Below are 43,189 nucleotides of genomic sequence, written 5' to 3'. Positions count from 1 at the left end.
GCTAATTATTAAAGATATTGTGGAAAGATGCGGTGGGGATCCTAATAAAGTGAATGAAATTTTAAATCCAGAATGAGGTTTCGAACACTTATGGCGTCTCGCTCGTGTCCTACGAGAAAGTTATAAAAAAAACCTCGCATTTTGTGAGGTTTTTGTGTTTTAGAGTGCAGCAGAATTTTAAGCAAAAAAGTCTTTAAATTTTTTATTGGACAGTATTTTTTTTTATGAGCCTGAAAAATGGTTTGCTTTTCTTCTTTTTCGAATTGCTAAATAAGCTTTATTTGTTCAAATTCTATCGTCTTTAGGTTAGTATTAGAATGAATACTCAGCCCAGAAAGTTATTACAGCTTTACAGAAAATCGTTATATTTACTAGTATCGAGACCACTTGGGAAATACAAGGGTTAATTTTGCAATAAATGAAGGAGGAACTCTTGAGGTCCTCGATACAAATAATTACTATGCCTTTGGAATGAATCATATTGGCGGTATGAAAAGCTTATTGGGAGGATATCAGAATTACAAATATAACGGTAAAGAGTTACAAGAAAGTGGTATGTATGATTATGGAGCGAGAATGTATATGCCGGATTTGGGAAGATGGGGTGTCGTTGATCCGTTGGCGGAGAAACATAGGAGACATAGTCCTTACAGCTATGCAGTAAATAACCCAATTAGATTTATTGATCCTGACGGAAGGGATATTAAAATTGGTGAACATATTTATTCATATAAAAAAGATCGAGACTATAGTAAATATAATACTTTTGAAAGTAATGCTTTTAAGGCTATGGATAAATTATATTCTTCAGGGGCAATGAAAGTTGATATAAATGGAAAAAAAGTTGATATGTTACAAACTTTGATTTCTGATAAAAAAAATACAATTAGTATTGCACAACAAAATCCTGATAGCAAAGATTATCAAAAAAATGGGAATAATTATGATCCCAGTACAAAAACTGTAAATTGGCGTGATAAAGATGGTATTACATTTAGAAAAGATGTTACTCAACCGAATTCAGGTACTAATCAAGGAAAAAACTCTCCAATATCTTTGCTATCACATGAATTAATTCATGGTTATAATGATACTCAAGATGCTAATTATAATAGTCGAAAAGCAGATAAGACAACAGCAGATGAAGGTTTAATAACATCTAGTGGTGTGAACTTATCTTTTTCAAATGCGGAAGAAAAATATACTACAGGATTGGCAAATCAAGTCAATGATAATTTGGGAGAAGATAGAAGGGTTAATTATGGAAAAAATTATTATGAAACTAATAACCCAGAAACAACAGATTCAAAATAAATTAGAATAATGAAAAAATACTTATTATTTTTAATATTAGTAGTGTCTACATCTTGTCAGCCTACAAAAAAAATATTGAATATTTATATCCATAACTCTTCATTAGACGGAGGAGAAATCTTTGGAAATCCTAAAGAAAGTTTCTTTGGTAAAAAAGCAGTAGATATAAAAAGAATAAATATTTATGAAGCTACGAAATATACTACTGAATTAGCTTTGATAAAAGGAAAACTTATTAGTTCACCATATGCTTTTAATTCACATACTTTAAAGTCATTAGATGGGAAAGATATGCTTGATGGCTACTATAGTCATGCTTTTGTATGGGGCAAAAACACTTTATATAGTGATGATACGATGAAATCTTGGCTATATATTGATGAACCTAATAATGTAATTAAAACGATATATTATGAGAGTGAATTTTTAGATAAAGAATTGAAATAGAGTTATATATTGTCTATATCTATGGACAGATAATAATAATCCTCACGCTCGTTCTTTACACAACAAAACCCACCGCAATTGAGGTGGGTTTTGTTGTTTCTATAATGCTGCAGAATTTTTAGCAAAAAAGTCTTTAATTTTTTTATTGGTAAGCATTTTTTCCACGAGTCTGAAAATGGTTTTCTTGTTCAAATTCTATCGTCTCTAGGTTAGTATTGGATTGAATACTTACCCCAAAAGGATTTTACAGCTTTACGGAAAATCGTTATATTTACCAGTATAGAGACCACTTAGGAAATGCAAGAGTCAATTTTGCTAAAAACGCCGCAGGAGCTCTGGAAGTTACAGATACTAATAATTACTATGCCTTTGGAATGAATCATATTGGAGGAATGAAAAGCTTATTGGGAGGATACCAGAGTTACAAGTATAATGGTAAAGAGTTACAAGAATCTGGAATGTATGATTATGGAGCAAGAATGTATATGCCGGACTTAGGACGTTGGGGAGTCGTGGATCCGTTGGCGGAACAAATGCGTCGTCATAGCCCTTATAATTATGCTTTTAATAATCCAATAAGATTCATTGATCCAGATGGAATGAAACCTACAGATGATTACAAATTATTAAAGAATGGTAATGTTGAGCTTATACAAAAAACTCCAGATAAATCGTCCGATACGTTATACGCTACAGACGACAAAGGAAAAGTCGATACAAGCAATAGTGTAACAGTGAAAAAAGAAACTGCTGAAAGCGGTTCCATAATTTCACAACTTTCACAAAACCTGAGTTACGGAGAGACAGAGGCAACAAAAAATATAAGTTTTGGTACTACTACAAGTGGTTCAGATGCGGCCAATGTATTTGAATTTGCGGCCAATAATTCAAATGTAGAATGGGCTGTGTCGGGCCATAACAATTATTCAGAATATGTAGTTGCAACTTCTCATGGAGAAAATACTGGAGGCAAAGAGGTTGTGTCCCCTGTAGGGTTGTTTATATATTGCGGCAAGAATACTAATTTTATTATGCATGATCATCCATTTACTAATGGTCCATCAGATCCTGACAAGGCATCCGTTAAAGATGATACTTTTCTTAATTACATATATTTTCAGGTAGACCAGAAATGAGAGATAGACAAGGAGATGTGACACGTTATAACAGTAATCAAAACTTTACACCAAAGAATTATCTGAATAAGCTAAACCAATTTCAAATGTTTAAAAATGGGAAATAAAAAATACTACACCGTTTTAGGATTACTTTTTTGTAATTTATTTTTTTCACAGAATCTAGATGAAATTTTCATCAATAAAACTCTAAAAAAAGAGGTAGAATTTTTTATTAAATTTTCTGAAGCATCCATAGATAATGAAATAGAAAATCTAATCATCAATAAAAAGGAAGATAGCATCCGTATTCTTCAAAAGAAAAAACCTTTTATTATTAATATTTATGGAGTTTATGAACCAAATAATAACCAGATAAAAGAATTGGTTATATACAGGGATGAAAAAAATAATAGGTTAATTAAAGATTTAGTTTTTGAAAAAGGTAAAGTTCATTTTATACTAAAAGAGGAAGATAAAAAATTCTTTGGAGATGTTTTGCAACAAGATATTATAGAAATAGACCCAGAAGTATATCTGATTGTGAGAAACCTGAAAGGATATATAAATTATGATTATATTAAGCAAATAAATAAAAATAAAGTTTGGAATAAGCAAAAATTAATGAGGAAAGAGATTGAAACAAAAGATGATATAAGGAATTATCTTACTTTTTTTATTAATCAAAAAACAGGAGATTTAGAAAATATGGGATTTTTAGTACAAGACAAAGAAACTTTTATAGAGACCAGATTTGGAGCATCTTGTTTAAATTGTCAACCATGTAGTAATTAGATAATATTCCGCATAATGGTGCAGTATCTCGCTCGTATCCAATTATATAAAATCTATGAGCTTTAAGCTAATAAAAATAAGACCACCGCAACTGCGGTGGTTTAAGATTAAAAAGATCATCTAGGAAATGCAAGAGTTAATTTTGCTAAAAACGCCGCAGGAGCTCTGGAAGTTACAGATACTAATAATTACTATGCCTTTGGAATGAATCATATTGGTGGAATGAAAAGCTTATTGGGAGGATATCAGAACTATAAATATAATGGTAAGGAATTGCAGGAATCCGGAATGTATGACTATGGAGCGAGAATGTATATGCCGGATCTTGGACGTTGGGGTGTTGTAGATCCGTTGGCGGAGAAATACAGGAGATGGTCTCCTTATAATTATGTAATGGATAATCCACTGAGATTTATTGATCCAGATGGTAGAGGTGTAGAAACAGTAAAGCCAACTAACGAAGCGTCTTTAAAAGCTATTCAAAATACTTTACCAAAAGAAGACAGACAATTTGTAAAACTTGATAAAGATGGAAATGTTGATAGAAAAATATTAAATTCTCACAAAAGTACCAGTGGTAATTATTCAAATTTATCAGAGCTTGTAAATTCTGAAACAACTATTGAATATACGGTTGGTAGTAGTGTTAGCTATTATGATAAAAAGGGAAATTCTAGAAAAGATGATGCTTCAGAAATACGATATGGAAATCCTGATAAAGGAATGCATGTAAGAACAGGGGAAAGTTCTGATTTAATGGGAACAACATTGGTGCCTTCTAATGATAAGAGAACATCCGAGAAAGTTAATCTATCTACAAATAATAATTTACAAGTGTATACTAATGGTAACTTAAGCGAAGAAGGACAGGCTCAAAATGCATCTCATGAATTGATAGGAGGGCATGCTTTATTTTATGTGAGAGGAGAAACTTGGGTGCACCAAGTAAAAGGAAGTAAATGGGAAGGGGATACTCTGATAAGGATAGAGGGAAATAACAAGTTACAAGAATCAATGACTAAATCAATAGATGAAACAATAAATAACATGAGATGAGAGTAAAATATAAATTATTTTTTATACTATTTTTTTTAAATATAATCTATATCAGTTCACAAAAAAAAGATGTGGAAATAAAAAAAGATAGCTTGAAGTATAATGTGTCAGGAAAAAATATTATCTATAAAAGGATTATAATTAAAAATAATAGCAAAGAGCGAATGATATTTTGGATAACAAAAAATAAGGAATGTCCTCAGGAATATTTTGGGATAAAAGGAGATTTTTCATTAAAAGAACTTTTAACTGAAGATAGCTTAGAAAATTTTAATACTTATCCTATAATTTTCTTAGATTTTATAAAAATATTAAAACCTCAAGAAGATTTTTATTTATTATATAATGATCGCAATGAGCCATTTTTAAATATTTATAAAGAGAGAGAACTCCCAATGGATATTTTATCTGCAATAAAGTATGCTGCCAAAAATTATGAAGAGAGATTTTATCCGCAAAATATGATTTTTTTACCTGATTTATAAACCCCACGTGGGAGTGAGCGTCTCGATCTTATCCCATTGAAAATTTATAATAAAAGCTTCGCAAAATTGCACTGCCCCCAAAAAGTTAGACACTTTTTAGGGGCTTTTTTTATGGAACAATCAAAGTACAGTTTAGAATTTAAGAAAATTTGTGTTACTAAAATTATTAATGAACATTATTCGTTAAAATTATTAGCACAAGAGTTTCATCTCGAAGCATCAATGATTAGCAGATGGATTGAATACCTAGCCCAGAAGGATTTTACAGCTTTACGGAAAATCGTTATATTTACCAGTATAGAGATCACTTAGGAAATGCAAGAGTGAATTTTGCAAAAAATGTGGGAGAAGCTCTGGAAGTTACAGATACTAATAATTATTATGCCTTTGGAATGAATCATATTGGAGGAATGAAAAGCTTATTGGGAGGATACCAGAATTACAAGTACAACGGCAAGGAGCTACAAGAAAATGGGATGTATGATTATGGAGCAAGAATGTATATGCCGGATATTGGAAGATGGGGTGTTGTAGATCCACTGTTGGAGAAATATAGAAGACACAGCCCTGACAATTATGCAGTTAACAATCCAATAATGTTTATTGACCCAGATGGTAGAGATATTAAATTTGGTGATAATGTTTATTCATATGAAAAAAATCGAGATTACAGTAAAATTAAAAATGAATTTGATAGAAACACTTACGAAGCTTTAGATTATTTATATTCTACTGGCGCTCTTAACGTTACAATTGGTGAAGGTGAAGGAGCTAAAACAGTGAACATTATGGATGAAATGATTAATGATAAGAAGAATACGTTTACAATTAATGAACAGACAAAAAGTGGTGAAAAAAATGAATATGATCCAAATACAAAGTCAGTCAAGTTCAATCCAAAAGAAGCTGTAAGGTTTAGAAAAGATGGTGCTAAATCGACATTGGAAGAAGGTAATATTGGTTATAACAGTCCTTCCTCAAGGCTTGGGCATGAAGTTATTCATGGATATAATCATCTTTTTGATTCAAAATATGGAGAAAGGAGACGGAATGATTATTCTACAAAATCTGAAAAATCAATATTTACACCAGATGGAGCAAATCTTAGGTTTAAAAATGAAGAAGAAGAATTCACAACTACAAACTTAGGTAATCAAATGAACAAAGCATTAACTGAAGATCAAAGAACTAATTATGGTATAATACCTTATCCTGTAGGAAGTGTGAAATCTATAAAAGAAGTTAAACCACCAACAACACCAACACCATGATAAAAATAAAATGTTTTTTACTAATACTTTTAATTGCTACATCATGTACAAGTCAAAAAGTTGTTATGTATTATTATAATGGATTAGATCTAAATAGCAATAGTACTTGGGGATCCTCACTTCAAATTTTCTTTTTAGAGAATCGTGATATGATGAAAGAGGTAATAACAGACAAAAATTTGAAAAATGAAATTTCAATAATTAAAGAAAAAATTACTTCAAAAAATAGAATTATTGTCCCGGATGATGGTAATTATACATTTGCATTTATTAATAAAAAAGACACATTATTTGCAGATGATCGACTCGAATTTTGGAGATATAAGGATAAAGGAGTGGCATATAAACTGAATGATACTTCAAAAAATATAATACTGAAGCATTATAAGCTGAATCCTAACCAACAATAATTGCATAATACTACGATCATATCACTCCTAGTATTGGGAATTTATAATAAAAACCTCGTATTTTTGCGAGGTTTTTGTGTTTTATAGCGCTGCAGAATTTTCAGCAAAAAAGTCTTTAAATTTTTATTGGTAACCATTTTTTCCGTAAGCAAAAAATAGTTTGCTTATATTTATTTTTGAATTATTTTATCAATATCATTTAATCCAAGAAGGAAATCCCTTGTAACCATGAAAATAAAAGCTAAACAAAATACATGAAAATAATATTAAATGTTTTACAATTCGTTTGTGTTGCTTCTTCTTTAATTTTTATCTTTTATCTATTAATGGCATTAGGAAGCAGTCATAAAATTCCGCTTCAAACATATCTTAAAATAGTAATTGCAATTTTGATTCCCACATTTCTATATTTTTATATTAGTTACCTTAAAAGAAAAGATTAATACTCCAAGCTGGTGCAATCTTCTCTATCTTATTATGTGTTTGCATTTATTATTGAAAAAGATACATTATTTGCAGATGATAGACTAGAATTTTGGAGATATACTGATAAGGGTTTGTGGTGTAAGTTGGATAATATCACAAAAATAGAAATATTGAAACATTATAAACTTAACCCTAAACAATGGTAAATGTAACAATATACAAAATCGGCGAACTCTTTTGAGGCCGCCGATTAGTATATTTAAATAAATCAATTACAATTTATTCAAGATCATATTTTTGAATAACCTTCTGAGAAACTCCAGTGTTACTGAAACCACCATCGTGGAATAAGTTCTGCATCGTTACTTTTTTAGTAAGATCAGAGAATAAGGTTACACAGTAGTCTGCACACTCAAGCGCTGATGCATTACCTAGTGGAGACATATCTTCAGCATATCCTAAGAAACCTCCGAAACCTTTTACTCCGCTTCCAGCAGTAGTAACAGTAGGAGACTGAGAAACCGTGTTTACACGTACTTTTCTGTCACCCCAGTAGTATCCGAAAGTTCTTGCAATACTTTCTAAGTATGCTTTGTTATCAGACATATCATTGTAGTCAGGGAATGTTCTCTGAGCTGCAATGTATGAAAGTGCTAAAATACTTCCCCATTCATTCATACAGTCTTTTTCCCAAGCCGTACGCATTACTTTATGGAAAGAAACTGCTGAGATATCCCAACCTTTTTCAGTCCAGTCGTAATTCATTTCTGTATAATGTTTCCCTTTTCTTACATTTACGGACATTCCTATAGAGTGAAGAATAAAATCTATTTTCCCGAATTTTGCTATTGCAGCGTCAAAAAGTTTTCCAAGATCTTCTGTAGAAGTAGCGTCTGCTCCTATAACTTCAGAACCTGTTTTCTCTGCTAAACCATTAAGTTCTCCCATTCTCAAAGCAATCGGAGCGTTTGATAAGATAAATTCAGCACCTTCTTCATGACATCTTTCTGCAACTTTCCATGCGATAGATTGTTCATTAAGGGCTCCAAAAATAATTCCCTTTTTGCCTTTAAGTAAACCGTATGACATAATTTTCTAATGTTTATTAATATATACAAATGTAGCAATAATTTGTGTTTAGAGCATAATAAAAAAACGGAGCCTTTATAAAAAAGCTCCGTTTTTCTTGAAAATATTTATATAACTGAAATTTTTAATTGGTTTTCTTATTCCATTCCGCCTTTACATCTTCTGCTGCATCTTTGGTTTTCTCCCAAGCATCACTCGCCTGATCTTTTACGCCTTCCCATGCATCAGATACATTTGCTTTTACTTTATCAAGCCAGTCTTCATGGCTTGCCTCCTCATCATTTGCTCTTTTCTCATTAATATAATCCTTAGCTTTATCTGCTAGTTCATTAACTTTCCATTTTGCTTTTTCAGCCGCATTCTCTAAAGAGTTTTGTGTGTTGTTTACCGCGTCTTCCGCTTTGTTGTAATCCGAATTATTCATAATGTTTAATATTTTTTGCGTGTTGATAATAAATAAACAATAACCATTCCTAAAGCTGGATGCTATTGTTAAATTTTTCATAATATTTTTACATGCGCTTAAAAATTTTCATATTCGTTTTTTAATTGATAAACTTGTTTAAACTTTTTAATTTAACCACAAAAGAGATAAAAGATTAGCATATTATTTATTTAAGTTCATAATGAACTGCAAACAAGAACACATAAGTTTAAAAAAATCTTTGATTTTTATTCTTTTGTAAGCTTTGTTTTCAAATAGTTCAACTTTAAATGATTCAATAATAGCTTTTGTATCTTTTGTGGTTAAATTTTTTAATTAGTTTAAACAGGCTTGATACTAACATGTTATTGAATAGTATTTTAGAATATCTGAAGGAAGATAATCTGAACACAAAATGTCAAAATAAGATGATCGAAAATCTGATTTGAAAGAAAATAGCTGAATTTTTGAAAGTTTTATGATAAGATTACCTAAATGTACCATCCTAAATGGGTCTGGAAAAAATTAAACAGTCTATGGGGATATTCAATGATGAAAATACTAAAATATTTTCCGAAAAGAAAGTGGTAGCGGTAAATTCAGAAGTTATAAGAAATAATTAAAAACTTTAGAAATACTTCCAAATATAAAAAAAACGGTACTGTTTTTCAAAATAAATGTAGGGTTTTATAAGAAAAAACGGGCTTAAAATACTTGTTAATTTTTTTTTAAAGTTTTCATAACGATTAAATTCTCAATTAATTTAGTGGAATGTCTCAACAATTAATACTCGAAAATTTAGTATTTATAGGTGTTTTTGAGATATAAAGTAAGAGCATAAATTAGTGAAAATATCATCAAAAACTGTTTCATTGAATTGTGAATAATTAAATTTTATTCACAATTTTGTGGTATTTATTTAATTAATAAATAATATTAGAAATACTTTTTATTAGTTTAGTTTTTTTATATGCCCATGAATAAAGACTTTACAGAGGAGTTTGTGGTGGCGTTTTTTCATTAAACGGTGAGTAAGTTACCTATTAGTCACTCTCTAGTGTGTTTATTGCGAAAAATTCAAAATATTTGATGTTTTATTGAAAATATCATATATTTGCAATCGAAAAGTACATAAGTAATTCATAAATAATTATACCCAAGTGAAAAATTTTATTACCGCTGTTGGACTATTTTTAGTCTTTCATAGCTTTGTCTATGCTCAAGTTGGGATAGGAACTCCCAATCCAAATACCTCTGCAATGTTAGAAATTAACTCTAAAAATAAAGGATTACTCATTCCAAGTATCTCACTAAGCTCATTAACAGATGCTACTACTATTGTATCTCCGGCAACCGGATTATTGGTTTGGAATAACGGATCTGGGAGCTTGGCAGCAACAGGGTTCTACTTTTGGAATAACAGTCAATGGAACTTAATATCCAGTGGGTCAGGGTCTAATAATGGAATTACTGGCGGTTCTTCGGGATGGAATACTACAGGTTCAAATGCAGGTAACTATTCATCAGCCAATACACCTTTATCTTTAGGAACATCTACGTTAGATGATTTAGTATTTAAAGTAAATGGTGCTACAATGGGAAGATTAGGAACAAATAATTCCATAAGCTTAGGTGCTTCGGCTAATGCAGCTCAAAACGGAATTGCAATAGGAAACTCAAGTGGTTCATATCAAGGAATTGCTATTGGTACAAATGCTTCTGTGTCAGCTAATGAATCTGTGGCAATTGGAGCTAATACACAAATATCAGGATATCAGTCAACAGCGTTAGGATTTAATGCAAAAGTAACGGTAAATGAAGCTACGGCTGTAGGAAATAACTCTGAAGCTAATGGTTTCCAGTCAACGGCAATCGGGTATGGTGCAAAGACAACAACCAATGAGGCAACAGCCATAGGGAAAAATTCTACGGCAGCAGGTTTTCAATCTATTGCATTAGGATATAATGCAAAAACAACTTCTAATGGAGAAACGGCGTTGGGAATTAATTCTCAGACCAATAATCAAAACTCAACAGCGTTAGGCTCAGGAGCTTCGGCAACTGGACAATTTTCAACGGCTGTAGGGTATGGTGCTTCTACAACACAGGCGAATGCTATTGTTCTTGGAAATAACAACGTCTCAGTAGGAGTTGGAACTAATTCTCCAAATAATACAACCAAGATTGATGTAAACGGACAGTATAAATTAGGAGAAAAGGGAAGTGTACAAAAGAATCAGATTACTTTTGAGATTTGGCCATCTGTTTCTATCAGTAATTTACCTTCCGGAAAAACAACAACCTTGAGTTTTGCCATTCCGGCAGCGTATCAACCCACTTCAACAAAAGCATCTATCGTGGTATCTCCGGCTAGTGATTTTGCAGGAGTTTCGGATTTCGGAATTTTAAACCCAAGATTAACATCCACTTCAAACATTACGATTGCTTTAAGTAATATTTCAGGGAATGCAGCAAGTCTTAATTCTGCTCATTTTTATGTAACGATTAATGAGTTTTAATACATTTGATTTTTGAATATTATTAAATATATGAATGAAGAGACTTCGAATTAATTTTTGAAGTCTCTTTTTTATAATATATTTTAAGTTGGTGATATGGGCTTGATTGAATTTTTATAAGTTCACAAAACGATGTTATCGGTTAAATTTTCTAAATAAATTTGTAATCTTGGAATCGTTAAAGAATACGAGAGGAATTGCCATGAAAAAATAAGAGAGGGTTTCAATATTGAAACCCTCTCTTATGTGTTTTAGAGCTTGTTTAGATTTTAATAATTTGTCTTTTATGAACAAATTATTATAGCTGTTCATCAATTTTTACCATTAAGATTTTATTTAGAAATGAAGAATATTAAGTTTAGTTTTGTTTTAAGGCTTGAAAATCTATTTGATTTTTCTTAATTAAACTTAACTTCTTTAATCTTCTTAATGGTTTAAAAGTTTTTTTAATCTCTAGACTTCCCTTAGTTATTCACTGAAATTATTACAGACGTTTAAAATTACTTAATAATTCTATCAAGAACCCAAGTAATCAGGTTCTTTTCAGAAGCATGATGATCTGCAGAGAATTCTCCACGTCTTCTGTTGGCAATTACGTTATTTACGGTAATCGCTTTATGTCCTAATAACTTTGAAAGTGCATAGATTGCAGAAGTTTCCATTTCGAAATTGGTAACTCCTAGCTCATTTAAAGTTTCCAGAAATTTATCATCTAAAGCTTTTAAACGAAGCTGTCTTCCCTGTGGAGCATAGAATCCTGGGAAAGTAGCCGTATTTCCGTGGTATTTGGCATCTTTATATAGTTCTCCCAATTCTTCTGACCAATCTGCAAAATAAAGCATCGGCTTGATTTTCGCATATGGAAATTTCTCCATAAAGTTTTTTGAGAAATCGTTTTCAAACTCATAATCTTGGTAGAAATGCATTAATCCGTCTAATCCAACAACATTTTGGGTAACCAGCATATTGTCAACCTGTACGTCAGGATTTACACTTCCACAAGTTCCCATACGGAACAACTGAAGAGATTTATGTTCTTTTTTAAATTCTTTTTCTTTTAGATCGATATTCACCAAAGCATCAAGCTCGTTCATTACAATATCGATATTTTCTGTACCAATTCCTGTAGACATTACAGAAATTCTTTCGCCACGCAATGTTCCTGTGTGGGTATAGAATTCTCTTTTGTTCTTTTTAACCTCTACTTTATCAAAATATTGAGACACTTTCGGTACTCTGTCCGGATCTCCTACAAGGATCACTTTATCGGCAATATCTTCAGGTAAAAGGTTTAAGTGGTACACACTTCCGTCTTCATTCAGAACTAACTCTGAGGCAGCAAGTTTGTTTAGCATAATATGATTTATTTTTTTTGATCAATGAAAATAGCACCTTTATAAGGAGATGCTTCGAGTTCGTTAACAGAAAGGTATTCTTTTACCATTTTTCTCTGGCCGCTAGAAACTTCGTAAACGCTAACAGTCTTTTTGTCGTCTTTTCTTTGAGACGAGATCTCATACAAATGATTGTCTTTGTTGAGAATAGAAATCAATTCTTCTTTTGTTGATTGATGATAGGTATTGATTCCCGGAAAATCTACGGCAACATCTTTTAATGTTTTGTAGCTTTTGTAGGGCTTTGTTTCCCCGTTGGAGTAAAGATAAACTTTAGGAACAGGTTGGTCTTGTGAGAGGCGAAACAGATAATAATCATTACCTTTCTTTTCTGCATAAACGGCCTTTTCCTGTCCCAGTTTTTGAGCAACGGCAGTCAACGAAAAAAGTCCTGCCACAAAAGTCAGTAATAATGTTGTTCTCATATTTAATTTTGATTTGTTGTAAATCTTTAAAATCCTCCCCAATATCCTTTCTTCATTATTTTAAAACCGGTCTTAGAAAGTAGCGACCGTTTTTGAGTATGATGAATTTGATTTCGGGGTTTAAAATTAATAAAAATTCTTTGAAGTAAAATATAAACATTATTTAATCCTGAATTAAAGTTAAGATAACTTACGAATGATAGCTTTGCTGTTAAAAATTTAATGAGATCTTATCCGTTAGTTATCATCATTTTGTTGATGGGTTTTGCAATAATGTCATTTAATCCTACTGATACAGGTGTAGAAAATGAAAATACCATTGTTAATAAAGGGTTAACCGATTTTAAAAGCAGACTTGAGCAACTAAAAACTGATGTACACCAATTTTCTGAGGATAAAATCTCTCTTGAAGATTTACAAAAGTCATTAAGCAATGCTCGAAATTCTTACAAAGAAGTTGAGTTTTACATTGCTTATCATTATCCGGAATTTTCTAAAACGCATTTGAATGCAGCGCCATTATTTCATATTGAAGCAGCAGGAACCTCAGCATATACATTGCCTCCGGAAGGCTTGCAGGTTTTGGATGAATTGATATTCTCAGATGAAGCAGCCGAGAAAAAAGAGGAAATCAAAACCATCACTAATTTCTTGTATAACAGTTATGCAAGTTTTTATTTAAGCTCTGTGAAAAATGGGTTGAGTAAAGGAAATAATAAAACATTGCCTTTACGAATTGAATTGATCAGAATCTATACGTTAGGCGTAACGGGTTTTGATACTCCTGGTTCTTTAAATGTTTCTGAAGAAGCAGGTCATGCCTTGTTGGGAATGAAAAAATACATCAATAATGATGTTTACTTTAAAAATTATTCTGTTCAGAAAGCCAATGGAATTTTAACGGAAAGCATTGATTACCTTTCAAAAAACAAAGATTTTGAAACTTTTGACAGAATAGAATTCTATAAAAAATATATTCAGCCGTTATATGAAGAATTCGGAAACTGGGACGGAAATTCAGATGATCTGAAAGAGTTTTCGGGTTGGAATGTGAAAAGTAAAAATCTTTTTGCAAGCGATTTCCTTGATCCATATTTCTACACCTTATTAAAATCTTCCGAAGATAATCCAGATCTGAGAACATTAGGAAAAGAAATCTTCTATGATCAAAACTTAAGTGATAACAGCAAAATGAGCTGTGCAACGTGCCATTTGCCTGAAAATGCTTTTACAGATTTAAAAACGAAATCTCAAAGTAATGTGGAAGGAAAAACGGTGTTAAGAAACTCACCTTCTTTATATAATGCAGTTTTTGCCAAAAGGTTTTTCTATGATTTAAGAGCTTTTTATCTGGAGCAACAAGCGGAACATGTAATTTACAATGAAGATGAATTCAATACAAGTTATGAAAGCATCATTAAAAAATTAAAAACAAAGCCGGAATATAAGAAAGCGTTTCGTGCAGCTTTTAAAAACGGAGAAATAAGCAAAGAGAATTTTTCTAAGGCATTAAGTTCTTACGTGGCTTCTTTGTATTCTTTTGAAAGTGATTTCGATAAGTTCATGAGGAATGAAAAAGAAATTTCTGATGATGCCAAAAAAGGTTATAATCTTTTCATGGGGAAAGCAAATTGTGCGACTTGCCATTTCGCGCCACACTTTTCAGGATTGGTTCCGCCATTCTTTAACGAAAATGAATCTGAAGTATTAGGCGTGACCAAAAAGCCCTTGAATCAACTTCCGATAGAATTAGATACCGATAAAGGAAGAGTGAACAGTCCTGTGAAAAAAGAAAATTCTTGGATCTATGAGAATTCATTCAAAACTGTTACTGTTAGAAATATTGCGCTTACAAAACCGTATTTCCATAATGGGGCTTTCAATACATTGGAAGAAGTGATGGATTTCTACAACGAAGGCGGCGGTGAAGGAGCAGGGTTGAAAATGAAAAATCAAACATTGCCTGCGGATAAATTAAACCTTACTCAGATTGAGATTAAGCAGGTTATAGCTTTCCTGAATACATTAACCGATATAAGTCAAACAAAAAAATAAAATACTTGTGAAAGGGTGGTTTAACGAATGTAAAAGTCAAAAATTGCAGTTCCTTATCCACTCATTCACTTTTTAATATTTTTTTAATTTAACATAAAATTAATCTAATTAACATTAGGTTCCTGATTTATTAATATTCAGCTAAACTTATTTAAAGTCTTATTAATAGAGGGCTCGTGATTAAAAAATAGTTTTGCAAGGTCTAATAAATCAAAATTAAAATGAAGAAAAAACTACTAACAATTGCAGCGCTTGGATTAATGACAAGTTCTGTATTTCAGGCACAAACTTTTGTATTCAACAAGAATTCCTCATGGAGCTACAAAGACAACAATCAGGCACAGGTTGCTCAATGGAAAGATAAAACTTTCGATATTTCAACTTGGACAGTAGGAGCGGGTCCTCTTGGTTACGGAGATCCAGTTACTACAACCATTAATTCAGGTCTTATCACTGCTTATTTCGCTAAAGATTTCAATGTCAACTTATCTGACTTAAGTGACACTATGGAATTGGGTGTGATGAGAGATGATGGTATCGTAGTATACTTGAATGGAGAAGAAGTGGTAAGAGACAATATGCCTGCCGGTGTAATTGATTTCAATACATGGTCTAGTACAACCATTGACGGGGCTGCAGAAAGCGTGTATAATGTTTTCTCAATTCCAAAATCAAAATTCGTTAACGGAAACAACAGAATTTCTATCGAATTACACAACAGAGGAGCGGCAAGTTCAGATCTAAGAATTGATGCTTATCTTAAAACAACAGGTCCTGTAACAAATCCTACAGCTTGTAATTCAATGCACATCAGTTGTTTTACTTCTATTGTTCCAACAGCACAAACAGGGAAATTAATCATTCCTACAGAACATAAATATCAACTTGTTTTAAAAGAAGGAGATAATTATACAGAAGGTGGCGGATTAGTTGGCGGTCAAAATGACTTTACGGCATATGTGGCTAAAAATGCAAGCAGCACCAACGGTTACCTTTCTGTAAACCACGAAACAAATCCGGGTGGCGTTACTATGGCGGAAGTTAACTATAATGCTTCAACAAAGCTTTGGCAATTAACAAGATCAAGAGCGGTAAGTTTCTCGGCACCAAGCTTGGTACAAACGATCAGAAACTGCTCTGGAGGGGTTACACCTTGGGGAACGGTTGTTACTGCTGAAGAATCTGTAACATCAAATGATTTGAATGGGGACGGAATGAAAGACTACGGATGGTTGGTAGAAATTGACCCTGCTACGGCTCAGGTTATTTCTAAAAATGCCGATGGGTCTAAAGGAAAACTATGGCAAATGGGTATTATGAACCATGAAAACGTGGTGATTAATAATGCAGGAACAATTGCTTATTATGGGGAAGATGGCGGAACTCACATGGTTTATAAATACGTTATGGATACGCCAAACAATCTTTCTTCAGGAAATCTGTATGTGTTAAAATTAGATCAGGGATTAAGCACAGGAGGAGATCCTGTAGGAACTACTGCAACGTGGATTCAGGTTCCTAACAAAGAAAAAGCAGATCAAAATAATACAGCTACACTTGCTCAGTCATTAGGTGGAACAAGATTTAATGGAATAGAAGATGTAGATATCAGTCCATTAGACGGGAGAGTATATTTTACGGCAAAAGGATTAAACAAAGTATATCGTTTACAAGATAATGGAACTACCGCTTCCCAGGTAGAAACTTTCGTAGGAGGACTTTCTACTGTATATTCTTTCACAACAGCGCAAGGAACGAAATCTGAAGCTTGGGGAGATGGTAATGACAATCTTACTTTCGATGAATTAGGAAATCTTTGGGTTCTACAGGATGGTGGTAAAAACTACATTTGGGTAATTGCTCCTGATCATACACAGGCTAATCCAAAAGTAAAATTATTTGCTTCTATGCCGGCTGGTGCAGAACCTACAGGTCTTACATTTACGCCAGATCATAAATTTGGATTCTTCTCTATCCAACATCCGGATTCTACAATTCTTACGGATGTAGATGCAACAGGAAATACAATTGATTACAGAGGGAAATCTGCAACTATCGTAGTGGCTCTTAAAGATAATCTAGGAACAACAGGCTCTTTAGGAACAATTGAGCATGTTGCAGAAAATACAGTGACAGTTGCTCCGAATCCAACTTCAGGAATGGTGAAGATCAATTCAGCAAAAGGACTGAAAGATATTTCTGTAACAGCATACAGTATGGATGGTAAAATTGTTTTCACAAAGAAATTTACAGGTTCAAACAAGTCATTAGATCTTGATTTCACTTCACAACTTGAAGTTTCAAGAGTGTTGATTTTGAATATTGAAGCAGAAGGTTTCCAAAAAACAGTGAAGCTTCTAAAAAAATAGTTATTTATAATTTTTAGCTGCCGGTAATTTATTATCGGCGGCTTTTTATCTTTTCCTCATTAATGATGTAAATAAAAACAAAAATAAGATACTTGCTAGTGGGTTTCTAGGGGGGATTTTTTAGTTCTTAATATTTAATTTCGCATTAGTTAATGTTTATTTAAAGTCATATAACCGGCAAATCCGATTAAAAAAAATATTTTTGTAGGGTAAAAAATCTACAAATGAAGAAAAAATTATTAACGCTTGCAGTGCTTGCAATTGCAGCAAGTCCTGTACTTAATGCGCAAGCATTTATTTTCGACAAAAACTCGCCCTGGAGTTATCAGGACAACAATCAGGCTCAGCCAAATCAATGGAAAGATAAAACATATGACATTACTTCCTGGGCTGTAGGAAACGGGCCTCTTGGTTATGGAGATCCTGTAACAACTACCATTAATTCCGGGCTTATCTCGGCATATTTTGCAAAAGATATTGATGTGGATTTATCTGAACTTACAGATACTCTAGAATTGGGAGTCATGAGAGACGATGGCATTGTGGTATATGTTAACGGACAGGAAATACTAAGAGATAATATGCCCTCCGGTCAGATTGCTTTCAATACCAGAGCAAGTAGATCTATAGAGGGTGCTGCAGAAAACATATACAATGTGTTTTTAATTCCTAAATCAAAATTTATTAACGGTAAAAACAGAATTGCAATAAGACTTCATAACAGAAGTGTTTCAAGTTCAGATTTAAGAATTGATGCCTATCTTAAAACTACCAATGTTACGGTAGATCCTATTAATTGTAATGCCAACCATATCAGTTGTTTTACCTCTATTATTCCAACCTCACAAACCGGAAAACTAATTATTCCTACAGAGCATAAATATCAGCTTATTTTAAAAGAAGGAGATAGTTATACAGAAGGTGGCGGAGTTGTTGGAGGACAGAATGATTTCACAGGATATGTAGCAAAAAATGGCAGTTCTACAGACGGATATTTAGCCGTAAATCATGAAACGAACCCTGGTGGAGTTACTATGGGAGAAGTAAACTATAATGCTTCTACAAAACTTTGGCAGTTAACTAAATCAAGAGCGGTAGATTTTTCTGCACCTAGTTTGGTTCAGACCATCAGAAACTGTTCAGGAGGGATTACACCATGGGGAACAGTTGTTACTGCTGAAGAAAGAGTAACTTCAAATGATGTAAACAATGATGGCTATAAAGATTATGGATGGTTGATAGAAATTGATCCTGCAACGGCTGAGGTTATTACCAAAAACGAGGATGGTTCAAAAGGAAAGCTTTGGCAGATGGGTATTATGAATCATGAGAATGTAGTCATTAATAGTACAGGAACAACAGCTTATTATGGAGAAGACGGAGGTACCCACATGGTTTATAAATATGTTATGGATACTCCAAACGATCTTTCTTCAGGAAATCTTTATGTATTAAAATTAGATCAAGGGCTTAGCGGAGGAGATCCTGTGGCTACTACAGCGAGCTGGATTCAGGTTCCGAACAAAGAAAAAGCAGATCAGAATAATACACCAACTCTTGCTCAATCTCTTGGAGGAACAAGGTTTAGTGGAATAGAAGATGTTGAAATTAGCCCAATTGATGGTAAAATATATTTTACAGCAAAAGGATTAAATAAAGTTTACCGATTAAAAGATGATGGAACCACAGCTTCAGAAGTTCAAACTTTCGTTGGAGGAGCTTCTACGTCGTATTCTTTCATGACTGCACAGGGAGCAAGGTCTGAACTTTGGGGTAACGGAAATGATAATCTTACTTTTGATGAATTGGGTAATCTTTGGGTATTACAGGATGGTGGTAAAAACTATATCTGGGTAGTAGCCCCGGATCATACACAGGAAAATCCTAAAGTAAAATTATTTGCGTCAATGCCAAGAGGTGCAGAGCCAACAGGTCTTACTTTTACTCCGGATCATAAGTTTGGCTTCTTCTCAATTCAGCATCCGCATTCTACAATTTCTACAGATGTAGATGCAACAGGAAATACAATTGATTATAGAGGAAAGTCTGCAACAGTTGTTGTAGCTCTTAAAAATAACTTAGGAATTGAAGGTTCATTAGGAACTATTGAAAACAAAAAAGGAAATACAGTAACAGTTACTCCAAATCCAACTTCAGGAATTGTTAAAATCAATTCTCCAAAAGGATTGAAAGATATTTCTGTAACAGCTTACAGTATGGATGGTAAAATTGTTTTCAATAAAAAATTCTCAGGAACAAACAAATCTTTAGATCTTGATTTTACTTCTCAGCTTGAAGTTTCAAGAGTATTGATATTAAATATTGAAGCTGATGGTGGGTTCCAACAAACCTTAAAGCTTTTAAAAAAATAGTTATTATAATTTTTAGCTGTCGGTAATTTATTATCGGCGGCTTTTTATCTTTTTATATATGAAAAAACTTTTCTTTCTTATTTCTATTATATCGCTTCATCAGGCAAAAGCCCAGATTGATCCTGTGAAATATCCTACATATACCAATGTTGATGACGCGTTAAAAAGTAGAAAAACTGTTTATAGCATGAGCTTCAGAGAAAAAGGACTATTTAATGTTCCTCCTCAGATTAAAGATCTTAAGTCTATATTTTTCCTAAATTTAATGGGAAATAAACTAGAGAAAATGGATGCTGAAATATTTGCATTAAAAGAACTGGAGATTTTAAATGTAAATGAAAACAGCATTAGATTTATCCCCGATGAAATTGGTGAACTAATAAAGCTTACGACACTTTCAATTAATTTGAATAGCCTGACAAGTATTAATCCCAATCTTGCAAAACTGCAAAGCTTAAAAACAATTTATTTGGATGCCAATGATTTGAATGTTTTTCCGGAAGCTTTAATGAAAATACCTTCTTTGGAAGAAATCAATTTGCAAGGAAATCAAATTAGTTTTATTGCTGATGATTTACATCAAATTAAGAATTTAAAGTTTCTAAATCTTTCAGAAAATCAGATCAACGACTTAGGCAATCTAAAATTTCCAAAAGACATTAAATATTTAGAATTACAACAAAATACGATTGCCAAACTTCCTGAGAACTTATTTCATTCCAAAAATCTTGAATTTTTGAACGTAAGTGATAATAATATTCAGGAAATCTCTTCTAAAATAAAAGGCTTGAAAAATGTTGTAAGTATAAATTTAGCGAACAATAATTTAAAAGACCTTCCAACAGAAATTAAACATTTGAAAAATCTTAAAACATTGATCTTAACAGGAAATCCAATGACAAAAAACAAAATTGAGGAGCTAAAGACTTTACTTCCTCAGGCACAAATCTATTTCTAAAAATTATCTGAAAAATAGTAACCACAAAAGATGCAAAAACTCTTATTGGGATTTAAAATCAACTTAAATACTAAGGTGTAAATCTTTTGTCACTTTTGCTGTAAAGCAAAAGTTTAAAGTATTTTTAATTCTCTATTTAAATGTAAAACTATCCGCCGACTCTTTTAGTTTTATATCCCATTTCTTTAAGGATATCCATTATTTTATCACGATTATCTCCTTGAATGATAATCGTTCCATCCTTTTCAGAACCACCTATTCCTAGTGTGGTTTTTATTTTTTTTGAGATTTTCTTTAAATCTTCTTCACTTCCTTCCCAACCTTCAACAATTGTTACAGGTTTTCCGTTTCTTCCTTTTTTCTCAAACTTACATACCAAAGGCTCTTTCTGCTTAAATTGCTCTTCAGGCATTTCAAAATCCTGCTCTTCGTGAGTCGGAAAAAGGTTCTTCAATTGATCTCGTAAATCCATAACGCAAAATTAATAATTATTTTTATTCCAAAGCGGGTAAATAAAAAGATTGAATTAAAAAATATACGCAATCATCTGCGAAAATCTATGTAATCTGCGGGAGAAAATAAAACTCAATCCTAGCATTCGTGAAAATTTGTGTAAAACATTTGTGAAATTTGTGTTTAAAATATTTCACATAGATTATATTTTAAATTTAAAAATCTGCTTAACCTGCAACATTAGCAAGAGAATAAACAAAATCTTTTAATAAAAATTTAAGTCTTTCAAATTCTTAAATTCATTCTAAAATAGATAAATTTGTAATATAAAAGTTATAAAATAATGTCAAAAAAAGCAATATTAGCGATCCTTGACGGATGGGGATTAGGTCTGAATCCGGATGTTTCAGCATTAGATAAAGCAAACACACCATTTATAGATAGTTGTTATACAAAATTCCCGCACACAACGCTTGAAGCGAGTGGTTTAGCAGTTGGTCTTCCTTTTGGGCAGATGGGGAATTCTGAAGTAGGGCACATGAATTTAGGAGCAGGAAGAGTGGTTTACCAAAATCTGGTTAAACTGAATATGGCAGTTGAAAATGGAACATTAGGTCAGGAGAAAGTTATTCAGGAAGCGTTTGAATATGCTAAAAGAGAAAATAAAAAAGTACACTTTATCGGGTTGGTTTCTAATGGAGGAGTACATTCACATATCAATCACTTAAAAGGATTTTTAACGGCAGCACAAGAATTTGGATTGCATGATAATGTTTTCGTTCATGCTTTTACTGATGGTAGAGACTGCGATCCGCATTCAGGATTTGGTTTTATTGATGAACTTCAGAAACATATGGATGCTACAACCGGAAAAATTGCTACCGTCGTGGGAAGATATTACGCAATGGATAGAGATAAAAGATGGGAGCGTGTAAAATTGGCTTATGATGCAATGGTTAATGGTGTTGGACTAGAATCAACAGATGCTTTAGCTTCAATTAAAGCTTCTTATGAGAACAGTGTTACAGATGAGTTCTTGAAGCCGATCATTATGGTTCATACTACAGAAACCGGAAATGTGGTTCCAGTTGCAAAGATTACAGATAATGATGTGGTAATTTCTTTCAATTTCCGTACAGACAGAGGCCGTGAGATTACAGAAGTACTTTCTCAGCAAGACTTCCCCGACTATTCTATGCATAAGCTGGATCTTTATTATGTAACATTGACCAATTATGATAAAACGTACCAAAATGTACATGTTGTTTTTGATGAGAATGTTCTTCAAGATACAATGGGAGAGGTGTTAGAAAGAAATCATAAGACACAGATTAGAATTGCAGAAACAGAGAAATATCCTCACGTTACGTTCTTCTTTTCAGGGGGTAGAGAAGAGGAGTTTGTTGGAGAAAGAAGATTGCTTTGTCCAAGCCCGAAAGATGTTCCTACGTACGATCTAAAACCAGAAATGTCAGCGTACGACATCACGAATGCGATTGTTCCTGAACTTGAAAATGGAACAGCGGATTTCATTTGTTTAAATTTTGCCAATACTGATATGGTTGGGCATACAGGAGTTTTCGAAGCGGCAGTAAAAGCTGCTGAAACGGTTGATAAATGTATTGAGAAGGTAGCAACGGCAGCTTATGAAAACGGATATGCTGTTTTCATTTTGGCAGATCATGGAAATTCAGATGTAATGATCAATCCGGATGGAACTCCAAATACACAACATTCAACGAATTTAGTACCATTCATCGTGATGGATAAGGATCATACCTGGAACCTAAAACCTGGAAAACTAGGAGATGTGGCACCAACTATTCTTACTGCTATGGGAGTAGAGATCCCTGAAATCATGACTGGAGATGTTTTAATTAGTTAAAATCAATAATAAAGTTAAAAAAATACCGTTATATTTATATAGCGGTATTTTTTATGATTTTTATCAGATGTTATGAGTCACATATAGTATTATGCGCCAAATAATAAATAAATCATATCTTTGCAAATTAAAATTTAAATAGTAAAAATGTATCAGAAGCTTGTAAGGAGAGAAGTAATGGGAATTTTAGAAAAGGAAGTAGGTTCTTTTCTAGATAAATTTTTGACTCCAATTGAAAAAATTTGGCAACCATCAGATTACCTTCCGGATCCTTCAAGTGCAGATTTCAAACACGATTTAGAGGAAATTCAGACTTTTGCTCGCGAGATGCCTTATGATCTTTTCGTTACATTAATCGGAGATTGTATTACTGAGGAAGCTTTACCATCTTATGAATCTTGGTTAATGGGAGTAGAAGGAATCAATCAGGAGGAAGACAAAGTAGGTTGGGCAAACTGGATCAGATCTTGGACAGGTGAAGAAAACAGACATGGAGATTTACTAAATAAATATCTTTATCTATGTGGTAGGGTAAATATGAGACAGGTGGAGATCACTACGCAATATTTAATTAGTGATGGTTTTGATATAGGAACAAGTATGGATCCTTACAGAAACTTTATCTATACAAGCTTTCAGGAAACAGCTACCAATATTTCTCACAGAAGAGTAGGAACATTGGCAAAGCAGTCTGGAAACGGGAAATTAGCTAAAATGTGTGGTGTAATTGCTGCAGATGAAGCGAGACACGCTAAAGCTTACAAACATTTTGTTGCAAAAATTCTTGAACTGGATCCATCAGAAATGATCATAGCATTTGAAGATATGATGCGTAAGAAAATTGTAATGCCCGCGCATTTGATGAGACAATCTGGCCAGAAGGCAGGTGAACTTTGGGGGCATTTCTCGGATGCTGCACAAAGATGTATGGTGTATACAGGTCAGGATTACATCAATATTATGAAAGACTTATTGGATGAATGGAAGATTGAGCACGTAAAAGGTCTTAACGAAAAGGCAGAAAAAGCTCAGGAATATCTAATGAAATTACCGGGAAGATTACAGAAAATTACAGACAGAGTTTCTACTCCGGATCTGCAATTTCAGTTTAGCTGGGTAAAAAGTTAGTTCCATATTATCATTAAATTATAAAGTAAGAGTGCTCAATGTTTTTGGCACTCTTTTTATTTCTTATCTTTGCACTTCTAAATCATAAGGGAGCATGATGAACAATAAAAAAATTGCTGTGGATTTTGACGGAACTATCGTAGATGATGCATATCCAGCAATTGGTAAGGCGAAAATTTTCGCTTTCGAAACACTAAAAAAATTACAAGGCCAGGGATTCAGATTAATCCTTTGGACATACAGACACGGAAAAACGCTGGATGAAGCTGTAGAGTTCTGCAGAAGCAATGGAATTGAATTCTATGCAATAAATTCTAGTTTTGAAGGTGAAGTTTTTGATCCTCAATCACAATCAAGAAAGCTGGATGCCGATTGGTTTATTGATGATAGAAATTTAGGTGGGTTCCCAGGTTGGGGTGAGATCTATAATATCATTAATGAAAGAATAGAATTCCGTGTGGAAGGAAAAGAAGTCTTAGCGTATTCTAAGCTTAAAAAAGAAAAGAAAAAAGGTCTTTTCTGGTAGAAATAATTTAGAAATTAGAAGTTAGTTTTTAATACTACTTTTAATTTTATCATAAGAATATAGATGTCGGAAGTTTCAATTAACTTAAATATTCATTAAGTTGTAAGTCTAATTTCTAGCATCTAATATCTAACATCTATTTAAAAATGATTCAATTAAAAACAATAGACGAGCTTCGTCTTATGAAAGAAAGTGCTCAGTTGGTTTCCAGAACATTAGGAATGTTGGCGAAAGAAATCAAACCTGGTATCACTACTTTATATTTAGATAAATTAGCACATGATTTTATTAAGGATCATGGTGCTGAACCTGCATTTTTAGGATATGGAGGTTTTCCAAATTCTTTATGTATCTCTCCAAACGATCAGGTAGTACATGGTTTTCCAAACAATGATATTGTGAAGGAAGGAGACGTACTTTCTGTGGATTGTGGAGCTATTTTAAATGGTTTCGTTGGAGACCATGCCTATACTTTTGAAATCGGAGAAGTAAAGCCGGAAGTTAAAAAACTTTTGAAAGTTGCTAAAGAATCTTTGTATAAAGGGATCGCGCAATGCGTAAGAGGAAAAAGAATCGGTGATATTTCTCACGCTATTCAGGCTCATTGTGAAAAAGAAGGATATGGAGTGGTAAAAGAATTGGTAGGTCATGGATTAGGAAGAAAAATGCATGAAGACCCTCAGGTTCCTAACTATGGAAAACAAGGAAGTGGTAAGGTGATCAAAGATGGTTTAGCCATTGCTATTGAGCCTATGATCAACCTTGGAACAGAGAAAGTAAAATTCCATAATGATGGATGGACGGTTACTACTTTAGATAACTTGCCTTCTGCTCATTTCGAACATGATGTTGCGGTAATCAATGGGAAGCCGGTATTGCTTTCTACTTTCAAATATGTTTACGAAGCTTTAGGAATCGTAAGTAATGAAGAGGAGCCTTTCCAAATGGTTTTTTAATGAAAAAAGTAACGAAGCTTTTATTAAATAAAATTCCGCGTCCGATGCTTATTAAGATGAGTATCTGGGCAAGACCTCTTATTTATCAGTTTTTTAAAGGAGAAAATTTCTATGATCCTATCGACGGAAGATCTTACCGAAAGTTTCTTCCTTATGGCTATGGAAATCAGAGAGAAAACGCTCTTTCTCCAGGAACGTTAAGTTTGGAAAGACACCGCCAAATGTGGCTGTATCTTCAAAATGAAACTGATTTTTTTATTAAAAATGCTAAAGTTTTACATATCGCTCCGGAGCAAGAATTTTTAAGGAAATTCAAAAAAATGAGTAATCTGGATTATATTTCAGCCGACTTATTCTCTCCAATTGTAGATGTAAAAGCAGATATTCTGGATTTGCCTTTTGCTGATGAAAGTTTTGATATTGTCTTTTGCAATCATGTGTTGGAACATATTGAAGACGATGCAAAAGCTATCAGTGAATTGTATCGAGTAATGAAGCCTGGCGGATGGGGGATCTTTCAGGTTCCGATGAGAAATTCATTGGAGAAAACCTATGAAGATTTCACGATTAGAGATCCAAAAGAGCGTCAAAAACATTTTGGGCAATATGATCACGTCCGTTGGTATGGAATGGATTATTTTGACCGTTTGAGAAAAGCAGGTTTTAAAACAGAACCTAATTTCTATTCTCGACAATTTACAGAAGAAGAAATTAAAAAATATGGGTTAAGACAAAATGAGATTTTGCCTGTAGTATATAAATAAAAACAAAAACGTCTTCAAATTTTTGAAGACGTTTTTGTTGATAGAGAAGTTTATTCTTTGGTAAATTTATAGGGAGCATAATTTTCTACAGCTACAATATATTGCCCTTTCTGTAAACTGATTGTTTCAATTTTTACTTTTTGATCATTACTTTTTGTTTCAAGAATTAATTTTCCTGATAGATCATATACTTTTATAGAAAGGTTCTTATCAATATTTTCAATGGTTAGGCTTTCTTTTGCGGGATTTGGGTATGCTTTGAATAATTTTTTGGATTCATTTGTTTCATGTGTATTCAAGAAAAAGCTATTATAATGAATTTGATTTCCTGAAGGATCTGTAATGATTAACGTCTTCCCAGAACCGCTATTAGTTATTTGATAATTATATTGAGTATTGGAAGGTGTATTAACGTAAAAATCACAATTTTTTTGATCATAAGGATTTACATTAATAGCGTTTCCACCGTTATAATACCATAAAGTACAGCCTGACCCAGCTTTTATAAAAACATTATTATTAGGTATGAACTCAAGTGATACTGGTGATGAATTGTAATATCTTGAAGTAAAAACATATCCATTTGTCCCTGCTGTATTAAATGTTGATGCTGAAAAGGATGTATCCATAACAGGGCTATTGGTAGATTGTCCGTTTACTACTATTTTAGAAATATACCAATTTGTGGAAAGTAAATCAGATGTTTGAGCGGCTAATAATCCGCTTGTTAATAAAAGAACGAAAGCTTTTTTCATATGATTAATAGTTTTCCCAAATATACAAAAAACAGCTGCTGTAAATCTAATTACATAGCCTTATAAGTTTATAATTAAAAATATAGGGTAAGAACAGAACGAGATTTTAGCTGTAGTATATAAATAACAAAACGTCTTCAAACTTTTGAAGACGTTTTGCTTTTTATCGATAGGGAAATTTATTCTTTGGTAAATTTGTGGGGATTATAATTTTCTACAGCTAAAATATATTGTCCTTTCTGTAAACTGCTTGTTTCAATTTTTACTTTTTGATCATTACTTTTTGTTTCAAGAATTAATTTTCCTGATAGATCATATACTTTTATAGAAAGATTCTTATCAATATTTTCAATGGTTAAAATATCCTTCACTGGATTTGGATAAGCGATAAACGATTTCTTTTCTACTTCACTTTCTTTAGTACTTAATTGAGAAGTATTATTATAGTATACTTTATTTCCTGAAGGATCTGTAATAGCTAATGTTTTTAAAGTACCATTCGTTGTTATCTGGTAACTATATATTGATGAATAGGCTCCGTTACCATAAATATTACAATTTCTCTGATCATAATTTCTAGCAGCTATGGCGTTTCCTCCATCGTAAACTGCCAATGTACATGTGCTGGCGGTTTTTATAAGATTTGTAGTGCCCGGCATAATTCCAAAAGCCATAAGAGAAGTATTATAATATCTGGAATTAAAAACATAGCTTGTACCTCCTGCTGAGTTAAATGTAGAAGCAGGAACACCACTATCAATGAAAGGAGTATTTGTTGTCTGTCCGGTACTTGTTACCATCTTGGAAATATACCAGTTGTTAGAAAGTAGATCAGAAGTTTGTGCAGTCAGTAAGCCACCCGTTAATAAAAGAAATAAAGCTTTTTTCATAATGATTAATAGTTTTTTCAAATATACAAAAACATTTATAGGAAATTACTTGCAATCTAATCGCATTGTTTTATCAGTTTAGATTTAAAAAAAATGAGTTGATGTATGTAGTATATAAACAACAAAAAACGTCTTCAAATTTTTGAAGACGTTTTGCTTTATAAAGATTAAGTTTTCTAATTTTTATTAAAATTAATGAGATACTGCTTTCAATCCAATCACAGAACCAACCAAGGTTACAATGAAAAATATTCTCCAAAAGCTTATAGGATCTTTAAAAAAGAAAATTCCCATTAATACAGTTCCTATGGCTCCGATTCCTGTCCAGACTGCATACGCCGTTCCTATGGGTAAGGTTTGAGTTGCTTTAATCAATAGAAGCATGCTTACTGTTAAAGAAATCAAGAAACCAGCAAACCAATAGTACATAGTGGTTCCGGTTGTTTCTTTTACTTTTCCTAAACAAGATGCAAAAGCAACTTCAAATAATCCTGCGATGATTAAGATAATCCAATTCATTTTTTAATTTTTCTGCTGCAAAGTTCTGCATTTATCAGCATTTAAAATTTTACAAATGTTAAAAAATGAAAATAAATAATAAACTATTCATAGTAAGACTTGATCACTTAATTTCCGCTCGAATTCTACTCAAGCTCACTTGCGTAATTCCTAAATAAGATGCGATATAGCCTAATTGAACTCTTTTTAAAAGGTCAGATTTATCCCGCATTAAATCTTTATAGCGTTCCAATGCTGTTTTAAATTGCCTTGAAATAATGAGTTCTTCTGTTTTTACCAATTCTCTTTCTGCGAACTTTCGTCCCCAATTGGCAATGTGAATGTCTTCGTTAAATAAATTTCTTAAATTTTCTGTTTCAAGCTGATATAATTCGCAGTTTTCCAGCAACTCAATGTTTTCATATCCCGGTTTATCTTCAACATAACTTTTCATTGAGATTATGGTTTGCCCTTCAGTTCCGAACCAAAAGGTAATGTCATTTTCAGCGGTAGAAGCGTATGCACGAACAATTCCTTTTTTTATAAAAAAGATATAAGGGATTATTTTACCAGCTTCCATCAGGCAAAAATTTTTCGGATGTGAAATCTCTGTAATATGTTTTTTCAAACTTTGTCGTGAGCTTTCCGGTAAGGGGTAAATTTGGTCGAGGATTATATCTATATTCATAAAAATGAAATGTAATGCACCAAAATTATTAGTTTAAAAGGATATTTTTATCAAAAATATAATTATTTTATAAATATATTAAATTTTAACAAGATAAACGTTTAACCAAAACTATATCTAGTTGATGCTGTAAAGAATTGATGTTGAGTTAATATTAAATTAACATTAAGTTTTGTTATGACTAATGTATTGAGGTTTAGTGGTTTGGTGTTTGTGCTCGGCTGATTTTTAAAAAGTTGCGAAAATACAATAATTTTCCAATTGACCAAAAAAATGAGTCTATTGTTTTGTTTATATTTTATGAGATACTTTTGCAAACTAAATTATAGTATGAAACGAGCTTCCATAAAAGACATAGCGAGAATTGCAGGTTTTTCTGTTGCAACAGTTTCCTATGTTTTGAATAAAAAAGAAGGAAGCCGAATAAGTGATACTACCAAAGAAAAGATCCTTGAAATAGCTGAAAGCATCAACTATATTCCCAATAAAATTGCAAAAAGCCTGAAAATGAGTAAAAGTAAGTTAATAGGACTTATTCTTGCTGATATTTCGAATGACTTTTACTCAAATATTGCAAGACATATTGAAGATGAAGCCATGAAGTTTGGCTATACATTGCTTATTGGAAGTTGTGATGAGAATCCTGAAAAATTCAGAAAACTTACAGAACTTTTCTCTGAACAACAAGTGGACGGAATGATTTTAGCACCCGTAGTAGATTCTGATGAAGCTGTATTAAAACTGCTGAAAGAAGAATATCCTATTGTAACTTTCGACCGCTATCTTAAGAATATCAATATTCCAGGAATTATGATTAATAATGCTGAAATATCTGAGAGTATTTGTGAGTTTCTAGTTGAGAAAAATTTTGAAGAAATTATCTATGTAGGATATGACACCAAACTTCCTCATCTATTAGATAGACAAGAAGGATTTGACAAACGTATTTCTACCGCCGATATTCAGTACAAGAAATTACTAATTGGAATTCATAATATCACAGAAGAAATATATAACGGACTTGAGGAAAATTTAAATCTTTCTAAAAAAACAGCGTTGTATTTTTCGAGCAACAAATTGGGGATTGCAGGATTGAGTTATTTAAACCAGAAAAATATTAAAGTTCCGCAGGAAGTATCCGTAATTGCTTTTGATGAAACAGAAGCATACAGCCTTTTTCCTACAGAGATTAGCTATGTGCAGCAACCTTTAATGGATATGGCGAAAGAAGCCGTAAAAGTTCTTGATGCTCAGATTCATAATTATACTCTTGATGGAAGAAGAATTAGCTTTCCGGCTAAACTAATCAATAAAAAATCAGTACAGTAAAAAATTTAACAATTAGCTTAAACGTTTAATCTTATGATAAAAGAAAATTCTTATGTAGTATGTTTTGGTGAAGTTCTTTGGGATATATTCCCTCAAGGCACCAGAGCAGGGGGAGCACCTTTCAATGCTGCATATAACATTTCCAAAATGGGGACTGCTGTGAAAATGCTCAGTAGAATAGGGAATGATGAACTTGGTGAAAAATTAACGAACCAGATAAATACTTGGGGATTAACCACAGAATATATTCAGGTAGACAATGAACATCCTACAAGCACGGTTATTGCAAAAATAGATGAAGATAATGAAGCAACGTATGATATTGTAAATCATGTAGCTTGGGATTATATTGATTTTTTGCCGGAACACGAAGAGTTGATATCCAATGCGGAAGCGTTTGTTTTCGGAAGTCTTTCTGCAAGGAATCCGAGGTCAAGAGAAACATTGCTAAAACTTTTAAAGTTTGCTAAACTTAAAATCTTTGATGTTAATTTCAGACCTCCGTTCATTGATCTTGAATTAATTAAAGAACTTCTATTCCAGGCAGACATTGTAAAAATGAATAAAGCTGAAATGAGACAAATCATGCAGTTTTTCAGTGAAGAATATAAGAGCGAAGATGAGAGTGCTGCGTTTATTCAAAATCATTTTAATATCAAGGAAATCGTTCTTACGAAAGGGAGCAAAGGAGCAAGATATTTTGTAGGAAATCAAAATTATGGCTTTTCCGCGGTTCCTATAGAAATTGCCGATACAGTAGGAAGTGGAGACGCTTTTCTTGCAGGGTTTATTTCTAAAAGAGTTCAAGCAAAAAGTCCAGAAGAAATTATGACTGAAGCAATTTCTCTTGGTGCATTTATTACTTCAAAAGCTGGTGCTTGCCCAGATTATGAATATGAGGAATTTCAAAAATTTAAAAATTAGAACTTATAAATAAACCTTTAACACGTTAAAAACACACTTATGAATTCAGCCAAATTTACTGAGAAGAAGTACCTTGTTGTATTCTCTTTCGTTATTTCCCTGTTCTTTTTCTGGGCTATTGCCCTAACAATGGGAGATGTATTGAACAAGCATTTCCAAAATGTGCTTAGTATTTCCAAATCAAAATCCGGATTGGTACAGCTTTCAATTTTTGGAGCGTATGCTTTAATGGGAATTCCTGCGGGACTTTTCATGAAAAAATTTGGCTACAAACTAGGCGTAATTTTGGGACTGGTATTATTTGCGGGTGGATGTTTTCTTTTTATTCCCGCTGCTGAAAATAGATCCTTTGATTTCTTTAGACTCGCTTTATTTATCCTTGCGATGGGAATGGCAACCTTGGAAACAGTGGCTCATCCTTTTGTGGCAGCTTTAGGAGACGAAAGAACCAGTGATCAGAGAGTAAATTTTGCACAGTCATTTAATGGATTGGGAGCGATTATTGGTCCGTTACTTGGCGGATTCTTCATTTTTGGATCTGGTGGAGATGCTGGTAATTCTCTAGATTCCGTAAAAAGCCTGTATGCCTGTATCGGAATTATTATCCTTACCATTACTATTGTGTTCTTTTTTATAAAAGTTCCGAACTTAAAAGATCCTCATGCAGAAGAAGTTGAAATCCTTGAACACGTAACAGGGGAAGATCATCATCATGACAGCAATCCTAGTGCGCCGCTTTGGAAGCAGAGACATTTTATTTTTGCAGTTATTGCTCAGTTTTTCAATATTGCAGCACAGGGAGGTACATGGGCATTCTTCATTAATTATGGGGTAGAAAAAATGCACCTTCAGGAAATTCAGGCTTCTTATTACTTTTCGTTAAGCATGGCGATGATGATGATTGGACGCTTTGTGGGAACCTTTTTAATGAAATATATTGCTCCCAATAAGCTGTTAGCCATCTCAGCAGTTTCTAATATTGTGCTTTGTCTTATAATTTCTCAAAGCTTCGGTTGGGTATCATTCATTAGTTTAATTATGTTGAATTTATTCTTAAGCATTATGTATCCTACTATTTTCAGTCTTGGACTTAAAAGGTTAGGGAATAAAGTTCAACAGGCTTCATCTTTCCTTGTGATGGCGATGTTTGGAGGAGCGCTTTTCCCGCCAATTATGGGAAGAATAGCAGAAACAGATGTTGCTCATGCTTACTTACTGCCAATTATTTGTTATGTGATCATTATTGTGTTTGCTTTAAAATTCTACAAACCAAAAACGTTGAAGTAGAACATGAACACAAATGTTTTTAAATATAGTTTTTGGCTTTTAATTATTGCAAGTCAAATTTCAAATGCACAGATTATTATTACCAATAAAAAGTTTTCTTTTGGAACAACGGGTAGGATTGGAGCAGCGTATTCTCCAAATGCAGACGGGAAGACAGGTAGGCAATTAAACCTTAATAACCAAGGTTCGTTGGGAGGAAGAATGGATCAGGGAGACTATGTAGATTTTTTACCGGCTTTTCATTTCACTCCTGTTGCAGGTGGTGACAGTACAAAAAGCACTAAAATTGATATGCAGGCGAGATTAAGTTTTTATTCTGGCGGAACATTTTTAGGAAATGTAGATTCTAAATCTAATCACGGGATGATTGTTGCTTTACCTGAGGCTTTTGTTGAAGCAAGAAATATTATGGGAAGTGATTGGGATGTTTGGGCAGGATCCAGATGGCAGAGATATGATGATGTGCATATTGCAGATTATTTTTATTTCGATGACCACTCGGCTACAGGTTGGGGGTTTAGGCATAAAAATACACGATTCTCTATGTTTTTCCCTGCAGCAATAGATACTGCAGCTAGTAATTCAACACCATACTCTTATACCAATGTAATTAGCGGAACAAAAAATTTAATCTACAGGCAAAGAGAAGTATTTGTATTGGAACAGACCTTTCCGTTTAAAAATGACGATCATAAATTGAAGCTTCTCGCAGAATTTCATAATGTAGATAAATCAGGTAAAAACTCTATAGAACAATATCCATCAGATAAAGGCTGGGTTTTGGGCGCAAAATTAAATTCAGATTTAAAAACAAAAATTCCGGGATCTTTTAACCAAATTTCATTACGATACGGAGCCGGAATTGCCAACGGAGGAGATAGCGGAAATACCCAGACATGGCGAACTTACGGAGCTCCGAATGAAGTTACAAGAACTTATAAAGGCGCATATTCTCTAACTGCGGTTGAACATATTTTGCTAAATCTTTCTGATAGATGGTCTGTAAATGCTTACGCAGTTTACACTCAAAGTAAGGGCGGGGCAGACAGCGATAATAAAGCAATAGATTATTATAACCGTGAAATTTTCAATAAAAAGTCTGAATTTAATACAGGTTTAAGAGCAACTTATTATTTCAATAATTGGTTCCATATTGTTTCCGAATTGCATTTTGCAACGAGGAAAGACGGAACTCAGGATTCTGCATCAATGACAAAATTGGTTTTGGCTCCAACATTGGTTCCTACTGCCGAGAGAAGCGTTTGGGCTAGGCCACACATCAGATTTATCGCGGAATTATCGAGATATAATGATCAGGCGATGAACAGCCTTTATTCTCCATTTTTACAACAATCGGGAGCGAAAAGATACGGAACTTACTTTGGTGTAAGAACAGAATGGTGGGTGTTTTAAATCAATAATTAAAAATGAATAAATTAAAATGAATATAAAATTTGGAGCTTCACTGCTTTCATGGATCACCCCAAACTGGAATCCTGAAGCCGGAAAGTATGCAATAGAAAAAACGGCAAAAGCAGGTTTTGATTTGATTGAGATTTTACTTCCTCCGTCAATGGAATTCAATACTAAAGAAGTTAAGCAGCAGCTTAAAGATAATAATCTGGGCGTGGTCTGTTCATTAAATCTTCCAAAAGAAGCTCATATTGCTTTCTACCCTGAAGCTGCAGAAAAGTTAATGAAACAGGCTGTAGACAAGACATCAGAGCTAGAAACCAGTTTTTTAGGAGGAGTGCTCCACGGAGGAATCGGAGTATTTTCAGGGAATCCTTTAACTGAAAACGAAACTGAAACTATTGTTGAAGTTTGGAGTAAAGTTGCAGATTATGCTGAAGAAAAAGGCGTAAGCATTGCAATTGAACCTATTAATCGTTACGAAACTTATGTTTGTAACACCGCAAAAAATGTTTTGGATCTGATTTCAAAAACAGGAAAAGATAATTTGTTCCTTCATTTGGATACTTTTCACATGAATATTGAGGAGAATAATTTTTATGATCCGATTATTATGGCGGGCAATAAACTTAAACATATTCACATGACAGAATCTCACCGAGGCATGCTTGGTGAAGGCACTGTAAATTGGGAAGAACTTTTTAAAGCATTAAAAGAAATCAATTTTGAAGGAAACTTAGTGCTGGAAAATTTTTCATCCTCGGTTTCCGGAATGCAGCAGATGGTTTCTTTATGGCAAAAATCTCCGTACGATGCTGAGGAATTGGCTCGTGGCAGTTTAGAATTTATGAAACATCATACCATTTAGTTCAATTTCATTTCCAGAGAAAGTCTTTCCTTAATTGGGAAGGCTTTTTTATTTTAAATCTTTTAACATTAGCTGTAAAGACCAGTTTTGTTTTAGTAACTTTGCATTTTGTAATATTATTTTTATGCACAAAGCAGGATTTGTAAATATAGTTGGGAAGCCCAATGCCGGAAAATCTACCTTATTAAATCAATTAATGGGTGAGAAGCTGGCTATTGTGACCCAAAAGGCACAGACAACACGACACAGAATTTTTGGAATTTATAATGAAGAGGATCTACAGATTGTATTTTCGGATACCCCTGGAGTATTAGATCCTAAATATGGCCTTCAGGAGAAAATGATGGATTTTGTAAAGGATTCTTTACAGGATGCAGATGTTTTCTTATTTATTGTAGATGTAACAGATAAATCTGAGCCATCAGAGTTTTTGATTGAAAAACTAAATAAAATCCCTGTTCCGGTTTTACTTTTATTGAATAAAGTAGATCAGACGGATCAAGCAGGTTTGGAAAAACTGGTAGAAGAATGGCATGCAAGAATTCCTAAAGCTGAAATTTTGCCTATTTCTGCACTGAATGCATTTAATACAGATATTATCCTTCCCAAGTTGAAGTCTATGTTACCGGAAAGCCCGGCGTATTACGATAAAGATCAGTATACCGATAAGCCTGAACGATTTTTCGTGAACGAGGCTATTCGTGAGAAAATTCTTCTAAACTATGATAAAGAGATTCCATATTCTGTAGAAGTTGTTACAGAGCAATTCAAGGAAAAAGAAGGAATTATCTTTATTGATTCTATTATTTATGTAGAAAGAGATACCCAAAAGGGGATTATCATTGGGCATAAAGGGGAAGCCATTAAAAAAGTAGGAACAGAGGCAAGATTAGATCTTGAAAAGTTTTTCTCTAAAAAAATACACTTGAACTTATTTGTGAAGGTGAAAAAAGATTGGAGAAAAAATGACAGAGATCTAAAGAATTTCGGATACAGATAAACTAAAAAAGTCAATATTCATCGTCATATTAAAAGAATTTTATTAACTTTATCTTTAAATTTTGATTGATGAATTATTTAAACTCAAAGTCTAATCCTATTTATGTAGATATTATCCTGTTAATTGTAAGGGTATTTATAGGATTTGCGATGCTTTCTCATGGCTTTCCAAAACTTCAAATGCTGTTGGAAGGTGGTGAAATTAAATTCTTTGATTTTCTGGGATTAGGTCCTACAATATCTTTGATACTTACAGTAGTCGCAGAATTCGCTTGTTCAATTCTCCTCATTTTAGGGCTTTTTACAAGAATATCATTAGGGTTTCTTATTTTCACAATGGTCATTGCCTGTTTTGTGGTTCACGGAGCAGATGGTTTTGATAAAAAAGAATTGAGTTTAATTTATTTATCAGTATATCTTCTTTTAATGGCGTATGGAGCGGGAAAATTCTCTGTAGATCATATGATTGAAAAAAGAAGAAGAGCATCTGATTGGTAAATTTTAATAGAAATATAAAAAAGTAAAAGAGCATTTTTAATGCTCTTTTTTGTTATACATATATAGGTAGTTTGATATAATATACACCGGAAGATGAAGAATTATAAATATTGGGAAAACTGTATTGCTCTTTTGGAAAAAGGTCAAATTCAAGACGCAATTAACTATGCTCTTGATATTGCAGTAAAATTAAAGGTTCCAAAAGAAATAATAGACAAAATCATGACGGTTAATCTAAAAGGATATGAGAATAAGATCGAACACAAAATGAAGGAGTGTATTGGGCTTGCAAATATTGAAAACGCAGAAGCCTTATGTTTATATTATAGTTTAGATGATGGTTGGCAAAGTACAATGTATATCTGTAAAGACTATACCAAAGAAAATAATGATTGGATTTTTAAAAGCAAAAATTGGGTAGAAATTGGAAAAGCAAGAGGTTTTTCAGGGATATATAAAAATAATGCTGAATCTGCCTTTTTTGCTGATGAAATGAGCTCAGGAATTTGTACGCTTTTAATGCTTAGAACAACCATTGCATTTTATACTATTGCAGAAAAGTTTTCGGATTGTGGATTGAAGCTTTGTATAACTGCTACTGAGAGTGATTTTGTTAGGGTTGTATAAAAGGATAAGATTAACAGTTAACAAACAGGTTAGGTTTGTTATATCATTTTTGAATTTATCTTTTTAGAATGATGAAATTCAGGTTATATATCAACTCATCTTAACTTCTATGAGTTGTGTGAAAGTATTTTATTGATGATGCGAGGTTTCATTTGTTTAAATTTTATTTTTTAACGCAAAGATCTTATTACGTACTTTTTATTTTTAGGAGACAAAGGCAAATAAAATTTGCTTTGCGAAGCTTGAAAATACAGCTTCATCAAATCAATTTGGTTGATTCTTCTTTGCTCACTTAAATAAATCATTCTGCAACATAAAACTTTGCGTCAAACAAACGGCTACATTATTTAATAAAAAAGAGGCATAATTCTTTGAATACTCTTTATATCAAAAGTCAAGACGAATTATATATTAAAAAATCATTAATTTCGTAGAAATTGAAATAAATATATAATGAAGATAAAATTAACGATCTGTTTGTTAGCGTTTCTTAATTTCTATGATGCTCAGGAAAATATTACCTACCAAAAGCCATCTGCTGAAATTCTTAAACTTGCGGATTACGAAAGACCACCAAGTGTTTTAATGAACAGTAAAAAAGACTGGGTTATTTTCGCTTACCGTCCGACGTACAAGACATTGGAAGATCTTAGTCAGCAGGAAATGAAGTTGGGAGGACTTAGGATTAATCCTGTAACCAATATTTCAAGTACAGCTACTTATTCAAACAATCTGAAGGTTAGAAAATTGAATGATAAGGCTGAAGTTCAGGTTAAAAATTTACCAGCAAATCCGAAAATCACCAATACTTCTTTTTCACCAGATGAAAAAAAGCTAGCGTTTACAAATACAACAGCTAAAGGAGTAGAGCTTTGGATCATTGATCTGGAAACCGCTACCGCAAAAAAAATAACAAATGATAATCTGAATGCCAATTTAGGAAGTCCGTATGTTTGGTATAAAGATTCTCAGAATGTGTTAATTAAAACACTTCCTCAAAATAGGGGGACTTTAATTGATGCAAGCAAAGATCTTCCAACGGGCCCTATTGTTTCTACAGCGGACGGAAAAGTGTCTCAAAACAGAACATATCAGGATCTTCTTAAAAATCCACAGGATGAAAAGAATTTTGAAATCCTAACTGCTTCTGATATTTACAACGTTGACTTAAACGGAAACTTGAAGAAAGTAAAAGAGCAGGATTTGTATTCTGGATTAAGCTTTTCGCCAGACGGAAATTATATGATGGCAACAACAATCAAAAAACCGTTTTCATATATCGTTCCTCTGAATAGATTTCCCATCACAACAACCGTATATGACATTAATGGAAATGTGGTAAAAGTAGTGAACGAAGTTCCGTTGAATGAAATCATGCCTAAAGGTTTTTCTTCGGTAAGAACAGGGAAAAGAGATCTGGGCTGGAGAAGTGATGCGCCTGCTACATTGGTATATACCGAAGCATTGGATGGAGGAGATCAATCTAAAACGGTGGATTACAGAGATGAGATCTTTACTTGGGAAGCCCCATTTAGCGCCAATCCAAAATCATTCTTTAAAACCAAGCAGAGATATGAAGACGTAAGCTGGACAAATGATCATTATGCAATCGTTTCGGAAGGTTGGTATGATACAAGAAATACAAAATCTTATTTAATCGACTTAAATAACAACGAGTCTAAAGTAATTGATGATAGAAATTATCAGGATGTGTACAGCGATCCCGGGAGTTTCAACACGACTAAAAACCAATTCGGAAGAACGGTTGTTGACATGAAAGGAGGGAAGGCTTATCTTATTGGAGAAGGTTTTACTAAAGACGGTCAACATCCATTCATCGACGAAATGGATATGAAAACGTTGAAAAAGAAAAGACTCTATACTTCAAACCTGAAAAACGCTAAAGAAGAAATTAAGGACATTCTGAATCCATCAAAAGGGGAAGTCTTAACCATTCAGCAATCGGCAAGTCAGTATCCTAATTATTTCAAAAAGAATATTAAGTCTAATAAAACAGAAGCAGTTACTAATTTTGCCAATCCTTTCGAAAGCATCAAAGATGTATATAAAGAAGTGATTTCGTACAAAAGAAATGACGGAGTTACCTTAACGGGAACACTTTATCTTCCGGCCAACTACGACAGAAAAGCGAAGAAAGAAAAGCTTCCTTTATTGATCTGGGCATATCCTACAGAATATAAAGATAAAAATACAGCAGGACAAAATACCCAAAACCCGAATGAATTTACCTTCCCATATTATGGTTCTTTTGTATACTGGACAACCAAAGGATATGCAGTATTGGATGATGCCGCTTTTCCAATCATTGGAGAAGGAAAAACGGAACCAAACGATACTTTTATCCCTCAGTTAGTGGCTAACGGAAGAGCAGCAATTGATGCGGTAGATCAGTTAGGATATATCGACAGAACAAAAGTTGCGGTAGGAGGTCACTCTTATGGCGCCTTTATGACGGCCAATCTTTTAACGCATTCTAAAGATTATGCTTGTGGAATTGCAAGAAGTGGAGCATACAACAGAACCTTAACACCTTTCGGTTTCCAGAGCGAACAGAGAAATTATTGGGATATTCCTGAAATTTACAACACAATGTCTCCGTTCATGAATGCAGATAAGATGAAAACGCCGTTACTTTTGGTTCATGGTGATGCAGACAATAATCCTGGAACATTCACTTTACAGACGGAAAGATATTTCCAGGCATTGAAAAACCTTGGAGCTCCTGTAAAAATGGTGTTACTTCCAAGAGAGGCACACAGTTATGTAGCTAAAGAAAATATACTTCACCTTCTTTGGGAACAAGATCAGTTTCTAGAGAAATGTTTGAAGAAATAACAACTTATCATACAACTCGTTCTTTTTAGAGCGAGTTTTTTTGTGATTGTCATTGCGATGAGCGAAGCGAAGAAGCAATCTCAGTCTAAGAAATAGAATTATTTATAATATCTAAAATTTAACGATTTGATTCTGAGTTTGATATTTAAAATTCAATTTCCAGTATTTAGTTAAATGAATCGTTTTTAAGATATTTGCAAAAAATTCATAAACAGAATGCAAGAAATAAAATTCAGAAACGCAAGCCCTCAAGATTTACCAAGAATTGTAGAAATCTATAATTCAACCATCCCATCAAGAATGGTAACGGCGGATACGGAAAATGTTTCTGTAGAAAGTAGACAACAATGGTTTAATGAACACAATCCTGAAACCCGACCTCTTTGGGTGATTGAAGATTTTCAAAACAATACGTTGGGTTGGGTGAGTTTTTCATCATTTTACGGAAGGCCGGCTTACAACGGAACCGTTGAAATCAGTATTTATATGGATGAAAGCTGTCGTGGCAAAGGCTTCGGCAAGAAAGTTCTTCAGTATTGTATTGATAACGCAGGAAAGTTTGGCGTTAAAACATTATTAGGATTTATCTTTTTGCATAATGAACCGAGTTTGAAACTCTTCAGACATTTCGGTTTCGAAGATTGGGGCACCTTTCCTGATGTCGCCGTTTTGGATGGTATAGAAAGGAGCTTGGTGATTTTAGGAAAAAGAATCAATTAGTCATTGCGAGGAGCAAAGCAAGCCTGTGCTGAGCCTGTCGAAGTAAAGCAATCTCAAAAAATATTGCTTATTTTCAGAAGCTATTTGACTACGTCGAATTGTAGTTTTAATTTTTTTTTGAAGCAATTTCCCGCTTTCCGCACTCGCTATTTTTCTTTTTGCAAAAGAAAAATGAGCTCAAACAAAGCTGCAATCGGGGCTAGGGTTTTTGTCGTTCTTTTCAACAGTCACAATCACCATAAAGTTTGTTATCCTGTAAGGATCTCAATATCAACATTCAAAAAGCGAGGTAGAGATTCTTCATTCCGCTGCGTTCCATTCAGAAGACAGTTTTGAGAAATATTTTAAGGAAAAAGAAGAAATCTACTTATTCACAATTATTCATAAACTCTCTCTTATACGCCTAAACCTCATAGGTTTTCAAAACCTATGAGGTTTGTTTTACTGCTTAGAAAAATTAAACTAAAAAATGCAAACATAGAATGTCTGGGCTAAGGTTTTTGTCGTTATTTTCAACAGTCACAATCACCATAAAGTTTGTCATCCTGTAAGGATCTCAACAGCAACATTCAAAAAGCGAGGTAGAGATTCTTCATTCCACTGCGTTCCATTCAGAATGACAGATTTGGGAAATATTTTAAGAAAAAAGAAGAAAACTACTTATTCAAAATATTCATCAACTCTCTAAACCTCATAGGTTTTCAAAACCTGTGAGGTTTGCGCTCTCTTTAAAAATAATCAACAACCAAGAAATTCCAAAACTTCATCAATCTTTTTTAATTCAAAAAAGTTTTCATGTTTCAGTTGTTGTGAATGTTGTTCATGAGCCCAAGTAACATGATAAGGAATATGAGCTGCAGTTCCACCCATTTCCAACACCGGTAAAATATCCGATTGTATTGAATTGCCTAACATAAGAAAGTTCTCAGAGCGACAATCTAGGTGTTTCAACAACTTTTCATAATCGCTTACTTTTTTATCACTCATGATTTCTATATGGTGAAAATAACTTTCTAACCCTGATTTTTTCAGTTTGCGCTCCTGATCCAGCAAATCTCCTTTTGTGGCAATGACTAATCTGTATTTTCCGTTTAAACTTTCTAATGTGTGCAGTACGCCGTCTAAAAGTTCAATTGGTTTTTGTAATAATTCATGTCCGAGTTCAATTGTTTTATTGACCAATTCTAACGAAGCTTTCCCATTGGAAACTCTACTGATGGTTTCTATCATACAAAGCATAAAACCTTTTACGCCATAACCATACAAGGGTAAGTTTTGCATTTCGATAGTAAATAATTCTTTTGATACTGCTTGTTGTGGTAAATAATCTTTGAGGAGAGCACAAAATTCTTTTTCGGTTTCCTGAAAATAAGGCTCATTAATCCATAAAGTATCATCTGCATCAAAGGCAATTGTTGTTATATCATTGTTCATATTCTATTCACGTTAATTTTTGTAATTTTCCGCCGACAAAATTCAGTATAAAAAATAAAAAAGAAAAGGACAATTGTCCCAAACAAGAATATGCTACGTACGAATCCACTATTTTTAGACTATCTGGAAGAACTTTATAACAAGCAGGAAAATAATAATATTATCCTGAGATCTTTTGAGAAAGGAGATAGGATATTAACACAGAATGAAATTTCCACGAAAATAATGCTCATCAAAAGCGGAATTACGAAATGTTATTTTGTCGAAGAAAATGACAAAGAATATATCGTAGAGTTTTTAGGAAAAGGCGAGATCATAGGGGAAATTGAAGTAATAAAAAATGTTTCCTGCCTTTGTAGCATTGAAGCGATGACAGAAGTAAGCGTCTATTCGATGACAATTCCTTATTTTCAATCATTGATTAAAAGTGATTTGACTTTAAATAACTTGTTGCTAGATGTTTTTGCGGAACGTATTGTTAATACTTCAAGCAGAGCTTCTTATCAGCAGCTTCATACCACAGAGCACACCTTGTCTCAACTTCTTGAATTAAAATCGAAAGAGATGGAAATTTCAAAAGAAGATATGGCCGCTTATTTGGGAATTACGGTAAGAAGTTTGAATAGGGCTTTGAAGGAAATAAAAGAAAATAACAGCGAAGAATAATTAATGTGTCTGGTCCTAAAAATTCGATACAGATTATAGGATAAAAATAATTAATTAAACCAAAGCAAAAATGTTTTTGCTTTGGTTTTTTGTTTTGTATG

Annotated in this window: 39 protein-coding genes; 29 read left to right on the top strand and 10 right to left on the bottom strand. The window is 33.1% G+C overall.

Annotated features, from left to right (window positions below; translation table 11 throughout):
- The first annotated feature begins 387 nt into the window (after positions 1-387).
- From BUB80_RS23875 to BUB80_RS19625, 8 genes are all read left to right on the top strand, one after another.
- Positions 388-1,314 (top strand): RHS repeat-associated core domain-containing protein, encoded by a 927-nt coding sequence (locus BUB80_RS23875; RefSeq protein ID WP_073296724.1) that lies wholly within the window; start codon positions 388-390, stop codon positions 1,312-1,314.
- A 9-nt stretch (positions 1,315-1,323) separates the two neighbouring features.
- Positions 1,324-1,761, top strand: a complete 438-nt coding sequence (locus tag BUB80_RS19660) for a hypothetical protein (RefSeq protein ID WP_073296721.1) — start codon at positions 1,324-1,326, stop codon at positions 1,759-1,761.
- Between the two features lie 224 nt (positions 1,762-1,985).
- Complete coding sequence (locus tag BUB80_RS23870) at positions 1,986-2,897, top strand: RHS repeat-associated core domain-containing protein (protein WP_317043910.1); 912 nt, start codon at positions 1,986-1,988, stop codon at positions 2,895-2,897.
- 96 nt (positions 2,898-2,993) lie between these two features.
- Complete coding sequence (locus BUB80_RS19650; RefSeq protein WP_073296715.1) at positions 2,994-3,671, top strand: hypothetical protein; 678 nt, start codon at positions 2,994-2,996, stop codon at positions 3,669-3,671.
- A 165-nt stretch (positions 3,672-3,836) separates the two neighbouring features.
- A complete protein-coding gene (locus BUB80_RS24040; protein ID WP_317043909.1) occupies positions 3,837-4,727 on the top strand; it encodes an RHS repeat-associated core domain-containing protein in 891 nt (296 codons plus the stop codon).
- Positions 4,724-5,212: a hypothetical protein gene (locus BUB80_RS19640; protein WP_073296709.1), complete on the top strand. Its 489-nt coding sequence runs from the start codon at positions 4,724-4,726 to the stop codon at positions 5,210-5,212. Before BUB80_RS24040 ends, BUB80_RS19640 begins: the two co-directional genes overlap by 4 nt.
- A 323-nt stretch (positions 5,213-5,535) precedes the next feature.
- The gene (locus BUB80_RS23860; RefSeq protein ID WP_073296703.1) at positions 5,536-6,483 is read left to right on the top strand and encodes an RHS repeat-associated core domain-containing protein; all 948 of its coding nucleotides are present in this window, start codon (positions 5,536-5,538) and stop codon (positions 6,481-6,483) included.
- Complete coding sequence (locus BUB80_RS19625) at positions 6,480-6,893, top strand: hypothetical protein (protein ID WP_073296700.1); 414 nt, start codon at positions 6,480-6,482, stop codon at positions 6,891-6,893. The genes BUB80_RS23860 and BUB80_RS19625 overlap by 4 nt, the downstream gene beginning before the upstream one ends.
- 705 nt (positions 6,894-7,598) lie before the next feature.
- On the opposite strand, the gene BUB80_RS19620 is transcribed toward BUB80_RS19625, so the two are convergent.
- Positions 7,599-8,408 (bottom strand): enoyl-ACP reductase FabI, encoded by an 810-nt coding sequence (locus BUB80_RS19620; RefSeq protein ID WP_073296697.1) that lies wholly within the window; start codon positions 8,406-8,408, stop codon positions 7,599-7,601.
- 124 nt (positions 8,409-8,532) lie between these two features.
- Positions 8,533-8,832, bottom strand: a complete 300-nt coding sequence (locus BUB80_RS19615) for a hypothetical protein (protein ID WP_073296727.1) — start codon at positions 8,830-8,832, stop codon at positions 8,533-8,535.
- Positions 8,833-9,992: 1,160 nt separating this feature from the next.
- On the opposite strand from BUB80_RS19615, the gene BUB80_RS19610 reads away from it, so the two are divergent.
- Entirely contained in the window at positions 9,993-11,351 is a 1,359-nt protein-coding gene (locus BUB80_RS19610) for a hypothetical protein (RefSeq protein ID WP_139262804.1), read from the top strand.
- A gap of 500 nt (positions 11,352-11,851) precedes the next feature.
- Here the strand turns inward: BUB80_RS19610 and BUB80_RS19605 are convergent, their stop codons facing one another.
- On the bottom strand, positions 11,852-12,706 hold the full coding sequence (locus tag BUB80_RS19605; RefSeq protein ID WP_073296691.1) for a nucleoside phosphorylase: 855 nt from the start codon (positions 12,704-12,706) through the stop codon (positions 11,852-11,854).
- A gap of 8 nt (positions 12,707-12,714) precedes the next feature.
- Positions 12,715-13,170, bottom strand: a complete 456-nt coding sequence (locus BUB80_RS19600; protein ID WP_073296688.1) for a hypothetical protein — start codon at positions 13,168-13,170, stop codon at positions 12,715-12,717.
- Positions 13,171-13,392: 222 nt separating this feature from the next.
- Here BUB80_RS19600 and BUB80_RS19595 point away from each other — a divergent pair, with 222 nt between their 5' ends.
- The 4 genes from BUB80_RS19595 to BUB80_RS19580 all read left to right on the top strand — a co-directional run bounded on the left by BUB80_RS19595 (position 13,393) and on the right by BUB80_RS19580 (position 20,924).
- Positions 13,393-15,225 (top strand): cytochrome-c peroxidase, encoded by a 1,833-nt coding sequence (locus BUB80_RS19595; RefSeq protein WP_073296685.1) that lies wholly within the window; start codon positions 13,393-13,395, stop codon positions 15,223-15,225.
- Between the two features lie 221 nt (positions 15,226-15,446).
- Positions 15,447-17,594, top strand: coding sequence for an alkaline phosphatase PhoX (locus BUB80_RS19590; RefSeq protein WP_073296683.1), 2,148 nt, complete (start codon positions 15,447-15,449; stop codon positions 17,592-17,594).
- Between the two features lie 224 nt (positions 17,595-17,818).
- On the top strand, positions 17,819-19,966 hold the full coding sequence (locus tag BUB80_RS19585) for an alkaline phosphatase PhoX (protein WP_073296680.1): 2,148 nt from the start codon (positions 17,819-17,821) through the stop codon (positions 19,964-19,966).
- 58 nt (positions 19,967-20,024) lie between these two features.
- Positions 20,025-20,924 (top strand): leucine-rich repeat domain-containing protein, encoded by a 900-nt coding sequence (locus BUB80_RS19580; protein WP_073296677.1) that lies wholly within the window; start codon positions 20,025-20,027, stop codon positions 20,922-20,924.
- A gap of 148 nt (positions 20,925-21,072) precedes the next feature.
- On the opposite strand, the gene BUB80_RS19575 is transcribed toward BUB80_RS19580, so the two are convergent.
- The gene (locus BUB80_RS19575) at positions 21,073-21,396 is read right to left on the bottom strand and encodes a translation initiation factor (protein WP_066758781.1); all 324 of its coding nucleotides are present in this window, start codon (positions 21,394-21,396) and stop codon (positions 21,073-21,075) included.
- 324 nt (positions 21,397-21,720) lie between these two features.
- Here BUB80_RS19575 and gpmI point away from each other — a divergent pair, with 324 nt between their 5' ends.
- From gpmI to BUB80_RS19550, 5 genes are all read left to right on the top strand, one after another.
- The gene (gene gpmI / locus BUB80_RS19570; protein ID WP_073296674.1) at positions 21,721-23,262 is read left to right on the top strand and encodes a 2,3-bisphosphoglycerate-independent phosphoglycerate mutase; all 1,542 of its coding nucleotides are present in this window, start codon (positions 21,721-21,723) and stop codon (positions 23,260-23,262) included.
- Between the two features lie 147 nt (positions 23,263-23,409).
- Complete coding sequence (locus BUB80_RS19565; RefSeq protein WP_073296671.1) at positions 23,410-24,390, top strand: acyl-ACP desaturase; 981 nt, start codon at positions 23,410-23,412, stop codon at positions 24,388-24,390.
- A 94-nt stretch (positions 24,391-24,484) separates the two neighbouring features.
- Positions 24,485-24,916, top strand: coding sequence for a BT0820 family HAD-type phosphatase (locus BUB80_RS19560; protein ID WP_073296668.1), 432 nt, complete (start codon positions 24,485-24,487; stop codon positions 24,914-24,916).
- Between the two features lie 146 nt (positions 24,917-25,062).
- On the top strand, positions 25,063-25,872 hold the full coding sequence (gene map, locus BUB80_RS19555; RefSeq protein WP_073296666.1) for a type I methionyl aminopeptidase: 810 nt from the start codon (positions 25,063-25,065) through the stop codon (positions 25,870-25,872).
- Positions 25,872-26,636, top strand: a complete 765-nt coding sequence (locus tag BUB80_RS19550) for a class I SAM-dependent methyltransferase (RefSeq protein WP_073296663.1) — start codon at positions 25,872-25,874, stop codon at positions 26,634-26,636. The genes map and BUB80_RS19550 overlap by 1 nt, the downstream gene beginning before the upstream one ends.
- A gap of 50 nt (positions 26,637-26,686) precedes the next feature.
- Here BUB80_RS19550 and BUB80_RS19545 read toward each other — a convergent pair whose 3' ends face one another.
- The 4 genes from BUB80_RS19545 to BUB80_RS19530 form a co-directional block, all read right to left on the bottom strand.
- Positions 26,687-27,391, bottom strand: a complete 705-nt coding sequence (locus tag BUB80_RS19545; protein WP_073296660.1) for a T9SS type A sorting domain-containing protein — start codon at positions 27,389-27,391, stop codon at positions 26,687-26,689.
- A gap of 179 nt (positions 27,392-27,570) precedes the next feature.
- Positions 27,571-28,281, bottom strand: coding sequence for a T9SS type A sorting domain-containing protein (locus BUB80_RS19540; RefSeq protein WP_073296657.1), 711 nt, complete (start codon positions 28,279-28,281; stop codon positions 27,571-27,573).
- Positions 28,282-28,473: 192 nt separating this feature from the next.
- Complete coding sequence (locus tag BUB80_RS19535; RefSeq protein ID WP_054509970.1) at positions 28,474-28,800, bottom strand: DMT family transporter; 327 nt, start codon at positions 28,798-28,800, stop codon at positions 28,474-28,476.
- A 103-nt stretch (positions 28,801-28,903) separates the two neighbouring features.
- A complete protein-coding gene (locus BUB80_RS19530; RefSeq protein ID WP_073296654.1) occupies positions 28,904-29,467 on the bottom strand; it encodes a Crp/Fnr family transcriptional regulator in 564 nt (187 codons plus the stop codon).
- A gap of 330 nt (positions 29,468-29,797) precedes the next feature.
- On the opposite strand from BUB80_RS19530, the gene BUB80_RS19525 reads away from it, so the two are divergent.
- The 10 genes from BUB80_RS19525 (at position 29,798) to BUB80_RS19480 (ending at position 40,988) form a co-directional block, all read left to right on the top strand.
- Complete coding sequence (locus tag BUB80_RS19525) at positions 29,798-30,796, top strand: LacI family DNA-binding transcriptional regulator (RefSeq protein WP_073296652.1); 999 nt, start codon at positions 29,798-29,800, stop codon at positions 30,794-30,796.
- Between the two features lie 33 nt (positions 30,797-30,829).
- The gene (locus BUB80_RS19520; RefSeq protein ID WP_073296649.1) at positions 30,830-31,720 is read left to right on the top strand and encodes a carbohydrate kinase family protein; all 891 of its coding nucleotides are present in this window, start codon (positions 30,830-30,832) and stop codon (positions 31,718-31,720) included.
- 39 nt (positions 31,721-31,759) lie between these two features.
- Positions 31,760-33,007 carry a sugar MFS transporter gene (locus BUB80_RS19515; protein ID WP_073296647.1) on the top strand — a complete coding sequence of 416 codons (1,248 nt, stop codon included), beginning with the start codon at positions 31,760-31,762 and terminating at the stop codon, positions 33,005-33,007.
- Positions 33,008-33,010: 3 nt separating this feature from the next.
- A complete protein-coding gene (locus BUB80_RS19510; RefSeq protein WP_073296644.1) occupies positions 33,011-34,420 on the top strand; it encodes a carbohydrate porin in 1,410 nt (469 codons plus the stop codon).
- A gap of 28 nt (positions 34,421-34,448) precedes the next feature.
- Positions 34,449-35,288, top strand: a complete 840-nt coding sequence (locus tag BUB80_RS19505) for a sugar phosphate isomerase/epimerase family protein (protein ID WP_073296642.1) — start codon at positions 34,449-34,451, stop codon at positions 35,286-35,288.
- A gap of 124 nt (positions 35,289-35,412) precedes the next feature.
- Positions 35,413-36,288 (top strand): GTPase Era, encoded by an 876-nt coding sequence (gene era, locus BUB80_RS19500; protein WP_073296639.1) that lies wholly within the window; start codon positions 35,413-35,415, stop codon positions 36,286-36,288.
- A 68-nt stretch (positions 36,289-36,356) separates the two neighbouring features.
- Positions 36,357-36,785 carry a DoxX family protein gene (locus BUB80_RS19495; protein WP_073296637.1) on the top strand — a complete coding sequence of 143 codons (429 nt, stop codon included), beginning with the start codon at positions 36,357-36,359 and terminating at the stop codon, positions 36,783-36,785.
- A gap of 93 nt (positions 36,786-36,878) precedes the next feature.
- Positions 36,879-37,412 (top strand): hypothetical protein, encoded by a 534-nt coding sequence (locus BUB80_RS19490; protein WP_073296634.1) that lies wholly within the window; start codon positions 36,879-36,881, stop codon positions 37,410-37,412.
- Positions 37,413-37,865: 453 nt separating this feature from the next.
- Complete coding sequence (locus BUB80_RS19485; RefSeq protein ID WP_073296632.1) at positions 37,866-40,268, top strand: alpha/beta hydrolase family protein; 2,403 nt, start codon at positions 37,866-37,868, stop codon at positions 40,266-40,268.
- Positions 40,269-40,484: 216 nt separating this feature from the next.
- On the top strand, positions 40,485-40,988 hold the full coding sequence (locus tag BUB80_RS19480; RefSeq protein WP_073296630.1) for a GNAT family N-acetyltransferase: 504 nt from the start codon (positions 40,485-40,487) through the stop codon (positions 40,986-40,988).
- A gap of 738 nt (positions 40,989-41,726) precedes the next feature.
- On the opposite strand, the gene BUB80_RS19475 is transcribed toward BUB80_RS19480, so the two are convergent.
- Positions 41,727-42,422, bottom strand: coding sequence for an HAD family hydrolase (locus BUB80_RS19475; protein ID WP_073296627.1), 696 nt, complete (start codon positions 42,420-42,422; stop codon positions 41,727-41,729).
- 90 nt (positions 42,423-42,512) lie between these two features.
- On the opposite strand from BUB80_RS19475, the gene BUB80_RS19470 reads away from it, so the two are divergent.
- Positions 42,513-43,088, top strand: coding sequence for a Crp/Fnr family transcriptional regulator (locus tag BUB80_RS19470; protein WP_073296624.1), 576 nt, complete (start codon positions 42,513-42,515; stop codon positions 43,086-43,088).
- Positions 43,089-43,189 lie beyond the last annotated feature (101 nt).

The sequence above is a fragment of the Chryseobacterium polytrichastri genome (genome assembly GCF_900142445.1).
Taxonomy (GTDB): Bacteria; Bacteroidota; Bacteroidia; order Flavobacteriales; family Weeksellaceae; genus Chryseobacterium; species Chryseobacterium polytrichastri.
Note: the sequence above shows the minus strand (reverse complement) of the source record. Positions and strands in the feature narration are given on the sequence as shown.

Excerpts from the sequence above, each read along its gene's own strand:
- BUB80_RS19525 (WP_073296652.1), top strand. The coding sequence starts at position 29,798 with ATGAAACGAGCTTCCATAAAAGACATAGCGAGAATTGCAGGTTTTTCT.
- BUB80_RS19545 (WP_073296660.1), bottom strand. The coding sequence starts at position 27,391 with ATGAAAAAAGCTTTCGTTCTTTTATTAACAAGCGGATTATTAGCCGCT.
- BUB80_RS19620 (WP_073296697.1), bottom strand. The coding sequence starts at position 8,408 with ATGTCATACGGTTTACTTAAAGGCAAAAAGGGAATTATTTTTGGAGCC.
- BUB80_RS19550 (WP_073296663.1), top strand. The coding sequence starts at position 25,872 with ATGAAAAAAGTAACGAAGCTTTTATTAAATAAAATTCCGCGTCCGATG.
- BUB80_RS19615 (WP_073296727.1), bottom strand. The coding sequence starts at position 8,832 with ATGAATAATTCGGATTACAACAAAGCGGAAGACGCGGTAAACAACACA.
- BUB80_RS19530 (WP_073296654.1), bottom strand. The coding sequence starts at position 29,467 with ATGAATATAGATATAATCCTCGACCAAATTTACCCCTTACCGGAAAGC.
- BUB80_RS19575 (WP_066758781.1), bottom strand. The coding sequence starts at position 21,396 with ATGGATTTACGAGATCAATTGAAGAACCTTTTTCCGACTCACGAAGAG.
- BUB80_RS19585 (WP_073296680.1), top strand. The coding sequence starts at position 17,819 with ATGAAGAAAAAATTATTAACGCTTGCAGTGCTTGCAATTGCAGCAAGT.
- BUB80_RS19535 (WP_054509970.1), bottom strand. The coding sequence starts at position 28,800 with ATGAATTGGATTATCTTAATCATCGCAGGATTATTTGAAGTTGCTTTT.
- BUB80_RS19510 (WP_073296644.1), top strand. The coding sequence starts at position 33,011 with ATGAACACAAATGTTTTTAAATATAGTTTTTGGCTTTTAATTATTGCA.
- BUB80_RS19490 (WP_073296634.1), top strand. The coding sequence starts at position 36,879 with ATGAAGAATTATAAATATTGGGAAAACTGTATTGCTCTTTTGGAAAAA.
- BUB80_RS19600 (WP_073296688.1), bottom strand. The coding sequence starts at position 13,170 with ATGAGAACAACATTATTACTGACTTTTGTGGCAGGACTTTTTTCGTTG.
- BUB80_RS19595 (WP_073296685.1), top strand. The coding sequence starts at position 13,393 with ATGAGATCTTATCCGTTAGTTATCATCATTTTGTTGATGGGTTTTGCA.
- BUB80_RS19625 (WP_073296700.1), top strand. The coding sequence starts at position 6,480 with ATGATAAAAATAAAATGTTTTTTACTAATACTTTTAATTGCTACATCA.
- BUB80_RS19515 (WP_073296647.1), top strand. The coding sequence starts at position 31,760 with ATGAATTCAGCCAAATTTACTGAGAAGAAGTACCTTGTTGTATTCTCT.
- BUB80_RS19520 (WP_073296649.1), top strand. The coding sequence starts at position 30,830 with ATGATAAAAGAAAATTCTTATGTAGTATGTTTTGGTGAAGTTCTTTGG.
- BUB80_RS19485 (WP_073296632.1), top strand. The coding sequence starts at position 37,866 with ATGAAGATAAAATTAACGATCTGTTTGTTAGCGTTTCTTAATTTCTAT.
- BUB80_RS19560 (WP_073296668.1), top strand. The coding sequence starts at position 24,485 with ATGATGAACAATAAAAAAATTGCTGTGGATTTTGACGGAACTATCGTA.
- BUB80_RS19470 (WP_073296624.1), top strand. The coding sequence starts at position 42,513 with ATGCTACGTACGAATCCACTATTTTTAGACTATCTGGAAGAACTTTAT.
- BUB80_RS19540 (WP_073296657.1), bottom strand. The coding sequence starts at position 28,281 with ATGAAAAAAGCTTTATTTCTTTTATTAACGGGTGGCTTACTGACTGCA.
- era (WP_073296639.1), top strand. The coding sequence starts at position 35,413 with ATGCACAAAGCAGGATTTGTAAATATAGTTGGGAAGCCCAATGCCGGA.
- BUB80_RS19505 (WP_073296642.1), top strand. The coding sequence starts at position 34,449 with ATGAATATAAAATTTGGAGCTTCACTGCTTTCATGGATCACCCCAAAC.
- BUB80_RS19495 (WP_073296637.1), top strand. The coding sequence starts at position 36,357 with ATGAATTATTTAAACTCAAAGTCTAATCCTATTTATGTAGATATTATC.
- BUB80_RS19480 (WP_073296630.1), top strand. The coding sequence starts at position 40,485 with ATGCAAGAAATAAAATTCAGAAACGCAAGCCCTCAAGATTTACCAAGA.
- BUB80_RS19590 (WP_073296683.1), top strand. The coding sequence starts at position 15,447 with ATGAAGAAAAAACTACTAACAATTGCAGCGCTTGGATTAATGACAAGT.
- BUB80_RS19475 (WP_073296627.1), bottom strand. The coding sequence starts at position 42,422 with ATGAACAATGATATAACAACAATTGCCTTTGATGCAGATGATACTTTA.
- BUB80_RS19650 (WP_073296715.1), top strand. The coding sequence starts at position 2,994 with ATGGGAAATAAAAAATACTACACCGTTTTAGGATTACTTTTTTGTAAT.
- BUB80_RS19660 (WP_073296721.1), top strand. The coding sequence starts at position 1,324 with ATGAAAAAATACTTATTATTTTTAATATTAGTAGTGTCTACATCTTGT.
- gpmI (WP_073296674.1), top strand. The coding sequence starts at position 21,721 with ATGTCAAAAAAAGCAATATTAGCGATCCTTGACGGATGGGGATTAGGT.
- BUB80_RS19565 (WP_073296671.1), top strand. The coding sequence starts at position 23,410 with ATGTATCAGAAGCTTGTAAGGAGAGAAGTAATGGGAATTTTAGAAAAG.
- BUB80_RS19640 (WP_073296709.1), top strand. The coding sequence starts at position 4,724 with ATGAGAGTAAAATATAAATTATTTTTTATACTATTTTTTTTAAATATA.
- BUB80_RS19605 (WP_073296691.1), bottom strand. The coding sequence starts at position 12,706 with ATGCTAAACAAACTTGCTGCCTCAGAGTTAGTTCTGAATGAAGACGGA.
- map (WP_073296666.1), top strand. The coding sequence starts at position 25,063 with ATGATTCAATTAAAAACAATAGACGAGCTTCGTCTTATGAAAGAAAGT.
- BUB80_RS19580 (WP_073296677.1), top strand. The coding sequence starts at position 20,025 with ATGAAAAAACTTTTCTTTCTTATTTCTATTATATCGCTTCATCAGGCA.